Source organism: Serratia sp. CoH_134_PS_4 (assembly GCF_058190535.1).
In genome coordinates this window covers 274,758-331,919 of sequence record NZ_JBXWKI010000002.1, presented here as the reverse complement: position 1 = coordinate 331,919, position 57,162 = coordinate 274,758, and the positions used below count along the sequence as shown (strand labels likewise).

At 55.3% G+C, this 57,162-nt stretch carries 48 protein-coding genes, 5 tRNA genes and 1 other RNA gene (1 of these 54 cut by a window edge); 31 read left to right on the top strand and 23 right to left on the bottom strand.

What is annotated here, in order from left to right; translation table 11 throughout:
- A protein-coding gene (gene amiA / locus AC2FCQ_RS06850; RefSeq protein WP_209638638.1) for an N-acetylmuramoyl-L-alanine amidase AmiA crosses the window boundary here: on the bottom strand, nucleotides 1-651 show its 5' portion. Its footprint begins 237 nt before the window's first position; only the first 651 of its 888 coding nucleotides appear in the window; it begins with the start codon at nucleotides 649-651; the stop codon falls past the left edge of the window.
- A gap of 318 nt (nucleotides 652-969) precedes the next feature.
- Between amiA and AC2FCQ_RS06845 the strand changes: the two genes are divergently transcribed.
- Nucleotides 970-1,395, top strand: a complete 426-nt coding sequence (locus tag AC2FCQ_RS06845) for a GNAT family acetyltransferase (RefSeq protein ID WP_209638640.1) — start codon at nucleotides 970-972, stop codon at nucleotides 1,393-1,395.
- 43 nt (nucleotides 1,396-1,438) lie between these two features.
- On the opposite strand, the gene AC2FCQ_RS06840 is transcribed toward AC2FCQ_RS06845, so the two are convergent.
- The gene (locus tag AC2FCQ_RS06840; RefSeq protein ID WP_209638642.1) at nucleotides 1,439-1,831 is read right to left on the bottom strand and encodes a YgiW/YdeI family stress tolerance OB fold protein; all 393 of its coding nucleotides are present in this window, start codon (nucleotides 1,829-1,831) and stop codon (nucleotides 1,439-1,441) included.
- 172 nt (nucleotides 1,832-2,003) lie between these two features.
- Here AC2FCQ_RS06840 and AC2FCQ_RS06835 point away from each other — a divergent pair, with 172 nt between their 5' ends.
- The 8 genes from AC2FCQ_RS06835 to cysM all read left to right on the top strand — a co-directional run bounded on the left by AC2FCQ_RS06835 (nucleotide 2,004) and on the right by cysM (nucleotide 9,435).
- Nucleotides 2,004-2,468, top strand: a complete 465-nt coding sequence (locus AC2FCQ_RS06835) for a DUF2919 domain-containing protein (RefSeq protein WP_209638644.1) — start codon at nucleotides 2,004-2,006, stop codon at nucleotides 2,466-2,468.
- Nucleotides 2,469-2,615: 147 nt separating this feature from the next.
- Complete coding sequence (locus AC2FCQ_RS06830; RefSeq protein WP_209638645.1) at nucleotides 2,616-3,200, top strand: RpoE-regulated lipoprotein; 585 nt, start codon at nucleotides 2,616-2,618, stop codon at nucleotides 3,198-3,200.
- Between the two features lie 237 nt (nucleotides 3,201-3,437).
- On the top strand, nucleotides 3,438-4,337 hold the full coding sequence (locus AC2FCQ_RS06825) for a Dyp-type peroxidase (protein ID WP_209638647.1): 900 nt from the start codon (nucleotides 3,438-3,440) through the stop codon (nucleotides 4,335-4,337).
- 205 nt (nucleotides 4,338-4,542) lie between these two features.
- On the top strand, nucleotides 4,543-5,565 hold the full coding sequence (locus AC2FCQ_RS06820; protein ID WP_490309047.1) for a sulfate ABC transporter substrate-binding protein: 1,023 nt from the start codon (nucleotides 4,543-4,545) through the stop codon (nucleotides 5,563-5,565).
- Nucleotides 5,565-6,398: a sulfate/thiosulfate ABC transporter permease CysT gene (gene cysT / locus AC2FCQ_RS06815; protein ID WP_209638651.1), complete on the top strand. Its 834-nt coding sequence runs from the start codon at nucleotides 5,565-5,567 to the stop codon at nucleotides 6,396-6,398. The genes AC2FCQ_RS06820 and cysT overlap by 1 nt, the downstream gene beginning before the upstream one ends.
- Nucleotides 6,398-7,273, top strand: a complete 876-nt coding sequence (cysW, locus tag AC2FCQ_RS06810) for a sulfate/thiosulfate ABC transporter permease CysW (protein WP_209638653.1) — start codon at nucleotides 6,398-6,400, stop codon at nucleotides 7,271-7,273. The genes cysT and cysW overlap by 1 nt, the downstream gene beginning before the upstream one ends.
- The gene (gene cysA, locus AC2FCQ_RS06805; protein ID WP_209638655.1) at nucleotides 7,263-8,351 is read left to right on the top strand and encodes a sulfate/thiosulfate ABC transporter ATP-binding protein CysA; all 1,089 of its coding nucleotides are present in this window, start codon (nucleotides 7,263-7,265) and stop codon (nucleotides 8,349-8,351) included. Before cysW ends, cysA begins: the two co-directional genes overlap by 11 nt.
- A 202-nt stretch (nucleotides 8,352-8,553) precedes the next feature.
- A complete protein-coding gene (gene cysM, locus AC2FCQ_RS06800; protein ID WP_404759171.1) occupies nucleotides 8,554-9,435 on the top strand; it encodes a cysteine synthase CysM in 882 nt (293 codons plus the stop codon).
- 3 nt (nucleotides 9,436-9,438) lie between these two features.
- Here the strand turns inward: cysM and AC2FCQ_RS06795 are convergent, their stop codons facing one another.
- Together AC2FCQ_RS06795 and AC2FCQ_RS06790 are read right to left on the bottom strand one after the other, a co-directional pair.
- Entirely contained in the window at nucleotides 9,439-11,388 is a 1,950-nt protein-coding gene (locus AC2FCQ_RS06795; RefSeq protein WP_490309048.1) for a MacB family efflux pump subunit, read from the bottom strand.
- 2 nt (nucleotides 11,389-11,390) lie between these two features.
- A complete protein-coding gene (locus AC2FCQ_RS06790) occupies nucleotides 11,391-12,575 on the bottom strand; it encodes an efflux RND transporter periplasmic adaptor subunit (RefSeq protein ID WP_490309049.1) in 1,185 nt (394 codons plus the stop codon).
- 175 nt (nucleotides 12,576-12,750) lie between these two features.
- Here AC2FCQ_RS06790 and AC2FCQ_RS06785 point away from each other — a divergent pair, with 175 nt between their 5' ends.
- Both AC2FCQ_RS06785 and AC2FCQ_RS06780 read left to right on the top strand, forming a co-directional pair.
- The gene (locus AC2FCQ_RS06785) at nucleotides 12,751-13,431 is read left to right on the top strand and encodes a response regulator transcription factor (protein ID WP_209638663.1); all 681 of its coding nucleotides are present in this window, start codon (nucleotides 12,751-12,753) and stop codon (nucleotides 13,429-13,431) included.
- 5 nt (nucleotides 13,432-13,436) lie between these two features.
- The gene (locus AC2FCQ_RS06780; protein ID WP_490309050.1) at nucleotides 13,437-14,762 is read left to right on the top strand and encodes an ATP-binding protein; all 1,326 of its coding nucleotides are present in this window, start codon (nucleotides 13,437-13,439) and stop codon (nucleotides 14,760-14,762) included.
- Between the two features lie 182 nt (nucleotides 14,763-14,944).
- Here AC2FCQ_RS06780 and crr read toward each other — a convergent pair whose 3' ends face one another.
- The 5 genes from crr to cysZ form a co-directional block, all read right to left on the bottom strand.
- On the bottom strand, nucleotides 14,945-15,454 hold the full coding sequence (crr, locus tag AC2FCQ_RS06775) for a PTS glucose transporter subunit IIA (protein ID WP_037424016.1): 510 nt from the start codon (nucleotides 15,452-15,454) through the stop codon (nucleotides 14,945-14,947).
- Between the two features lie 49 nt (nucleotides 15,455-15,503).
- The gene (gene ptsI / locus AC2FCQ_RS06770; protein WP_209638667.1) at nucleotides 15,504-17,231 is read right to left on the bottom strand and encodes a phosphoenolpyruvate-protein phosphotransferase PtsI; all 1,728 of its coding nucleotides are present in this window, start codon (nucleotides 17,229-17,231) and stop codon (nucleotides 15,504-15,506) included.
- Nucleotides 17,232-17,277: 46 nt separating this feature from the next.
- The gene (ptsH, locus tag AC2FCQ_RS06765) at nucleotides 17,278-17,535 is read right to left on the bottom strand and encodes a phosphocarrier protein Hpr (RefSeq protein WP_004936458.1); all 258 of its coding nucleotides are present in this window, start codon (nucleotides 17,533-17,535) and stop codon (nucleotides 17,278-17,280) included.
- A 394-nt stretch (nucleotides 17,536-17,929) separates the two neighbouring features.
- Nucleotides 17,930-18,898, bottom strand: a complete 969-nt coding sequence (gene cysK, locus AC2FCQ_RS06760; RefSeq protein WP_037424010.1) for a cysteine synthase A — start codon at nucleotides 18,896-18,898, stop codon at nucleotides 17,930-17,932.
- A gap of 183 nt (nucleotides 18,899-19,081) precedes the next feature.
- The gene (gene cysZ, locus AC2FCQ_RS06755) at nucleotides 19,082-19,843 is read right to left on the bottom strand and encodes a sulfate transporter CysZ (RefSeq protein ID WP_209638669.1); all 762 of its coding nucleotides are present in this window, start codon (nucleotides 19,841-19,843) and stop codon (nucleotides 19,082-19,084) included.
- Between the two features lie 221 nt (nucleotides 19,844-20,064).
- Here cysZ and zipA point away from each other — a divergent pair, with 221 nt between their 5' ends.
- The 3 genes from zipA to AC2FCQ_RS06740 all read left to right on the top strand — a co-directional run bounded on the left by zipA (nucleotide 20,065) and on the right by AC2FCQ_RS06740 (nucleotide 23,500).
- Nucleotides 20,065-21,063, top strand: a complete 999-nt coding sequence (gene zipA, locus AC2FCQ_RS06750; RefSeq protein ID WP_209638671.1) for a cell division protein ZipA — start codon at nucleotides 20,065-20,067, stop codon at nucleotides 21,061-21,063.
- Nucleotides 21,064-21,263: 200 nt separating this feature from the next.
- Nucleotides 21,264-23,285 (top strand): NAD-dependent DNA ligase LigA, encoded by a 2,022-nt coding sequence (ligA, locus tag AC2FCQ_RS06745; protein ID WP_490309051.1) that lies wholly within the window; start codon nucleotides 21,264-21,266, stop codon nucleotides 23,283-23,285.
- Entirely contained in the window at nucleotides 23,285-23,500 is a 216-nt protein-coding gene (locus AC2FCQ_RS06740) for a DUF3820 family protein (protein WP_209638675.1), read from the top strand. Before ligA ends, AC2FCQ_RS06740 begins: the two co-directional genes overlap by 1 nt.
- 35 nt (nucleotides 23,501-23,535) lie before the next feature.
- Here AC2FCQ_RS06740 and AC2FCQ_RS06735 read toward each other — a convergent pair whose 3' ends face one another.
- Nucleotides 23,536-24,528 (bottom strand): bile acid:sodium symporter family protein, encoded by a 993-nt coding sequence (locus tag AC2FCQ_RS06735; RefSeq protein ID WP_209638676.1) that lies wholly within the window; start codon nucleotides 24,526-24,528, stop codon nucleotides 23,536-23,538.
- Nucleotides 24,529-24,624: 96 nt separating this feature from the next.
- Between AC2FCQ_RS06735 and AC2FCQ_RS06730 the strand changes: the two genes are divergently transcribed.
- On the top strand, nucleotides 24,625-25,545 hold the full coding sequence (locus tag AC2FCQ_RS06730) for a LysR family transcriptional regulator (RefSeq protein WP_490309052.1): 921 nt from the start codon (nucleotides 24,625-24,627) through the stop codon (nucleotides 25,543-25,545).
- Between the two features lies 1 nt (nucleotide 25,546).
- Here the strand turns inward: AC2FCQ_RS06730 and AC2FCQ_RS06725 are convergent, their stop codons facing one another.
- Nucleotides 25,547-26,023: a FlxA-like family protein gene (locus AC2FCQ_RS06725; RefSeq protein WP_490309053.1), complete on the bottom strand. Its 477-nt coding sequence runs from the start codon at nucleotides 26,021-26,023 to the stop codon at nucleotides 25,547-25,549.
- 59 nt (nucleotides 26,024-26,082) lie between these two features.
- Nucleotides 26,083-26,631: a nucleotidyltransferase family protein gene (locus AC2FCQ_RS06720; protein WP_490309054.1), complete on the bottom strand. Its 549-nt coding sequence runs from the start codon at nucleotides 26,629-26,631 to the stop codon at nucleotides 26,083-26,085.
- 211 nt (nucleotides 26,632-26,842) lie between these two features.
- Here AC2FCQ_RS06720 and AC2FCQ_RS06715 point away from each other — a divergent pair, with 211 nt between their 5' ends.
- Both AC2FCQ_RS06715 and eutC read left to right on the top strand, forming a co-directional pair.
- Nucleotides 26,843-28,228 carry an ethanolamine ammonia-lyase subunit EutB gene (locus AC2FCQ_RS06715; protein WP_490309055.1) on the top strand — a complete coding sequence of 462 codons (1,386 nt, stop codon included), beginning with the start codon at nucleotides 26,843-26,845 and terminating at the stop codon, nucleotides 28,226-28,228.
- Nucleotides 28,225-29,016, top strand: a complete 792-nt coding sequence (eutC, locus tag AC2FCQ_RS06710) for an ethanolamine ammonia-lyase subunit EutC (RefSeq protein WP_490309056.1) — start codon at nucleotides 28,225-28,227, stop codon at nucleotides 29,014-29,016. Before AC2FCQ_RS06715 ends, eutC begins: the two co-directional genes overlap by 4 nt.
- On the opposite strand, the gene AC2FCQ_RS06705 is transcribed toward eutC, so the two are convergent.
- Complete coding sequence (locus AC2FCQ_RS06705; RefSeq protein ID WP_490309057.1) at nucleotides 28,995-29,897, bottom strand: LysR family transcriptional regulator; 903 nt, start codon at nucleotides 29,895-29,897, stop codon at nucleotides 28,995-28,997. The two genes, eutC and AC2FCQ_RS06705, sit on opposite strands and share 22 nt — an antisense overlap.
- Before the next feature lie 437 nt (nucleotides 29,898-30,334).
- Between AC2FCQ_RS06705 and budA the strand changes: the two genes are divergently transcribed.
- From budA to AC2FCQ_RS06690, 3 genes are all read left to right on the top strand, one after another.
- Nucleotides 30,335-31,114 (top strand): acetolactate decarboxylase, encoded by a 780-nt coding sequence (budA, locus tag AC2FCQ_RS06700; protein ID WP_265555506.1) that lies wholly within the window; start codon nucleotides 30,335-30,337, stop codon nucleotides 31,112-31,114.
- A gap of 39 nt (nucleotides 31,115-31,153) precedes the next feature.
- The gene (alsS, locus tag AC2FCQ_RS06695) at nucleotides 31,154-32,839 is read left to right on the top strand and encodes an acetolactate synthase AlsS (RefSeq protein WP_265555507.1); all 1,686 of its coding nucleotides are present in this window, start codon (nucleotides 31,154-31,156) and stop codon (nucleotides 32,837-32,839) included.
- 139 nt (nucleotides 32,840-32,978) lie between these two features.
- On the top strand, nucleotides 32,979-34,565 hold the full coding sequence (locus AC2FCQ_RS06690; RefSeq protein WP_209638695.1) for an ABC transporter substrate-binding protein: 1,587 nt from the start codon (nucleotides 32,979-32,981) through the stop codon (nucleotides 34,563-34,565).
- A 172-nt stretch (nucleotides 34,566-34,737) separates the two neighbouring features.
- On the opposite strand, the gene AC2FCQ_RS06685 is transcribed toward AC2FCQ_RS06690, so the two are convergent.
- A complete protein-coding gene (locus AC2FCQ_RS06685; protein ID WP_490309058.1) occupies nucleotides 34,738-37,017 on the bottom strand; it encodes a TonB-dependent siderophore receptor in 2,280 nt (759 codons plus the stop codon).
- A gap of 321 nt (nucleotides 37,018-37,338) precedes the next feature.
- On the opposite strand from AC2FCQ_RS06685, the gene fes reads away from it, so the two are divergent.
- The 3 genes from fes to AC2FCQ_RS06670 are packed head-to-tail and all read left to right on the top strand — an operon-like array spanning nucleotide 37,339 to nucleotide 42,867.
- The gene (fes, locus tag AC2FCQ_RS06680) at nucleotides 37,339-38,709 is read left to right on the top strand and encodes an enterochelin esterase (RefSeq protein WP_209638699.1); all 1,371 of its coding nucleotides are present in this window, start codon (nucleotides 37,339-37,341) and stop codon (nucleotides 38,707-38,709) included.
- Nucleotides 38,684-38,890: an MbtH family protein gene (locus AC2FCQ_RS06675; RefSeq protein ID WP_209638701.1), complete on the top strand. Its 207-nt coding sequence runs from the start codon at nucleotides 38,684-38,686 to the stop codon at nucleotides 38,888-38,890. The genes fes and AC2FCQ_RS06675 overlap by 26 nt, the downstream gene beginning before the upstream one ends.
- Before the next feature lie 32 nt (nucleotides 38,891-38,922).
- Nucleotides 38,923-42,867 carry an enterobactin synthase subunit F gene (locus AC2FCQ_RS06670; protein ID WP_490309060.1) on the top strand — a complete coding sequence of 1,315 codons (3,945 nt, stop codon included), beginning with the start codon at nucleotides 38,923-38,925 and terminating at the stop codon, nucleotides 42,865-42,867.
- 77 nt (nucleotides 42,868-42,944) lie between these two features.
- Here the strand turns inward: AC2FCQ_RS06670 and AC2FCQ_RS06665 are convergent, their stop codons facing one another.
- The 3 genes from AC2FCQ_RS06665 to fepD are packed head-to-tail and all read right to left on the bottom strand — an operon-like array spanning nucleotide 42,945 to nucleotide 45,840.
- Nucleotides 42,945-43,745: an ATP-binding cassette domain-containing protein gene (locus AC2FCQ_RS06665; RefSeq protein WP_209638706.1), complete on the bottom strand. Its 801-nt coding sequence runs from the start codon at nucleotides 43,743-43,745 to the stop codon at nucleotides 42,945-42,947.
- Nucleotides 43,742-44,767, bottom strand: a complete 1,026-nt coding sequence (gene fepG / locus AC2FCQ_RS06660) for an iron-enterobactin ABC transporter permease (protein ID WP_265555517.1) — start codon at nucleotides 44,765-44,767, stop codon at nucleotides 43,742-43,744. Before fepG ends, AC2FCQ_RS06665 begins: the two co-directional genes overlap by 4 nt.
- A complete protein-coding gene (fepD, locus tag AC2FCQ_RS06655) occupies nucleotides 44,767-45,840 on the bottom strand; it encodes a Fe(3+)-siderophore ABC transporter permease (protein WP_209638710.1) in 1,074 nt (357 codons plus the stop codon). The genes fepG and fepD overlap by 1 nt, the downstream gene beginning before the upstream one ends.
- A 259-nt stretch (nucleotides 45,841-46,099) precedes the next feature.
- On the opposite strand from fepD, the gene entS reads away from it, so the two are divergent.
- Nucleotides 46,100-47,368, top strand: a complete 1,269-nt coding sequence (entS, locus tag AC2FCQ_RS06650; RefSeq protein WP_209638712.1) for an enterobactin transporter EntS — start codon at nucleotides 46,100-46,102, stop codon at nucleotides 47,366-47,368.
- On the opposite strand, the gene fepB is transcribed toward entS, so the two are convergent.
- The gene (fepB, locus tag AC2FCQ_RS06645) at nucleotides 47,355-48,314 is read right to left on the bottom strand and encodes a Fe2+-enterobactin ABC transporter substrate-binding protein (protein ID WP_209638714.1); all 960 of its coding nucleotides are present in this window, start codon (nucleotides 48,312-48,314) and stop codon (nucleotides 47,355-47,357) included. The genes entS and fepB overlap by 14 nt on opposite strands.
- A 198-nt stretch (nucleotides 48,315-48,512) precedes the next feature.
- On the opposite strand from fepB, the gene AC2FCQ_RS06640 reads away from it, so the two are divergent.
- The 4 genes from AC2FCQ_RS06640 to dhbA are packed head-to-tail and all read left to right on the top strand — an operon-like array spanning nucleotide 48,513 to nucleotide 52,974.
- Nucleotides 48,513-49,721, top strand: coding sequence for an isochorismate synthase (locus tag AC2FCQ_RS06640; protein WP_490309062.1), 1,209 nt, complete (start codon nucleotides 48,513-48,515; stop codon nucleotides 49,719-49,721).
- An 8-nt stretch (nucleotides 49,722-49,729) separates the two neighbouring features.
- The gene (locus AC2FCQ_RS06635; RefSeq protein ID WP_490309063.1) at nucleotides 49,730-51,358 is read left to right on the top strand and encodes a (2,3-dihydroxybenzoyl)adenylate synthase; all 1,629 of its coding nucleotides are present in this window, start codon (nucleotides 49,730-49,732) and stop codon (nucleotides 51,356-51,358) included.
- A gap of 3 nt (nucleotides 51,359-51,361) precedes the next feature.
- Nucleotides 51,362-52,216, top strand: a complete 855-nt coding sequence (locus tag AC2FCQ_RS06630; protein ID WP_209638720.1) for an isochorismatase — start codon at nucleotides 51,362-51,364, stop codon at nucleotides 52,214-52,216.
- Nucleotides 52,216-52,974, top strand: a complete 759-nt coding sequence (dhbA, locus tag AC2FCQ_RS06625) for a 2,3-dihydro-2,3-dihydroxybenzoate dehydrogenase (RefSeq protein ID WP_209638722.1) — start codon at nucleotides 52,216-52,218, stop codon at nucleotides 52,972-52,974. The genes AC2FCQ_RS06630 and dhbA overlap by 1 nt, the downstream gene beginning before the upstream one ends.
- Before the next feature lie 632 nt (nucleotides 52,975-53,606).
- Here the strand turns inward: dhbA and AC2FCQ_RS06620 are convergent.
- From AC2FCQ_RS06620 to AC2FCQ_RS06605, 4 genes are all read right to left on the bottom strand, one after another.
- Nucleotides 53,607-53,732: non-coding RNA, RtT sRNA (locus tag AC2FCQ_RS06620), on the bottom strand.
- A gap of 73 nt (nucleotides 53,733-53,805) precedes the next feature.
- Nucleotides 53,806-53,881: transfer RNA gene (locus AC2FCQ_RS06615), tRNA-Lys, on the bottom strand.
- Between the two features lie 7 nt (nucleotides 53,882-53,888).
- A tRNA-Val gene (locus AC2FCQ_RS06610) sits at nucleotides 53,889-53,964 on the bottom strand.
- A 40-nt stretch (nucleotides 53,965-54,004) separates the two neighbouring features.
- Nucleotides 54,005-54,080, bottom strand: a tRNA-Val gene (locus AC2FCQ_RS06605).
- Between the two features lie 292 nt (nucleotides 54,081-54,372).
- Between AC2FCQ_RS06605 and gltX the strand changes: the two genes are divergently transcribed.
- Nucleotides 54,373-55,788, top strand: a complete 1,416-nt coding sequence (gene gltX, locus AC2FCQ_RS06600; RefSeq protein ID WP_209638724.1) for a glutamate--tRNA ligase — start codon at nucleotides 54,373-54,375, stop codon at nucleotides 55,786-55,788.
- 68 nt (nucleotides 55,789-55,856) lie between these two features.
- Here gltX and AC2FCQ_RS06595 read toward each other — a convergent pair whose 3' ends face one another.
- Entirely contained in the window at nucleotides 55,857-56,642 is a 786-nt protein-coding gene (locus tag AC2FCQ_RS06595) for a formate/nitrite transporter family protein (RefSeq protein ID WP_404759183.1), read from the bottom strand.
- A gap of 307 nt (nucleotides 56,643-56,949) precedes the next feature.
- On the opposite strand from AC2FCQ_RS06595, the gene AC2FCQ_RS06590 reads away from it, so the two are divergent.
- A tRNA-Ala gene (locus AC2FCQ_RS06590) sits at nucleotides 56,950-57,025 on the top strand.
- A gap of 60 nt (nucleotides 57,026-57,085) precedes the next feature.
- Nucleotides 57,086-57,161 (top strand) — tRNA-Ala (locus AC2FCQ_RS06585).
- Nucleotide 57,162 lies beyond the last annotated feature (1 nt).

Genomic DNA, 57,162 nt, shown 5'->3' with positions numbered 1-57,162 from the left:
GAGTACGTGGCGACCCAAGGTCAGGCTGTTATTGATGGTATCTGTCTGCACCAGATCGAACAGCACCTGTTGCAGGTAGTTGTCCTGGTTTTTGTATTTCCCGCCAGCCACATCATCGGCGGCATTTTCGCGATTGGACAGGTAACGTGCCATGGCGCTGCTGGCACCGCGATTGGACAGGGCAAACACCGACGCGCCAGAGGCTTCCGGGCTGGTAAAGCCGTCGGCATGAATGGAGATAAACAGATCGGCCTGATGCTGGTGGGCAATCTCAACGCGTTGGAACAAGGGGATAAACTCATCTTCTTCCCGTGTCAGGCGCACTTCGACATGCTCTTGTTCGTGCAGAATACGGCGGACATGGTTGGCTATCTCCAGCACCACGTGCTTTTCCTGCGAGCCTTCGCTGCCAACCGCGCCGGAGTCGATACCGCCGTGACCGGGATCGATCATCACCAGCCTTTTACTGCCTGACGGTTTAGGCGCGGGTTTGCTGTGCGGCTTGCGCAGCATCCCGCCGGATTCGGCATTGGCCGTTTGGCTTTTGCTGCCGAGCAGCACCAGAGCCAGGCCGGAGAGCAATAATTGGCGTCGCGTGGGGGAAGTGGAAAGCGGCTTAAAATTGAGGAATTGATTAACCTGCTTTTTCATAACGCGACGCTCCATCGACAAATTCTATTTTGCGACGTTATATCGTATTGATAATCATTAATCGACCTTATAACTATGTCCATTTATTACGCGTGTAACGGGGTATTTCCCGGTCATTGATAGGGGAAATCCCAGTGACACGCGTCATCGTTGAAGCTATATGCCCATTCACCCCGGTCATAATAGTTGTCAATGCTCCCGGAGGCTAACGGGCCTGCCGCCGGGATACCACGCCAATTATTTAGGATATAGATATTGCGTAAGTAAATAATCACGCGATAATCAGATAAACATCTTAATTAACAGCGGCGAACATCGATGGAAATTCGCGTATTTCGACAAGACGACTTTGAAGAAGTCATTACTCTGTGGGAGCGCTGCGATTTGCTGCGACCGTGGAATGATCCTGAGATGGATATTGAACGTAAATTGAACCACGATCCGGCGCTTTTTCTGGTCGCCGAAGTGGGCGGGGAAGTCGTGGGGTCGGTGATGGGGGGTTACGACGGTCATCGTGGCTCGGCGTATTATCTGGGGGTTCATCCGGATTATCGCGGACGCGGCATTGCCAATGCGTTGATTAGCCGTCTGGAGAAGAAACTGATCGCGCGCGGTTGCCCTAAGATTCAATTGATGGTCCGTGAAGATAACGACACGGTCATTGAGATGTATGAAAAACTCGGTTACGAGATCCAGAACGTGACCAGCCTGGGTAAACGGCTGATTGAAGATCAAGAATATTGAGTCGTACTCTGGGCGGTGGCGTTTCACCGCCCGTTGCTATGCGTTATGGCAATTTTTTGATGTTTTTCACATCGACTTCCACGCTGCTCCAGTCTTTATCGACTTTCCCTTCCAACTGCACTTTGTCTTTCGGGGTGATGGTCTGACCGTTCCAGCGTTTTTTGTCGATCTCTACCGTCAGGGTGCCGCTGGCGTCGCGGAAGGTATAGGTATCGTCGCCGACGCGCTGCTCAATGTTGCCCTGCAGCATGACCCAGGTGTCATCGCTCATTGATTTCACCTTGTCTACGGTGGTCAGCGCGGCACTTGGGCCAGAGAACCCCCCTTGCTGGGTAGTTTGTGTTTGCGGCGCGGCAGGATCGAGGAACCCACCTTGTTGTGCCAAAACCGGTGCGCTGCACAGCGCGATTAATGCGGCCAGGGTATATTTTTTCATCTTAAGCTTCCTTATCTCAATCGAGAATCAAAGCCCTGCCAATCAGGACTGCTGGTTTGATGGGATTAAGTAAAGCATGGAAATCTTAAGAGGTTCTTAAGCGTGCGCATTGAAAACCATAAATGTGACTCCCATCTGAAGAAATACTCATGAGATTGATAAGGAATCGACGTTGAAGTCCTCCCCACACCGTTTTTCCCCCGACGATTACGATCATCACGGTGCGCTGCGTTTGCCACTGTGGTTTTGGGGGGTACTGGTTTTACAAGCCCGAACCTGGATCCTGTTTGTGATGGCCGGTGCTTCACGCCAGCAGGGGGAAGGGTTGTTGCAGCTGTTCTACCCTGATACCCAAAGGTTCTGGTATGGGATCATGCTTGGGTTGCCGGCCGCGTTGGCATTTTTGATTGCCCCACGTCGTCATCAATGGCCGCAATTGTGGCGTATCTGGCGGTGGGTCCTTTGCGTTTCGCTCCTGGCGGCGCTGGGGGGTTCTCTGTTCAGCCTGTGGCAGCAAGCGGACAATCAACCACCGTTGGATATCCTGTTGGTATTGCTCGATGGGCTGGCGCTGGCTTACCTGTTGCTGAACGCACGCCTGAAAGCCTGTTTCACCGCGCAGGACGAGCTAGGTTAATTGCCGCGTTGTGCGGCACTTTTCTTATTTTCCGCACTCCAAGCTCGCAACTGATGGCGAAGCGTGGGCAGTTGTGAGAGGCTGACACGCAGAAAAACGCCGAGCGCGGCAGGCTATGCCTATGCCTTTGATGTTAAGGAGCTAAAGATGAATATCCGCCCACTGTTGCTAGGGCTCCCGCTGGTACTGACCGGCTGTTCGACGATGTCCAACTTCTCTTGGTCGAGCCTGTCCCCCTTTAACTGGTTTGGCAGCAGCATTCAGGTCAGCGCGAAAGGCGTTGGCGATCTCAATGCCGGCACGCCAATGTCAGAAAGCGCGATCAACGACGGGCTGAACGGCAATTATCGTCTGCGTGGCGGCATGGCCACCAGTCAGGGTCAGATTGTTTCTTACTATCAGGCGATGGACGGCAACGATGTGAAACTGGTGATCACCGGTGAGCCCAAGGGCCACGTGCAGCGTGTTGACGTGATGGACAGCAAAGTGGCGACCGAATGGGGCAGCAAACTCGGCACGCCGTTCAGTGACATGTACAAGAAGGCATTCGGTGCCTGTAAACCGGCCGGTGGCGAAGACGCAGGTAAAGTGGAGTGTGTGGCTGAACAGAGTAAGTCTGTTACCTACATCTTCAGCGGGAAATGGGCTGGCCCGCAGGACATTATTCCACCGGATGACACGTTAAAAAGCTGGACGGTCAGCAAGATCATCTGGCACGCCAAACCTCAGTAATCCTTTCTTTTTGGGCGCCCAAACCGCGGCGCCCATGATTTATCGGGTTTTAATCCCTGCTGCACTCCCTATTACCGTCGCCTCAGCGCGGATTTTTTCGGTAACGGGTATCCCTATTTTCTTTGCGCTGATGCAAGGCAATCCCGTTTTCATGGGGTATGATACTGCGCATTCGTAACAGGAAATCCGTGTACAAACAGTAGCCTGTTACTCGATTTTGATTTGAGGATAACGACAATGACACAGGTTCAGAGCGGCATTTTGCTGGAGCACTGCCGTTTCGCCATTTTTATGGAAGCCACCGTACAGGGCGAATTTGCCGATTTGCGCCAGGGCTGTAAGCAATTTTGCCAAACGTTGACCGAGCTGCAACAGCAGTTCCCGGACGCCCACTTGGGTGCGGTGATCGCCTTTGGGTATGACGTTTGGCACGATCTGTCCAGCGGTCAGGGTGCCAAAGAGCTGAAGCCCTTTACCCCCTTGGGTAAAGGTTTAGCGCCGGCGACCCAGCGCGACATGTTGATCCATATCCAATCTTTGCGTCATGACGTTAACTTCACGCTGGCGCAGGCCGCGCTTGCGGCGTTCGGCAATGCGATCAAAATCGAAGAGGAGACCCACGGTTTCCGCTGGGTAGAAGAGCGTGACCTGAGCGGCTTTATCGACGGTACCGAAAACCCGCAGGGCGACAAACGTCCTGAAGTGGCGGTGATTGCCGAGGGTGAAGAGGACGAAGGCGGCAGCTACGTGCTGGTTCAACGTTACGAACACAACCTGCGTCAGTGGCAGCGCTTTACTACTGAACAGCAAGAGCAGATTATCGGCCGCACCAAACATGACAGTGAAGAGTTGCCGCCAGAGCAGCGCCCGGACACCTCTCACGTTAGCCGCGTTGATCTGAAAGAAGAGGGCAAGGGCCTGAAAATTCTGCGCCAGAGCCTGCCTTATGGCACTGCCAGCGGTAAACACGGATTGTATTTCATCGCCTATTGCGCCCGTCTGCATAACATTGAAAAGCAACTGCTGAGCATGTTCGGCGATCTCGACGGTAAACGCGACGCCATGCTGCGTTTCAGCCGTGCCGTGACCGGCAGCTACTATTTTGCTCCATCGCTGACGCGCTTGCTGTCGCTGTAATAAGGCTGTCGGAGCCGGCTACCCTCGGCTCCGGCATCATCACCCCTCCTCGCCAAAACCGCCCCGGCCCTGCCTTATAGCGTTTGATGCTTGAAAATCACTAAACGGTATATAAAAGCGTTACAGCTCCGCACCTAGTTATAAATACACTGGTCAACATCAGGGCGAAAGCCCGACAGATTGACTCAGTTAGCTAAGGTGCAGAATGAAACAAACGCGGGTTAAAAATATTGTGCTGAAAGGTTGGTTGGCAGCGGCGCTGTTAGCCAGTGGCACCGTCTCGGCAACTGAATTGCTGAACAGCTCTTATGACGTTTCCCGTGAATTGTTTGCCGCACTGAATCCGGGCTTTGAGCAGCAATGGAACCAGCAGCATCCGGGCGACAAGCTCACTATCAAACAGTCCCATGCAGGTTCTTCTAAACAGGCGCTGGCGATCCTGCAAGGGTTGCGTGCTGACGTGGTGACTTACAACCAGGTGACTGACGTACAGATCCTGCACGACCGTGGGCAGCTGATACCGGCCGACTGGCAGAGCCGTTTACCGAACAACAGCTCCCCATTCTATTCCACCATGGCTTTCCTGGTACGCAAGGACAATCCAAAAGGCATTCATAGCTGGAATGATTTGGTGCGTGACGATGTGAAGCTGGTATTCCCGAATCCAAAAACCTCCGGCAATGGCCGTTATACCTATCTGGCTGCCTGGGGGGCTGCGAATCAGGCCGATGGCAATGACCAGGCGAAAACGCGCGCCTTTATGACCCGTTTCCTGAAAAACGTCTTGGTGTTTGACACCGGTGGCCGCGGTGCGACAACCACCTTCGTGGAGCGGGGGTTGGGTGACGTGCTGATAAGTTTTGAGTCGGAAGTGAACAATATTCGCAAGCAATATGGTGAAGACAAATACCAAGTGATCGTACCGCCGGTCGATATTCTGGCGGAGTTCCCGGTGGCTTGGGTAGACAAAAACGTGGAAAAAAACGGGACTGAGCAGGCAGCTAAAGACTACCTGAATTATCTCTACAGCTCGGCAGCGCAGCAGGTGATCACCAGCTACTACTATCGCGTTTACGACAAACAGGCGATGGCAGCAGCGAAGGGCCAATTCCCGGATACCAAGCTGTTCCGGGTCGAAGATCAGTTTGGCGGCTGGCCACAGGTAATGAAAACGCATTTCTCGACCGGTGGCGAGTTGGATCAGTTATTAGCAGCAGGGCATAAGTAATGTTGTCGTTGTCCAGCAAACGGGTTCTGCCTGGGTTTGGTTTAAGCCTCGGGAGCAGCCTGTTTTACACCTGCCTGATTCTGCTGTTGCCGCTCAGTGCGCTGGTGATGCAATTGGCGCAAATGAGCCTGGCGCAGTATTGGGACGTGATCTCCAATCCGCAGGTGGTTGCAGCCTATAAAGTTACGCTGCTCGCTGCGGGGGTTGCCAGCCTGTTTAACGCGGTGTTTGGCATGCTGATGGCCTGGATCCTCACGCGCTACCGCTTCCCAGGGCGCACGCTGTTGGACGGCCTGATCGATTTGCCGTTTGCATTGCCGACCGCCGTGGCTGGCCTGACATTGGCGGGGCTGTTTTCTACCACGGGCTGGTATGGCCAATGGTTGGCGCATTTTGACATCAAAGTGACCTTTACCTGGTTGGGTATTGCGGTGGCGATGGCATTTACCAGCCTGCCCTTTGTGGTGCGTACCGTTCAGCCGGTGTTGGAAGAGCTGGGGCCGGAATACGAAGAGGCGGCAGAAACGTTGGGTGCCACTCGCTGGCAGAGCTTTCGTCGCGTCGTGATACCCGAATTGGCACCGGCGCTGTTAGCCGGCACGGCTATCTCATTTACCCGTAGCCTGGGTGAGTTTGGTGCGGTGATTTTTATCGCCGGTAACATCGCCTGGAAGACGGAAGTGACCTCACTGATGATTTTTGTCCGTTTGCAGGAGTTCGATTACCCGGCAGCCAGTGCGATTGCCTCGGTGATCCTGGCGGCATCGCTGCTGTTGCTGTTCAGCATTAACGTTCTGCAGAGCCGCTTTGGCCGACGCATCGGGGGGCACTGATGGCGGATATCTCTGAGTTCAACGGCGTCGAACGGCCGCGCGTCAACTGGGGCAAGTGGACACTGATCGGTATCGGTGTGCTGTTCTCGGTACTGCTACTGGTGGTACCGATTATTTCGATTTTCGCCGAGGCCTTTTCTAAAGGCGCTGGGGTGATGTGGAGCAACCTGGTCGATCGCGACATGCTGCACGCCATTTGGCTGACGGTGCTGATTGCTTTGATTACCGTACCCTTCAACCTGGTTTTCGGTACGTTATTGGCATGGTTGGTGACGCGTTTTACCTTCCCAGGGCGTCAACTGTTACTGACGTTGATCGACATTCCCTTTGCCGTTTCACCGGTGGTGGCGGGGCTGATTTACCTGTTGTTTTACGGCAGCAATGGCCTGCTGGGCGGTTGGCTGGATGCGCATAACATCCAGCTTATGTTCTCTTGGCCGGGCATGGTGCTGGTGACCATTTTCGTTACCTGTCCGTTTGTGGTGCGTGAGCTGGTGCCGATGATGCTGAGCCAGGGCAGCCAGGAAGACGAGGCCGCCATTTTGCTGGGCGCTTCTGGCTGGCAGATGTTCCGCCGGGTGACGCTGCCAAACATTCGCTGGGCGCTGTTGTACGGCGTGGTACTGACCAACGCGCGTGCCATCGGCGAATTCGGTGCGGTATCAGTGGTGTCCGGTTCTATTCGCGGTGAAACCTTCAGCCTGCCGCTGCAGGTTGAGTTATTGCAGCAGGATTACAACACGGTTGGCTCCTTTACCGCCGCCGGTTTATTGACCCTGATGGCGATAGTGACCCTATTTTTGAAGAGTGGCCTGCAATGGCGTCTGGAACGTCAGAATGCACGTCTCGAGCGGGAGGAAAATCATGAGCATTGAGATTAACGGTATCAATAAGTTTTTCGGTCGTACCAAGGTATTGAACGATATCTCGCTCGACATTGCTTCTGGCGAGATGGTGGCATTGTTGGGGCCGTCCGGTTCCGGTAAAACCACGCTGCTGCGTATTATCGCGGGGTTGGAAAACCAGAGTAGCGGTAAGTTGGGCTTCCACGGTACCGACGTCAGCCATGTGCATGCGCGCGACCGCCGGGTTGGCTTCGTGTTCCAGCACTATGCGTTGTTCCGTCATATGACCGTATTTGACAACATCGCCTTTGGTTTGAGCGTGTTACCACGTCGTGAACGCCCAAATGCGGCGGCGATCAAACAAAAAGTGACCCAGTTGCTTGAGATGGTGCAATTGGCTCATTTGGCTAACCGCTACCCGTCACAGCTTTCCGGCGGTCAGAAGCAGCGCGTGGCGTTGGCGCGCGCCCTGGCGGTAGAACCGCAGATTTTGCTGCTGGATGAACCCTTTGGTGCACTGGATGCGCAAGTGCGTAAAGAGCTGCGTCGCTGGTTGCGCCAGTTGCACGAAGAGCTGAAGTTCACCAGCGTGTTCGTCACCCACGATCAGGAAGAGGCGATGGAAGTGGCTGACCGTATCGTGGTGATGAGCCAGGGCAATATTGAGCAGGTCGGTTCACCGGAAGAGATTATCCGTGAGCCTGCCAGCCGTTTCGTACTGGAATTTATGGGCGAAGTGAACCGCCTGAGCGGCGAGATCCGTGGTTCGCAGCTGTTTGTTGGTGCACACCAGTGGCCGCTTTCGTTCCAGCCAATGCATCAAGGCAGCGTAGACTTGTTCTTGCGGCCTTGGGAAATGGAAGTGGGCACCGAGAGCAGTGAGCGTTGCCCGTTGCCGGTACAGGTGCTGGAAGTCAGCCCGCGTGGCCACTTCTGGCAATTGACCGTACAGCCAATCGGCTGGCATCAGGAGCCTATCAGCGTGATTTTGCCAGAAGGCAACCCAACCCCGGTGCGCGGCGGTCGTTATTACGTTGGCAGCCTGAATGCACGCCTGTATGCCGGTGACCAACTGCTACAACCTGTTGCGTTAGCTAAAAGCGCCTGATATACCCTTTATCTTTCAAGTTGCAGGTGTGTTGGCTGCCTTTACTTGCCCCAGTCGCTTACTGATATAAGCGCCTGGGGACTCGTGCAGTTGCCGCCCTTCCTGCACCCTGAAATATTTTGGGCATAGGTTTTAACTGACGTTAAAGGCAACCCCGGGGTTGCCTTTTTACATTACGTACTTCAACACACAGGCAAAGATCGTGACAACGCTTGAACAATGTATCGGTAATACCCCGCTGGTAAAATTACAACGTCTGGCTACAGGACTAAACAGCGAGGTTTGGGTCAAACTGGAAGGCAATAACCCGGCGGGCTCGGTGAAGGATCGTGCCGCGTTGGCGATGATTCAACAGGCGGAGCTGCGCGGTGAGATACAGCCCGGTGACCGTCTGATCGAGGCCACCAGTGGTAACACCGGTATAGCGCTGGCGATGATCGCGGCGTTGAAAGGCTATGCGATGACGCTGTTGATGCCGGAAAACATGAGCCTGGAGCGTCAGGCGGCCATGCGTGCTTATGGCGCAGAATTGATTCTGGTGAGCAAAGACGTCGGGATGGAAGGCGCGCGCGATCTGGCATTGGAAATGCACAATCAGGGGCAGGGCAAAGTATTGGACCAGTTCAATAATTTGGATAACCCGTATGCCCACTTCACCACCACTGGCCCGGAAATCTGGCAGCAGAGCGAGCAGCGTATCACCCATTTCGTATCAAGCATGGGCACCACGGGCACGATAACCGGTGTGGGCGGCTATCTGAAGAGCCAGAATGCCCAGGTGCAGATCATCGGTCTGCAACCGGCAGAGGGCAGCCATATTCCCGGTATCCGCCGCTGGGCGCCAGCCTACCTGCCGGGCATATTCCGCCCGGATCTGGTGGACCAGGTGTTGGACATTGAGCAAACGGACGCTGAGCAGACCATGCGTCAGTTGGCGCAGCGTGAAGGTATTTTCTGCGGCGTCAGTTCCGGTGGTGCCGTTGCCGGCGCATTGCGGATTGCCGCAGACAACCCCGGCAGTGTGATTGTGGCGATCATCTGTGATCGCGGTGATCGCTATCTTTCTACCGGCGTTTTTGGCTGAGTGCTATTCCCTTTCCAACGCATGTATCGGATCCATCCCGGCGGCCCGTTTCGCCGGGAAGAAACCAAAAATCACCCCGATTAACGTCGAGCAGATAAAGGCGGCGACGATAGATGCGCTGGAATAGACCATCGTGAAGTTATCGCTGAATTGGCTGAATACCACGCCGATCGCCAGTGACAATAACACCCCCAAGGTACCCCCCAGCAGGCACACCAGCACGGCCTCAATCAGAAACTGTTGCATGATGTCGCTGGCACGTGCGCCAACCGCCATGCGTACGCCAATTTCACGGGTGCGCTCGGTGACCGACACCAACATGATATTCATCACCCCAATGCCGCCAACCACAAGCGAAATCAGCGCGATCATCGACACCAGTAGCGTCAGGGTGGCGGTGGTCTGCTCAATGGTTTGGCGAATGCTGTCGGTGTTCATCACGAAGAAATCCTTGCCGCCGTGGCGCTGGCTCAGCAGACGCGTGACGCCATCTTCAGCGCTGGCAAGATCGATATCATCGTTTACGCGTACGGTAATGCTTTTCAGGTAACTCTGGCCCAGCATGCGTTTCATCGCGGTAGTGTAGGGGATCCAGACATTCAGGTTTTCATCACTGCCGAAGCCACTCTGCTTTTTGGCCGCGACGCCGATAATGCGGCACGGCAGCGAACCGAGCAGGATCACTTCGCCCAGCGGGTTGGCTCCGTGAGGAAACAGCGTGTCGCGGGTATTTTCGTCAATCACCACTTCCTGCATCAGCTGGTCAATGCTACGGCGGTTAAATGCCATGCCGCTGTCGATGTTATAGCCACGGACCAGAAAATACTGTTCCCCGACGCCATTGACGGTGCCGCTGACCGATTGGTTGCCATAGCGGAACGTGGTGCTCGTGGAAAGGGTCGGTGTCACGCTGTGCACGTATCCTTGCTGGGCCAGCGCGTCAGCGTCGATCGCACGCAGCGTTTGCACTGCGGCTGAGCGCATATCGCCGAAATCCTTGCCCGGATAGACTTCCAGTGTGCTGGTGCCCATGGCGTTGATATTGGCCAACACCTGCTGTTGAGAGCCTTTGCCCAGAGCCACTACTGACACGACCGAGGCGATGCCAATGATAATCCCAAGCATGGTGAGTAGGGTGCGCAGGCGCTGAGAAGCCATCGCCAACAGCGCCATTTTGAATGCTTCGCGCAGGCGATCGCGTTGTGAATGCCAACGGCCGCTGGTGTTATCCAATGCTTTTGGCAGGCGCACGACGCGTTGGACGGTTTTCTGTCGATCGGCAACGATCTCGCCATCGCTGAGTTCAATAATGCGCTGAGCATGTTCGGCGATCTGCATGTCGTGAGTGACGATCACCACCGTGTGACCGCGTGCGTGCAGGTCTTTCAGGATGCTCATCACTTCCTGCCCACTGTGACTGTCCAGCGCACCGGTCGGTTCATCCGCCAGAATCACTTCGCCGCCGTTCATCAATGCGCGGGCGATGCTCACCCGCTGTTGTTGGCCCCCGGAGAGTTGACTCGGTCGGTAATTCAACCGTTGCGCTAACCCAAGCCGCTGCAAGAGATCGGCTGCCCGCTGTTGTCGCAAATGGCGTGGATGGCCAGCATACACTGCGGGCACCTCTACGTTGCCTTGCGCACTCAGATCGCCCAGCAGATGGTAGCGTTGGAAGATAAAACCGAAGTGTTCGCGTCGCAGTTCAGCCAGGCTATCGCGATCTCGCTGTCCGGTACTGCGGCCAGCTACCTGATAATCGCCTTCGCTCGGGCGATCAAGACAACCGAGAATGTTCATCAGCGTCGACTTACCGGAACCGGAAGCGCCGACGATCGCCACCATTTCCCCCTGATCAATGTCGAGGTTGATATTGTTCAATACCGTTACGTTTTGTTCACCGGCTTGAAAACGGCGGCTGATGCCGCGCAGTTGCAACAGAGGTTGTTGGCTCATTGTTACATTCCCATTGGTGGTGGGCCCATACGGCGCGTGCTGCTTTTGGCCGCCGTATTCACCTGGCTGACAATCACGCTCTCACCGGCCAATATGCCGCTGATAATCTGTGCATCAACGTTGTTGTTAATCCCCACTTTTACCGGGCGTCGATCAACGTTTCCCTGTTTATCGACTACCTGCACCCAGTCGCCTTGTAAGGCTGTCGCAGGGATGACCACTGCGTTTTCAGCCTTGTCCAACACGATATACACCTGTGCGGTCATTGAGATACGCAGTGCGCCGTCAGGGTTGGCCACGTCGAACAGACCGTTATAGTAAATCGCGCTACTTGAGCTGGAGGCGCTGCTGGTACTGGACGACGTGGTCTCATCGTTGATGGAGTCTGGGGCCGGTTCTATCGCCCGCAGTGTGGTGCGGTAGCGCTTACCGGGTTCACCAAGGATAGTGAAATAGACCGGCATGCCGGTTTTTACCTTGACCACGTCAGCTTCAGAAATCTGCGCCTCAATGGTCATAGTCGCCAATTGAGCGACTTTGACGATGGTTGGAGCGCTTTGTACCGCATTCACCGTTTGCCCAGCTTCCACCGGCAGCGCGACGATGGTGCCATCTATCGGCGAGGTGATTTTGGTGTAACCGAGGTTGACCTGGGCTGTGTTGACGGCAATCTGCGCCTGAACGATCTGGGCATCCAGGGCATTGACATCGGCACGAGTGGCAATCAGTGTGGCCTGAGCATTGTCCAAATCTGCCTGTACACCGACGCCATGCGCCACGATGGCTTGCTGGCGTTGATAAGCGCGCTGATTGTTATGCAGTGCCGCCATTTTTGATGCGCGTTGCGCCTGAACGTTTTTCAATGCTGCTTCTGCGTCCCTCAGGGCGTTCTGCTGGGTTAAGTCGTCAATCTCAGCGACCCGTTGGCCTTTATGCACTTTATCGCCCAGCGCCACGTACAGGGCCTTAATTTGACCAGACACCTGGGCGCCGACGCTGACCTGTTTCTGCGCCTCAATGGTGCCGTCAGCCAATACCGTTTGTTCCAGATCGCGCGTTTGCGCCACGGCGGTGATATAACGGGGCGTCGCGGTATCGCCTTGAGATCTGAAGTAGAGAAATAGGGCGATAGCGGCCACAATAACAGTGGGCAGCAGATAACATTTTGAGCGTTGAAACGATGGCATGACGATGGGATTCCCTGGCATGAAAGCGCGGTAAAAATCTGTTGGCACTAATTTAACGCGCCGCCGACGGGCCTGCGGTTAAGTGGCGTTCAGGAATATGTAAGGATTGAGTAAAACCGGCTGCGAAGCAGACAAATAGGCGTGAAAATGGCGAAAATCCGCGAAGGAGCAAGGCATGAAAATTTTATTGGTCGATGATGACCTCGAACTCGGCACCATGCTGAGCGAATACCTGACCGGCGAAGGTTTTAACGCCACGCTGGTACTGACTGGCAAAGCCGGTGTGGAAGGCGCGCTGTCGGGCGAGTACACCGCGATGATCCTCGACATCATGTTGCCGGACATGAGCGGCATTGACGTGCTGCGCGACGTGCGTAAAAAGAGCCGTATGCCAATCATTATGCTGACAGCCAAAGGCGATAACATCGATCGGGTTATCGGCCTGGAAATGGGCGCTGATGACTACATGCCTAAGCCGTGCTATCCCCGAGAGTTGGTGGCGCGTTTGCGTGCGGTGCTGCGCCGTTTTGACGAACGCCCGGATGAGGTGGACGACGGGATTGCCATTAATTTTGGTGAGCTGAGCCTCAATCCGTCTACTCGCAGCAGCGAATGGCGCGGTAAACCTTTCGATCTGACCGCTTCCGAATTCAACCTGCTGGAGTTGCTGCTGCGTGCACCTGAGCGCGTAGTGTCTAAAGATGAGCTGTCAGAAAAAGGCTTGGGGCGCCCGCGCGAAGCTTATGACCGCAGCGTTGATGTCCATATCAGCAATATCCGGCAGAAGCTGGGTGCATTGACGGACAACGCATTAAGTATTGAAACGGTGCGCAGCATCGGCTACCGAATCCGATAATGCCCATGCGCGGAAGACTATTCTGGAAAATCCTGCTCGGCTTCTGGCTGACCTTTATCATCATGACCCAGGCATTGTGGGTGGCTTTTTCACTGTATGGCGATCGCTACGAGCCGCCGGAAAATGCAATGGCGCGGCGAGTGATTGCGCTGCATTTAACCTCTGCCGCCACGCAACTGCGTAGCGGCGGTATGCCGGCACTCGAGGCAATGCTGAAGGACTGGCCGGAAGATGACCGGCGCTTGCTGTCCGTGACTGCATTGGCGCAGCCGCCCGCCCCCGCACCAGAGGAGCCGGCATTTGAAGGCCGCCGGATGCCGAAAGCCGTTACGGAATGGGTCGCAGACGACGGGGACGGTAAAGGGTATCTGCTGAGCTACGACATGCGTGGGCTGCGGGAGGAGTACCGCCCGAACAAACGTTCGCATTTCTTCAACATCCCCGCCCCGATGCTGTGGGTCGGTGGGTTGGCCGGGTTGTTATTCAGTGCCGTGCTGGCCTGGAACCTGACCCGCCCAATGCGCAAATTGCGCGACGGTTTTGATCGCGTGGCGCAGGGGGATTTATCGGTGCGTTTATTCCCTGCGATGCGCCGCAGGCATGATGAGCTTTCTGAGGTTGCGCGTGATTTTGACAGCATGGCTGAACGGTTAGAACTGCTGGTTAGCGCCCGGGAACAGCTGTTGCATGACGTCTCCCACGAGTTGCGTTCACCGCTGGCTCGCCTGCAGTTGGCCATTGGTCTGGCGCGGCAGAATGAAGGCAATGTAGAAAACTCGCTGCAGCGTATTGAGCATGAAGCGGGGCGGTTGGATAAAATGATTGGCGAGCTGTTGGCACTGTCACGCGCCGAAAGCAACAATCTGCCGGATGAAGAGTATTTCGACTTGTATGGGCTGGTGGATGCGGTGGTCAGTGACGCACGCTACGAAGCGCAGATCCCCGGGGTGGATATTGTGCTGCAGGCCAGTTCGGACGTGGAATATACCGTTAAAGGGAATGCCGAGCTGATGCGGCGTGCGGTGGATAATATTGTGCGCAATGCGCTGCGTTTCTCCAGCCACGGTCAGCAAGTGACGGTGGTGCTGACGCGTATTGATCAACTGTTCCAGATAGAGGTCAGCGATCAGGGCCCGGGTGTGGAAGAATCGAAACTTTCCAGCATTTTTGATCCGTTCGTCAGGGTTAAATCGGCGATGTCAGGCAAGGGCTACGGGCTGGGGCTGGCGATCACCCGCAAGGTGGTGCTGGCACACGGTGGCCAGGTTGAAGCGCGTAATGGTGAGTCCGGTGGTTTGGTCATCACTTTGCGTATCCCGCGCTGGCAGTAATAAACTCTCTTACTTGCCATTTTGAACTGGGCTTTGCGCTGTCCAAACTGTTTGCGCCGATGGCGACTATTACCAGGGTATTCCCAAAGGATTTCGAATTGCAGCCAACAACGCTGCAGTTTGAAAGAGGAAGGGGATAAAAAAAACGGCGCACTGGGCGCCGTTTTTATGTCCATCCGCAATTACTTCTTGATGCGGATGATCGGGGTCTCACCAACGGTTACGTTACCGGACAGTTTGATCAGCTCTTTGATCTCGTCCATGTTGGAGATAACAACCGGCGTCAGGATAGACTTGGCTTTCTCTTCCAGCAGTGCCAGGTTGAACTCGATAACGACGTCGCCTTTCTTGACGCGTTGACCTTCTTCAGCGATGCGTTTGAAGCCTTCGCCTTTCAGTTCAACAGTGTCGATACCGAAGTGGACAAACAGCTCGATGCCGCTGTCGGATTCGATAGAGAAAGCATGGTTGGTTTCGAAAATTTTGCCGATAGTGCCGTCAACAGGGGCAACCATTTTGTTGCCTGTTGGTTTGATAGCAATACCGTCACCAACGATTTTTTCAGCAAATACAACGTCAGGTACATCTTCGATATTAACGATTTCGCCAGAAAGTGGAGCTACGATCTCGATAGTGCCCGTGTCTTTCTTGTCATCAGAAACCAGAGATTTCAATTTATCGAACAAACCCATGATCTTCTCCTAAGCATTAAATTGGGCGGCGTTCCAGTGTCGTGGAAGTTTAGCAGAGCGTCTTTTCTTCGATGAATTTATTCACGCAATTCATCAGGTCTTGCGCCGTTGGCTGTGCCAAGGCTTGCGCTGCCAACGCCTTCACATCTTCGAAATTAGTATTACGAATAATTTTCTTGATGCGCGGGATTGAAATCGCACTCATGCTGAACTCATCCAGCCCCATGCCCAATAACAACAGTGTAGCACGCTCATCGCCAGCCAGTTCACCGCACATACCGGTCCACTTGCCTTCTGCATGAGATGCATCAATAACCTGTTTGATCAGGCTAAGTACTGATGGGGACATCGGGTTATAGAGATGAGAAATCAGCTCGTTGCCGCGATCTACTGCCAGAGTATACTGGGTTAGATCGTTTGTCCCAATACTAAAGAAGTCGACTTCTTTCGCCAGGTGGTGAGCAATCACCGCCGCAGCCGGTGTTTCGACCATCACGCCGACTTCAATTGTTTCGTCAAACGCCTTGCCTTCTTCACGCAGTTGGGCTTTCAGCGTCTCGATTTCACCTTTCAGATCGCGGACTTCTTCCACGGAAATGATCATCGGGAACATGATGCGCAGTTTGCCGAACGCGGAGGCACGCAGAATAGCGCGCAGCTGAGCGTGCAGGATTTCTCTGCGGTCCATGGCGATGCGGATGGCACGCCAGCCGAGGAACGGGTTCTCTTCTTTCGGCAGGTTCATGTACGGCAGGTCTTTGTCGCCGCCGATGTCCATGGTACGGACAATCACAGCCTGTGAACCCATGGCTTCCGCAACGGCTTTATAAGCCTGGAATTGCTCGTCTTCGGTTGGCAGTGAGTCGCGATCCATAAACAGGAATTCGGTACGATACAGGCCGACGCCTTCAGCGCCGTTGCGCTCTGCACCTGCGACGTCGCGCACGGTGCCGATGTTGGCGCAGACTTCAACCTGATGACCGTCCAGCGTAATGGCCGGCAGATCTTTCAGCTTGGCCAGATCGTTTTTCTCGGTGACGTACTGGTTCTGTTCTGCTTTCAGCTGATCGATAACGTCAGCGGTTGGGTTAACGTAAATTTTATTGTTAACCGCGTCCAGAATCAGGTAATCGTCGTTCTTCACCTGCTTGGTCACGTCGCTGGTGCCTACGATTGCCGGCAATTCCAGAGAACGCGCCATGATGGAAGTGTGAGACGTACGGCCGCCGAGATCGGTGATGAAACCCAGCACTTTGTCCAGGTTCAACTGTGCGGTCTCAGACGGAGTCAAATCGGTAGCGACCAGGATAACTTCGTCCTGAATAGCGCTTAAATCGACGATAGCCAGGCCCAGAATGTTCTGCAGCAGGCGTTTACCGATGTCACGTACGTCGGCCGCACGTTCTTTCAGGTATTCATCGTCGAGTTCTTCCAGTGCTTTCGCCTGGCCTTCGATGATGGTGTAGGCAGCTGCGTCCGCAGAAGCCAACTCATCTTTGATTAGGGCTATGATTTCCTGCTCAAGCTCTTCGTCTTCCAACAGCATGATGTGGCCTTCGAAGATCGCTTCTTTTTCTTCGCCGAAGGTTTCGCCAGCTTTGGTCTTGATCGCTTCCAACTGCTCGGACGCTTTGGCGCGGCCAGCAAGAAAACGTGAGACTTCCTGCTCTACATCATCTGCAGAGATTTTCTTCCGGTTGATGACAATCTCATCTTCTTTCAGTAGGAGAGCCTTACCAAAAGCGATACCCGGTGATACTAAAATGCCTGAAATCATAACCCTACCTTACTCTTGACTGGTGTTAACTAAGAAGACGGGCCGATTACTCAAGCTCTGCCATCAGTTTTACCAAGTGCTCAACGGCTTTCTGCTCGTCTTCACCTTCAGCGGAGATGGTCACTACGGTCCCTTGAGTCAGCCCCAGAGTTTGCAGTTTGAACAGGCTTTTGGCGCTGGCGCTTTTACCGTTAGAGGTCACGGTGATGTCAGACGTGAAGCCTTTAGCTTCTTTTACGAACTGAGCGGCAGGGCGAGTGTGCAGACCATTAGGAGCGGTAATAGTAACTTCTTGCTGGAACATTGATGTTTCCCCAACTTATTGGTGTGTTGTGGAGCTAAAGTTTAGCCCAAGGGTGTGACTTTAGCTTGTCTGGTTAGCGCCTGACTATGGTACAGGGGCGAGCATTGATGCAACAGAAAACGACGAGTTAGGCACTTCAGATCAAAAAATTCAGCTTCTGTCGTCGTTTCAATCAGCTCCCCATTATGCCGTGTTTAACGCATCACCGACAAACGAGTAAATCGATTCAGCTTAAACAAGGAATGATGAGTGATTAATTTTGCGCACCGAAATAATGCACCGTTAAATACTAAAGCTGGCATGTAAAATCAATCTTTGACTGCTATAAACTTTGATCCAGTCCACAAAAAAGCACCCCGAAAGGTGCTTTTTTAGCGATTTGTGCACAGTGGCACTACTGTTGCAATTCTTGCTCAGTGAACAAATCAGCGAACAGAGCGGTGCTTAAATAGCGCTCGCCGGAGGACGGCAAGATCACCACGATGGTTTTGTCGGCGAATTCAGGTTCTTCGGCCAATTTCACGGCTGCCACCACTGCGGCACCGGAGGAAATGCCCGCCAGAATGCCTTCTTCGTCCATCAAACGGCGCGCCATGCTGATGGCTTCGTCGTTGGTGACTTGTTCGACGCGGTCAACCAACTTGAGATCCAGGTTGCCCGGGATAAAACCTGCACCGATGCCCTGAATCTTATGGGGACCTGGTTTGATCTCTTCACCGGCGAGCGCTTGGGTGATGACCGGTGAGTCGGTAGGCTCCACCGCGACAGTGGTGATTGCCTTGCCTTTGGTATTCTTGATATAGCGGCTGACACCCGTCAGCGTACCGCCGGTACCCACGCCGGAAATGAAAACATCCACTTCGCCATCGGTATCGTCCCAGATTTCTGGGCCGGTAGTTTGTTCATGAATTGCTGGGTTAGCCGGATTGCTGAACTGCTGCAGGATGATGTAGCGGTTCGGATCGGTGGCGACAATTTCTTCCGCCTTGGCGATCGCGCCCTTCATGCCTTTTGCGCCTTCGGTCAACACCAGGTTGGCGCCCAGCGCCTTCAGCAGCTTACGGCGTTCGATGCTCATGGTTTCCGGCATGGTCAGCGTCAGCTTGTAGCCACGCGCCGCGGCGACGAACGCCAGAGCGATACCGGTGTTGCCGCTGGTCGGCTCCACAAGTTCTTTGCCGGCGACCAGGATGCCGCGTTTTTCCGCGTCCCAAATCATATTGGCACCGATGCGGCATTTAACGCTGAAGCTAGGGTTGCGAGATTCAACCTTGGCCAGAATGCGTCCGTTGCCGATACGGTTCAGACGAACCAGCGGCGTATGGCCGATTGTTAATGAGTTATCTTCATATATCTTGCTCATAGCCCGTCCTTTAACTCTATGAAAATGTGGGGAACATCGAAAGCATACGCTAACAGTACCGGCAGGGAAGTAAAGAATTGGTATATCTATATGTTATTAGGAAATAAGTTTTAAGCACAAGGATAAGGGCGCATATTGCGCGCCCTGTCGAAGAATTAATCGTAATGCGGGGCCGAAAATGGCTTAGGAACGTACGAATTGCGTACGATAACGGTCGACCCACATGGCGGTGGCGCCGCAAACCGCGACCGGCAGGATAACCAGATTGAGGATGGGGATCATGGTGAACAGGCTCACCATCGCGCCAAACTGCAGGTTATCGGTTTTATGCTGACGCAGTGCGCTGCGCATATCGGCAAAGCTCACCTTGTGGTTATCGAAAGGGTAGTCGCAATACTGAATTGCCAGCATCCAGGCGCTGAACAGGAACCACAGCACAGGCGCCACGGTTTGGCCAATGCCAGGAATGAAATAAAGAATCAGCAACAATAAGGCGCGTGGCAGATAGTAAGCCAGCTTGCGCCATTCACGCGCCATAATGCGCGGCAGATCTTTCACAATGCCGAAGATACCGGTGTCCGGTAACGGCTTGCCGGTCAGGCTGCCTTCCAACTGTTCGGCTAGCAGGCCACAGAAGGGGGCAGCGATCAGGTTGGTGATGGTGCTGAACAGATAGCTGAACACCAACAGCACGGAAATGACCGCAAGTGGCCACAGCAAATAGCTCAGCCACTGCAGCCAACTGGGAACATGGCTCATCATGCTCGGGATCCAGTCGCCCAGTTGGCTGAACAACCACCAGAAAGCGGACCCCATCAGCAGTACATTGACCAGCAACGGTAATACGACATAGCGTTTAATCCCCGGGCGCGAAATCAGGCGCCAGCCTTCGGCAAAATAATGAAGGCCGTTGGTGGAGTGAGAAGGTGACTGCGAATAGGACATATCTTAAGTTATCTCTTTGTCTGAACAGGCATCGCTATCATATCGGGATGATTTTCTACTGGCTAGGGTGACATTGGCTGAAAAAACAGCAAAAAAAGGCAGTGTAATCATCTTTATTGGCATAAAGTTCAGCACGGACTTGCACTTGTGTGCTCGGGCAAATAGAGTTAAAGAGTGAATGTTTGCCGCGGTGGCAATGTATTGGAACAACAGAGATAGCAATGATGCAGGATTTGCGTCTGATATTAATCGTTGTTGGCGCGATCGCCATAATAGCGTTGTTATTGCACGGTCTTTGGACCAGCCGTAAGGAACGCTCATCGCTTTTCCGCGATCGCCCAGCCAAACGTTCTAAAAAAGAACGTGAACAATCCCCGATCGACGATCTCGATGAAGGCGTGGGAGAGGTGCGTGTACGCTCCGCTCACCCGCAGGATGAGCCGTCCTTTGGTCATTTTGATGCCGCTCGCGAAGAACCCGTGGTTGCGCCCAAGCCTGCTCCAGCGGCTGAGCCAGCACCGCGTGCCGTTCAACCGGCTGCTCATCAGTCTCCGCCACCGCTGTCTCAGCGGCCGGATTATGATGACATCCTGTTGGACAACTACGCGCAGGACGAAGACGATGAGCCGCAGCAGCCTGCGACACGCCGTGAACCGCGCGTTGACGATCTGCCGCCAGTGGCGCATGCAGCAGAACCGGTGTTCCACACCGAGCCTGCTCAGCAGCCGCAGCCGGAAGAGAAGCCAGCGGTGGTGCACGAGCCTCAGCCTGCTCCTGCCGCCATCAAACCGGCAAAACTGAAAGAAACCGTACTGGTGTTGCACGTTACTGCACATCAGGGTGGCGTGATCGGCGGCGAAGTCTTGCTGCAGAGCGTGCTGCAAGCGGGCTTCCAGTTTGGCGAAATGGGCATTTTCCATCGCCATATCAGCCCTGCGGGCAGCGGCCCTGTGCTGTTCAGCCTGGCGAATATGGTTAAACCGGGGTCCTTTGATCCTGAGATGATGTCTGATTTCTCCACGCCAGGCGTGTCGATGTTCATGATGGTGCCGTCTTATGGCGACGCTAATCAGAACTTCAAGCTGATGCTGCAGTCGGCTCAGCGAATCGCCGACGATGTGGGTGGTGTGGTGCTGGACGATGAGCGCCGCATGATGACCCCGCAGAAGCTGGAAACCTACAAAGCGCGCATTCGTGAAGTGTTGGATAACACCGACTGATCGGCTGCTACGCGCACTCAATACCCGTAATCCTAAAGCCCCCGCTAGTCGGGGGTTTTGTTACCCTAAATACGTCGAACTGCATCAAGGCGGCAACGGAGCGAAGCCCAGGGAACTTAGCTAACTAAGTCACGGGTCAGTAAAGGCAGCCCACAAAGATGCAGCTTGAAATATGACGGGGATATCTTTGATGGTGAGCCATGGAATCGATAATCCAACAAATCAATCAACTACGAACCTCCCTGCGCCATCACGAATATCAATATCATGTGCTGGACGCGCCGGAAGTGCCGGATGCGGAATATGATCGCCTGATGCGCGAATTGCGTGAGCTGGAAAGCGCGCACCCGGAGTTGATTACCGCGGATTCGCCCACTCAGCGCGTGGGTGCAGCTCCGCTGGCGGCATTCGATCAGGTCCGTCACGAAGTGCCGATGCTGTCATTGGATAACGTCTTTGACGAAGAAAGCTTCCTGGCGTTTTACAAGCGAGTGCAAGATCGCCTGAAGAGCAGTGACCCACTGACCTTCTGCTGCGAGCTGAAACTGGATGGTCTGGCGGTCAGCTTGTTGTACGAAGAGGGGGAATTGGTTCGTGCGGCCACGCGCGGCGACGGCACCACCGGTGAAAACATTACCTCCAACGTGCGCACCATCCGCGCTATTCCGCTGCGGTTGACCGGCGAGAATATCCCGCGTCGGCTGGAAGTGCGTGGCGAAGTCTTTATGCCGCAAGCGGGTTTTGAGCAGATGAACGAAGAAGCGCGTCGTAAAGACGGCAAGATCTTCGCTAACCCGCGTAACGCAGCCGCCGGATCGATCCGTCAGCTTGATCCACGGATTACCGCCAAGCGCCCGCTGACCTTCTTTTGCTATGGTGTTGGCCTGTTGGAAGGGGGCGAGTTACCGCGTAGCCACTGGCAGCGCCTGATGCAGTTCAAAGACTGGGGTTTACCCGTCAGCGATCGCGCTCAACGTTGCACTGGCAGCGATGAGGTACTGGCGTTTTATCGCCAGGTGGAGCAAGACCGCACGCAACTCGGCTTTGATATCGACGGCGTGGTGGTGAAGATCGACGATATCGATCTGCAAGAAACGCTCGGCTTTGTGGCGCGTGCGCCGCGCTGGGCGACGGCATTTAAATTCCCGGCGCAAGAGCAAATCACCGTGGTGCGTGAGGTGGAGTTCCAGGTGGGACGCACCGGGGCAATTACGCCGGTAGCGCGTCTGGAGCCGGTACTGGTTGCGGGCGTGATTGTCAGCAATGCCACCTTGCACAATGCTGATGAAATTGAACGGCTGGGCCTGCGTATCGGCGACACCGTGATTGTCCGTCGCGCGGGCGACGTGATCCCACAGGTGGTGGGGGTGATGGCCGATCGCCGCCCAGCGGACGCGCGTGAAATTTTGTTCCCACAGCATTGTCCTGTCTGCGGTTCTGACGTCGAACGAGTGGAAGGCGAAGCGGTAGCGCGCTGCACCGGTGGGCTGATCTGCGCCGCACAGCGCAAAGAGTCGCTGAAGCATTTCGTCTCCCGTCGTGCGCTGGACGTCGAAGGCATGGGCGACAAAATCATCGAACAGCTGGTGGAAAAAGAGTACGTCAAGAACCCGGCCGATCTGTTCCGTCTGTCCGCAGGAATTCTGACCGGCCTGGATCGCATGGGGCCAAAGTCGGCGCAGAATCTGGTCAATGCGCTGGAGAAGTCCAAGCAGACTACCTTTGCTCGTTTCCTGTATGCGCTGGGTATTCGTGAAGTTGGCGAGGCGACGGCCGCGAATCTGGCTGCGCACTTCGGTACGCTTGAGAAGCTGTTTGCCGCCGATATTGAGGCGTTGAAAGAGGTGCCGGATGTCGGTGACGTGGTGGCGAAGCACACGCGCCATTTCCTTGACGAAGCGCTTAACCAGCAGGTGATCCAGGAACTGGTCAGCGACGAAATTGGCATTAACTGGCCAGCCCCGGTGGTGATCGTCGCTGAAGAGATCGACAGCCCATTTGCCGGTAAAACAGTGGTGCTTACGGGTTCGCTTAGCCAGCTTTCACGCGATGAAGCCAAAGATCGCCTGACGGCGCTGGGCGCGAAAGTCAGCGGCAGCGTATCGAAGAAAACCGATCTGGTGATTGCCGGTGAAGCCGCCGGTTCCAAACTGGTGAAGGCACAGGAACTGGGTATTGAGGTCATCGACGAAGCGGAAATGATCCGCCTGCTGGGTGCCTGATGGAAAAAGAGAACCTGATCGAAATTGCCAATACCGTGATGCCGTTCGGCAAGTATCAGGGAAGGGTGTTGATTGACTTGCCTGAAGAATATCTGCTGTGGTTCGCCCGCAAAGGGGAGTTCCCCAACGGCAAACTGGGCATGCTGATGGAAATGACGTTGGCGATTAAAATCGAAGGGCTCGACAACCTGGTCAAGCCGCTGAAGAAAAGCTGAGTTGCCGGGCGCGGTGTCTTGCCGCGCCCATTTCATTATCCCCGTGCCGTTTCTGCGTTTGGCACCGCCTGTTTTTCCTGCTGTTTCTTCTGATAGCGCCGTGCCAGTACTGCGCAGGTCATCAACTGCACCTGATGGAACACCATCAGCGGTAGCACCATAATCCCAACGGTCGCGGCCGGGAACAGGATATTGGCCATCGGGATGCCGTTTGCCAGGCTTTTCTTCGAACCGCAAAACACAATGGTGATCTCATCGGCTTTGCTAAAGCCCAGCCAGCGCGCCATGTAGGTGTTGACCACTAACACAATCGTCAACAATACCAGACTGCCCACTACAATAAACACCAGCGACCCAATGCCGACCTGATGCCAGATACCGTGTGTAACTGCCTCGCTAAAAGCGGCATAGACGACCAGCAGAATCGACGTCTGGTCGGTTTTGCCGATCAACTTGCGGTTACGTTCAATCCATTTGCCAATGAGCGGCCGTGACAGGTGGCCAGCGACAAAGGGCACCAGCAGTTGCAGCACAATGGAGCCGACCTGTTGAAGGCTGCCGGTTTCACCGTGGACATTCATCAATAGCCCGACCAGCAGGGGAGAAACGAATATTCCCAGCAGGCTCGAAGCCGAAGCGCTGCACACCGCAGCAGCAACGTTGCCACCTGCCAGCGACGTAAATGCAATGGCCGATTGCACGGTGGCAGGCAGGATGCACAGGTAAATAAAACCGGAATACAATTCAGGGCTGACGTTGACCGGTGACCACCATTTGAACAGCACACCGAGCACCGGGAAAATAATAAAGGTGCTGAACATCACCCACAGATGCAGCCGCCAGTTATTGCTACCGGCCAAAATGGCTTCGCGCGACAGTTTGGCACCGTGCATAAAGAACAGCAGAGCGATGGCGGCGATGGTCAGGGCGTTCAGCCAACCGACAAACTCGCCGCGTGCCGGCAGAAATGAAGCCAACAGCACGGTGGCGATCAGCGTCAGAGTAAAGCGATCGGGCAGAAATCTCATGGTGGCGCACTCGGGAAAGAAATCGATGCACGCATTGTCGCGCGGCGAGATATAATAATTAAATTGATTTATTTAATTCATTTATGAATAAAAAACATGAATTACTCGATTAAGCAGCTCAAAGTGTTTGTGGCCATTGCGCGGCATCGCAGTTTCAGCCGGGCGGGTGAGGCGATTGGCTTGACGCAGTCGGCGGTCAGCCATAGCGTGAAAGAGTTAGAGGCGGAGATAGGCGTGCGCTTGCTCGATCGCACGACGCGTGAAGTGCTGCTGACCGATGCCGGACAGCGTCTGGCAAACCGCGTAGAGCGCTTACTCGATGAGTTACAATCGTCATTGCTTGATGCACGCAGCTTTGGTGTGCAGCGCAGCGGTACGGTACGCGTCGCATCGAGCCAGACTATTTCCGCACATCTGATGCCGCAATGTATCGCTGCGGGTGAAAAGAAATATCCGGATATTCGCATTATGCTGCGTGACCAGGCACAACAGCAGGTGCTTCACAGCATTCGAAACGCTGAAGTGGATTTCGGTATTGTGGTTGATCCGGTGCAGGCGATTGACCTTGATTGCGAGCCGATTCTGTACGAACCCTTTCTGTTACTGTGCCGTAATGATCACCCGTTTGCCAGCCAACCTGAAGTCCATTGGTCGGCGCTGACCGGTAGCCGCCTGGTATTGCAGGATTATGCTTCCGGTAGCCGGCCACTGATTGACAGCGCACTGCGCCAGCAAGAGGTGGACGCCACGGTGGTGCAAGAGATTGGCCACCCAGCGACGCTGTTCCCGATGGTGGCGGCGGGCATAGGTATCAGCATTTTCCCGGCGCTGGCGTTACCGTTGCCGGAAGGCGGCCAGCTAAAAGTGCGTCGATTGGTGCCGGAAATCAACCGCGCATTGATGTTGGTGCGGCGCAAAAACCGCTCGCTGACACCCGCCGCGGAAGTCATCTGGCAGGTGGTCGGGCAGCAGGCGGCGTTATTGCAACAGCAGCGCGGCCAACAGGCAGATTACTGAGTCAGATATACACGTCCACCGCGTTGTGCGCGGTTGGGCGGTTAATACCATCGCCTTTAGCGGGGGAAACACCGCCAGCAGCCTTGGCCATTTGCGCAGCTTGCTGCTTTTCCATCTCTTCTCTTTGAATTCGTGCGATCTCGGCTTGCAGCATTTTAATCAACGCCTGGATCTGCTGTTTTTGTTTTTCGATCTCTTTGGGATCGGCGTCTGAGTCTTTCAGATCCACCAGCTTCTGTTGCAGATCCTGAATCTGTTTATTCAACACCTTGATGCGTGCCGAGGCGTTGCTGTCGGTGATTTTTACCCGGTCGTTAATCCCACCTTCCTTGGCTTCCTTCATTTTGCCGCCTTCCGGTTGCTGGTTGACCGGTTTGGCCATCAGCAACTGACCTTCGTTACCCGGGGCGCTAAAAACCTTGCTGACACCGGGTATGGTGTTTTTCACTGGGACAATCATGGTGATATTGGTCGACATATTGCTCTCCCTGCGTCTTGATGTGGCTGTTCAGGGTATCGGCCGTGCGCGGTAAAACTTTACCCACGAATTTGTCGCAGACGCGGCCAGTGTTGCAACCAGCCCTTGCTTGCCACACGCTGTTCATAGGTGTCGAGGTTGCCGTTTTTGGTATTGAAGGTGATGGTGTCATCAAACAACCCATCGAGGCCGAATGGCGCGACCAATGTAATGCTGTCGTCGGCATTCAGGCGTGCGCCAACCGCCGTTTCTCTCTCGGTCCAAAAGCTGATGGCCTCTTCGCTGTTGAGATAAGGGGCTCGGCCGCTGCGTAAGTGCATACGCGCCTGGTTCTTGACCGACCACGGCTGTGGCATCCACTCCTGCAGCCGTAGTTCCAGCATTTGGTCACGCTCTGCCTCTGGCCGCTGCGGATCAAAATGAATCACATCGATGTCGTTGAGCGGTGTCGGTGTGGCGTACCCATGTAACTGGTCCCACACCAGATTACGCACAAAGCCAGCGCCCAGGCACCAGTCATTCAGACCGAGTCGCCGCGCGGTACGCAATGCGGCCATTCTTCCACTATCTTGCTGTAACCACTGGATAATTTTCTGTTGCCGGTTCATTACCTCTCCTTTGTTGCGGCTACTTTAACCCGAAGCGCCTGCGGGCGGAATGCCGTGCATGATTTTAGTGCATCGGTTCTGGGGGAGGAGTGGTATCGAGAGAGGCTAATCGGATGATTTCCGGTACAAAATAATTTCGACTGTGGACTGACTACACTTGGTACAGGGTTTGCAACTTTAGCTGTGTCATCAGGGCAGAACAGGGGGTGCAATGTATCAGACAACGCTTAGCCGGCGCAGCTACCGCTTTAGTGATTTACGTCAGTTGATGGCCAAGGCATCGCCGGCTCGTTCCGGCGACTGTCTGGCGGAGGTGGCGGCGGACAGCGCAGAGGAGCGTATGGCGGCGCGCATAGCCTTGGCGGATGTGCCGCTGAAGGCTTTTCTCCAGCAGGTGCTGGTGCCGTATGAGCACGATGAGGTCACGCGGCTGATCATCGACAGCCACGATGCCCAGGCCTTTACATCAATTTCTCATCTGACCGTGGGGGATTTCCGTGACTGGCTGCTGAGTGAACAGGCAGATAGCGCGATGTTGGCGCGGGTGGCTCCAGGCATCACGCCGGAAATGGCGGCAGCAGTGAGCAAACTGATGCGCAATCAGGATCTGATTTTGGTGGCGAAGAAGTGCCGGGTCGTCACGCGCTTCCGCAACACCATCGGTCTTCCTGGCCACCTCAGCGTGCGGTTACAGCCGAATCACCCAACCGACAGTTTGCAGGGTATTGCAGCCAGTATGCTTGATGGCCTGCTGTATGGCAGTGGTGATGCGGTGGTCGGCATTAACCCCGCCAGCGACAGCTTGCCGTTATTGGAAAAGTTGAACTACATGTTGGACGACGTCATTCAACGTTTCGCTATTCCTACCCAATCTTGCGTGCTGACGCATGTAACCAATACGCTACGTTTGATGGAGCGCGGTGCTCCGGTGGATTTGGTGTTCCAGTCTATCGCTGGCACTGAAGCGGCCAATAGCGGCTTTGGCATTAATCTGGCGTTGCTGGCGGAGGCTCAGCAGGCGGCACTGAGCCTCAATCGCGGTACCCTAGGCAATAACGTCATGTACTTCGAAACCGGACAAGGCAGCTGTTTATCCTCCGATGCCCACCATGGCGTCGATCAGCAAACCTGCGAGGCGCGCGCCTACGCGGTAGCACGGCATTTCTCCCCGTTGTTGATCAATACCGTGGTGGGTTTTATCGGCCCGGAGTATTTGTTTGACGGTAAACAGATTATCCGCGCCGGGCTGGAAGATCACTTTTGTGGCAAGTTGCTTGGCCTGCCGCTGGGTTGTGATGTGTGTTACACCAATCACGCCGAGGCGGATCAGGACGACATGGACACGTTGCTGACGCTGTTGGCTACGGCCGGGTTGACCTTCTTGATAGGTGTACCGGGCGCGGATGACATTATGCTCAATTATCAAAGCACCTCATTCCACGACGCGTTGTACATCCGTGAACTGCTGGGGTTGAAGCACGCGCCGGAATTCGCCGACTGGCTAACGAAAATGCATATCACCGACGAACAGGGACGATTGCGCGACACCGCCGCTAATCACCCGCTGTTGCTGGGGTTACAAGGAGAACGGGGATGAGCAAACCTGTCCACGTCAACAGTTGGGACGCGCTGCGCGCCTTTACCGATGCACGTATTGCACTGGGGCGCACGGGGTCCAGCTTACCGACCCAGGAGTTACTTAAATTTGGCTTGGCGCATGCGCAGGCGCGCGATGCGGTACATCAACCCTTCGACAGCGATACGCTGGCGGAGGCGATACAACAACAAGGCTGGCAAACGTTGACGGTGCACAGCCAGGCCGCCGATCGCACCGCGTATCTCAGCCGGCCAGATTTGGGGTGCAGGTTGGCGTCGGACAGCCGCAATCTGTTGCTGGGCTTAATGGACAAGGCTGCGGATGTCTTGCTGGTGGTTGCCGACGGTTTGTCCTCCAAAGCGGTACATCGTCAGGCGCTACCCGTGTTACAGGCATTGCGGCCTTATCTCGAACAGTTATCACTTTCGGTGGCGCCCGTGGTTTTGGCGCACCAGTCCCGGGTCGCGCTTGGGGATGATATTGGTGAGTGTTTACGGGCCAAGGCGGTCGTGATGTTGATCGGCGAACGACCGGGGTTATCATCACCGGACAGTCTGGGGATCTACCTCACCTGGGGACCGAACACCCAGCGGCGTGAATCGGAACGTAATTGCATTTCCAACATACGCCCTGAGGGGCTGGATTACCCGCAGGCGGCGTTCAAACTGGCATGGCTGCTGGAACAGGCGTTTCAGCGCCGATTGACCGGAATAGAACTGAAAGACGAAAGCGATAACCCGGCGCTGTATGGCCGAATATCCCCCCTTCATTCCCAGCTGGGTGGCTGACCGATGCTTTGCTTCAGTAAGGTAATGAACAGGTTCAATCGGACTGACATTTTTGCTACGGGCCGCAGCAGGTAAATCCCTTGCTGCTCCTGACGCGGATCTTCCAGTACCTGCACCAATCGACCGGCCTGAATCTCCGGTCCGACGACCCAATTGGGTAAGAAAGCGATCCCCATGCCCATCAGCGCCGCCTGATGTTGAGCGGTGAAGTCGTCGCAACGCAGTACCATACTGCATCGGCTCATGAGCGGAACACTGAGAATTTGTGCCCAGCAGGCGGGCTGCTGTTTGTGGTAGCGGGCAATCAGCCGATGCTCAGGTAACGCGTTAAGGTCGGCCGGTTGGCCGTAGCGAACGAGGTAGTCGGGACTGGCGCACATCACCCAGCGTTGGGTCGCTATCCGGCTGGCGTACAGCCCACTGTCTTTTTGTTCGCCGATGCGAATGGCGGCATCCAAAAGCTCTTGTGTCGGGTCGGTTTGACGCTCGGTTAAATCCAGATCAACAAATAACTGCGGGTAGCGTTCAGCCAGAGTCGGTAACAGCGGCAAAATGTATGTCTTTCCAAAGGTCGGCAAACAACTGATACGTAAGGTGCCCTGCGGCATATCACTTAACGATGCCAGTTCGGCACGAATATCGGTGATCTCTGCCAGCAGCGTGGCCGCTCTGGCCTGGAGCATTTCTCCGGCGTCCGTCAGCATCAGACCGCGTGTTGAACGGATAAACACCGTGGCGCCTAGCGCGCTTTCCAGCGCATCAACATGGCGAACCAGTGAAGAGGGCACCATTCCCAACTTGCGGGCAGCGGCGGAGAAGCTGCCTTGCAGGGCGACCTCAAGAAAGATGGGGAGATGTTCGACATACCGTGCGTCATTCATCTTTGCATTATATGCAAAAGCGTTTCTTATGAATACCAGGTTCTCCGTTTACCCTATTGCAGCTACTCTTTTTGAGGGCTTACGGCAGGCCAGAATTGGCTGTGATCCCACCGCTCAGAGAGAAAATGCATAAAACGTGCGGTTCTAAGAACGTTAGATAACAGAGTTTTCTCAGGCTCCAGCGTGTGCCTGTGACATTGATGACTGCTTCAACACCAGATAAACCGTTCAATTTGACACTCTATTTACCAACAATGATTAGTGAATCTAAACCGTTGTTGATGTTGAGTGTCGCCGGCCAGCCGTGCCGGTTTTTTTGTCGCCATGAGCTGAATCGTTCCAACCGAGCGGGCTACAGGCGACATCTTTGCTCACCCTCATGTGAGCATTTTTGAACGCGCGGGGTATTTCACCCCGTGCTGGTGGAGGAGTAGGTTATGAACGAAAACCACGGCTGTTCCTGTGCGCAGCATTTGGCGCAGGGGTTTGCCAGGCAGTCGCTGAGCGTTGGGGAGGGCGAGATTTATCAAATCTCGCTGATGAGCGCGTTAATCAGCGGCGTTTACGAAGGGGAGACCACCATTGCCGAATTGCTCAGGCACGGTAACTTCGGCCTGGGGACTTTCAATCACCTTGACGGTGAGCTGATCGCCTTCGACAAGGAAATTCACCAGTTACGCGCCGACGGTAGCGCGCGGCCGGCCAGCTTGCAGCAGAAAACCCCGTTTGCCGTTGTCACCTTTTTCCAACCGAGCGTCACCCAACACTTTGACAGTCCGATCACCAAGGCACAGCTGCACCAGTGTATCGACGAGCAAGTTGCGTCACCAAACCTGTTCTGTGCAGTGCGTGTTGACGGTGAGTTCAGCCATGTGGAAACCCGCACGGTGCCTCGTCAGGAACGCCCCTATCGCCCAATGTTAGAAGCGATCGAGGAGCAGCCTACATTTGCCTTCCATCAGCGGCAGGGCACGTTAGTTGGCTTCCGTTCGCCTGATTATATGCAGGGCGTTGGGGTTGCTGGCTATCACGAACATTTTATCACCGACGATCGTAACGGTGGTGGTCACGTACTGGATTACCAGCTTGACCACGGCCGGCTGCAATTTGGCGTGATCACCCGTCTCAATCTTCAGTTGCCGCATGATGCGGATTTTCTGCGTGCCGACCTCTGTCCAGAGGATTTGGATCGCGCGATTCGTTCTGCCGAGGGTTAATTCCGCGACAGTCTTGGGTTTATTTTCAGGAGGTATTCCATGAGCAAGGCAAATACAGACCATAACTGGTCATGCGGCGCAGATTTAGTGGTGAAAAATTTGGAGGCGCAGGGCGTCAAACACGTATTCGGTATCCCAGGGGCCAAGATCGACCGCGTATTCGATTCGCTGGAAGACGCGCCATCGATAGAAACCGTCGTCGTGCGTCATGAAGCCAATGCGGCATTTATGGCGGCAGCGGTCGGGCGCCTAACCGGCAAGGCCGGGGTCGCGCTGGTGACCTCAGGGCCGGGCAGTTCCAACCTGATTACCGGGCTGGCAACCGCAACCTCGGAAGGGGACGCGGTGGTGGCGTTCGGTGGCGCGGTGAAACGTGCTGATAACCTGAAACAGACCCACCAGAGTATGGACACTGTCAGCATGTTCCGGCCGGTGACCAAGTATTGCGCCGAAGTCCACGCCGGTTCGGCAATTTCTGAAGTGATCGCCAATGCGTTTCGTCACGCCGAATTTGGTCGCCCGGGGGCTTCGTTCGTCAGCCTGCCAATGGACATCGTCAATGAACCTGTCAGTGCGCCTGTGCTGGCAGGGTGCCGATTGCCGCGCATGGGCGCTGCGGCTACCGAGGATATCCACGCCGCAGTAAAACTGATCCAGCAAGCGAAATGCCCGGTGCTATTGTTGGGGCTACAGGCCAGCCGCCCGGAAAATAGCGAGGCGGTGCGCCATTTGTTGCACCGGACTCATATGCCGGTCGTGGGGACTTATCAGGCGGCGGGGGTGATCGACGTTAACCACTTTGCGCGTTTTGCCGGCCGCGTCGGGTTATTCAACAACCAACCTGCCGATCAGCTATTGCAGAAGGCAGATTTGGTGGTCAGCGTCGGTTATGGCCCGATCGAATACGATCCCTGCATGTGGAACAGCCAGGGCAGATTAAAACTGGTGCATATTGACGTGTTACCGGCAGACATTGATACCTGTTACCGCCCGGACGTTGAGCTGGTGGGCAATATCAGTGCCACCCTCAACACGATGACTGAAGCCTTTAATACGGTCGTGAGTGTGCCTGCGGAGGTGGAGTTGATCCTCAGTGATCTTGGCCGCCAGCGCACCGAATTGGCGGAACGCGCTGCGCGCCGCGGTGGCATGCCGATCCACCCACTGCGTATTGTGAAAGAGCTGCAGGACATTGTCAGTGACGACGTGACGCTGTGCGTCGACATGGGCAGTTTCCACATTTGGATTGCGCGCTATCTATACAGCTTCCGTGCACGTCAGCTGTTGATTTCTAACGGCCAGCAGACCATGGGGGTGGCGTTGCCGTGGGCGATCGGTGCGGCGTTGGTACGCCCGGGAGACAAAGTGGTGTCGATTTCCGGTGACGGTGGCTTTATGCAATCGAGCATGGAACTGGAAACGGCCGTACGGCTGAAAAGTAATATCGTGCACGTGATATGGGTCGATAACGCCTACAACATGGTGGAAATGCAGGAGGTAAATAAATACCAGCGTAAATCCGGCGTGGAATTTGGCCCAATCGATTTTAAAGCCTATGCGGAAGCCTGTGGTGCGGTCGGTTTTGCCGTGCAGTCGGTGGAGGATTTACGCCCGATGCTGCGTAAAGCAATGGACATTCAGGGGCCCGTCGTTGTGGCTATTCCGGTCGATTACGCTGACAACTATAAACTGATGGCGCAGATGAACTTTGACCAGATGATTTAATTTCAGCAGGCGTGTTAACCACGGGGGGCGCAGCATCCAGCACTCCCCGTTTTTTGTGTTCATAATTTGTCCTTTACATCCCTAACTGCATGATTTATTGGTATCCATCGAGTCTATTTTCTATACCGGGGATGGCAGGATGAAAACAAAAGCAATGCTGGGATTGTTAGCGATGGCAGTGATGAGCGGTGCGCACGCCAATACGCTGGTTTATTGTTCCGAAAGCTCGCCGGAAGGATTTAACCCGCAGCTCTTTACCTCTGGCCCAACGGTAGACGCCAGTTCGGCAACGATTTACAACCGGCTGGTGGACTTCAAAACGGGCACCGTTGAGCTACAGCCCAGCCTGGCGGAAAGCTGGCAGGTGAGTGAAGACGGCAAAAATTACACTTTTCATCTGCGAAAAGGGGTGAAATTCCAGAGCAATAAATATTTTACCCCCACCCGTGATTTCAACGCCGATGACGTTATCTTCTCTTTCATGCGGCAAAAAGACGCCAATAATCCGTATCACAAGGTCTCTAACGGCGCTTACACCAACTTTGAGTCAATGGAGTTTGGCACGCTGATCAACCAGATTGTCAAAGTGGATGACAACACCGTGCGCTTTGAGCTTTCGCGCGCCGAAGCGCCATTCGTGGCCGATCTCGGCATGTACTTCGCCACCATCCTTTCCGCCGAATATGCTGATGCCATGTTGAAAGCCGGTACCCCGCAGCGGGTGGACAACGACCCGATCGGCACCGGTCCTTTCCAGTTGGTGCAGTACCAGAAGGATGCGAAAATCCTCTACAAGGCGTTTGATCACTATTGGGAGGGCAAACCGAAGATCGACCGGTTGGTGTTCTCTATCACCCCAGACGCGGCAGTGCGCTATGCCAAGCTGCAAAAGAATGAGTGCCAGGTGATGCCGTTCCCTAACCCGGCGGATCTGGCGCGCATGCGTCAGGATCCCAACATCCAGCTCATGGAAAAATCCGGTCTGAATATCGGTTTTCTGGCGTTCAATACCCAAAAAAAACCGTTGGATAACGTCAAGGTGCGGCAGGCGCTGGCGCTGGCAGTGAACAAACCGGCGATCCTGGAAGCCGTGTTCCACGGTGCCGGTCAGCCGGCGAAGAACCTGCTGCCGCCAACCCAATGGGGCAGCAACGATAACATTGAGGATTACCCGTATTCGCCGGAGAAAGCCAAACAGTTACTGCAGGAGGCGGGGTTAGGGCAGGGTTTCGCTATCGATCTGTGGGCGATGCCGGTGCAGCGCCCGTATAACCCGAACGCCAAACGCATGGCGGAGATGATCCAGTCTGACTGGGCGAAGATCGGCGTGAAGGCAAAGATTGTCACCTTTGAGTGGGGTGAATATCTGCAACGGATAAAAAATGGTGAGCATCAGACGGCGCTGATGGGGTGGACCACCGCCAACGGCGATCCGGATAACTTCTTCGGGCCGCTGTTTACCTGCGTTTCGGCCAACGGCGGGTCAAACTCGGCCAAGTGGTGCTATCCGCCGTTTGATAAACTGATTCTGCAGGCGCGTGAGGAGAACGACCATACCAAACGGGTGGCGATGTACGAGCAGGCACAGGTGATGATGCATGAACAAATGCCGGCAATGATGATTGCCCATTCGACCATTTTTGAACCGGTACGCAAAGAAGTGAAAGGCTACGAGATCGACCCGTTTGGTAAGCACATCTTCAAACAGGTCTCACTGGAGAAATAATAAAACAGGGGCTGCATTGGCAGCCCCGGAGATCCTTGGCAAACGTAATGGTAGGGGCGCTGCATGCTGCGCCCGGTTGCATAAACAATGGGGGTAAATCGGGTCGAACATGTTCGACCCCTACCGGTTTAGCCTTTTCGCGGGGTGTTAGCAGTCTTGATTAATCAAGCGTTTAGAAATGGGTGTTTACGCTCATATAGTAAGTGCGGCCAGGTTCGTTGTAGGTTGCAGCCCCTGCACCGGCAATGTTAATGGTGCCGGTTATTGGGTCGCCGACGTTCTGCGAGTTACCTTCACGGAATTGGCGTTTATCGAACAGGTTGTCGATACCGGCAGTCAGGCTGACGTTTTTGGTCACATCATAAGTTGCACTGGCGCCAACCACAGCGTATGGGCTGACTTCTTTGGTTTCGGTACCGCTAACCGGTTTACCCTGGTAGTTGTATTTCTTCGGCTTCTGACGGCCGTACCAGGTCAGGGTCGATTGCATCGACAGTTCCTGGGTTGCCTGCCAGCTCAGCGTCGAGTTGATGGTGAACTTAGGAATAATCGACAGGTAATCACCGGTGCTCTTATTCTTGTTTTCAATCATATAGGTGGCGTTGTTGGTCCAGGATACGGTCTCGCTGACCGGGACGTTCAACGTACCTTCCAACCCTTGCACAACCGCTTTTGGTACGTTTTCCCATTGGTAAATGGCGGTACCGGTGCTGCTGATGCCGATTCGGCTATTACCCGCTTCGATTTTGTTGTGGTAATCGTTACGGAAGTAAGTCACACCGGCCAGCCAGCCGTCATTATGGAACTCCAGGCCAATCTCTTTGTTGACGCTGGTTTCCGCCTTCAGATCGTCGTTACCGAGCAGGTAACAACCATTTTTGACATCGCTGGAGGAACAACCTTGGCCTTTGCTGTAAAGCAAATAGTTTTGGTTGGTCTGGTACAGGTTAGGCGCTTTATAGGCGCGGGCGATGCCCATCTTCAGCGTGAAGAAGTCGCCCAGTTCCTGTGACAGATTCAGGGACGGGCTCCAGTTGTTGCCGGACTCAGAGTGCAGATCGTAACGCAGGCCCGGTGTCAGCATGGTGGTATCCGTCAGCTCCATGTTGTCTTCGGCAAACAGCGAGAAGATATGCGCGGAGGCGTAAGGGCTGCGGGTTCCTGTTTCTTGACCAAGAATGGTTCCGCCCATCAGCGTTTGGCTGGTGGAAGATCCATCCTTCATTCTCTGTTGGTTCCACTCGGTTCCCACCGTGGCGGTTTGCGTCACGCCCAGTTCAAATGGCACGCTGACTTCACTGTGCGCCAGGAAGTCGTCCAGTTTGGTCGTACCGAAACCGTTATTTTTAGGATCGAAGATGCCTTCGGTACCGCCGGCTAGACCTTCGCTCAGACGCGTATTACGCGTTCGTTCGAACTGAATATAGTTGTTGGTGCTGACACCGTTATCCCAGGCACCGCGGTGGTTGAGGCCGAAGGTTTCGCGGTAAATGCGGTTGGTCTCTTTACCGTAGTTGCTCTGTACCAACGCATTGGAGTTGGTGTTTTGAGTATCACCGGCATACAGGTTGCCCTGACGGCCGTAAGCATACTCAAACTCCAGTGACTGCAAGTGCGCAAAGTCCCAATGCAGCATGGCATCGATATTTTTGTCTTCTACGCCTTCGCGTCCGGCGGGGGTGCTGTTAGCGTAGGCCGGCGCACGGTAAGATTTATGCGATTCGTTAATATCCCACGCATCGGCCTGAGTTTTGCTGTAACCACCGAACAAGCGGAAGCTGAGTTCATCGGTCAGCGGGCCGGAGAGGCTGAAGTCGGTACGCTTGGTAGCGCCTTCTTGCTTATGCTGCGGTACGTTGAAGAACGCATTCAAAGAGCCGTGCAGCTCTTTGGTGTCCTTCTTGGTGATGATGTTAACCACGCCACCGGCAGCGCCGTTGCCGTAGCGTGCCGCAGCCGGGCCGCGCAACACTTCGATGCGTTCAATCATCTCTGGAGGTACCCAACCGGTGTCGCCGCGGGTATCACGTTCGCCACGCCAGCCCTGGCGCACGGAGTTGCGGCTGGTTGCCGGTTTGCCGTCGATCAGGATCAGGGTGTTTTCCGGACCCATACCACGGATATCAAGCTGGCGGTTGTTGCCGCGCTGACCGCTGGTAGAGTTACCGGTCAGGTTAACGCCAGGCATGGTACGGATCAGTTCGCTGATATCGCGTGCGGGTGGGCGTTTCTTAATTTCTTCGGCCGTGATGGTGGACACCCCCGGCGCCTGCAAATTCTGCTTGGCGGCGGTGACGACGATGGTGTCCTCGTGGGTTTCTTTTTTGTTTTTGGCGACGTTGTCGGTTTCGGCGGTGGTATCAGTTTGCTGTGCGGCGTGCGCAAAGGCGGACGCGCCTAACCCTAACCCGATGAGTGTGGCTAAGGAGTAACGAGATAATTTGCGGTTCATGTGAGAGTTCCTACCTTGCTGCCTTTCCCGGGGCACCGACGCAGTAGGCCACCGGCTGAGAGAAGGGCGGTTGTAGTTTTTGTGTTTTCGAAAATAAAAATCCAACTGGCCGAGACGCAACGGCAACAGCATCGGATTCAGCGCTAAAATCCGGTATCCATCCCTGTTGAAGAATACCTGCCCTGTTTGCGAGCCTACACACACTATTGCAAACGCAAATAATTATCAATAGTATTCGGTTTACCGTTTTCTTGGGCAGCGCCTCGCGCCGCGAATTTACCGGCTTTCCTGAAGCTGCCAGCTAAATAGTGAATAGGCGTTTTGAAAACAAAATCCGAGTCAGAAAGCAGCAGATTATTATCGAGCAAGCACGCCGGGCGCCATGGATGGTGGCTGAATATCGCCAAACGCGGCACGCCGCTGGTGGAGCTGCAAGGGGATGGGCGAGGGAAGGTCACATTTTTATGGCGTGATCCTCAGGGATGTGAGCTCACTTCAGCCTATCAACGCGTCTGGATCCACATCAATTGCCTGACCGACCACCATCAATCATCGCCGCCGCAGAGCCTGCAACGATTAGAAGGCACCGACGTCTGGTACTGGCAAACGGAACTTAGCGCCGACTGGCGTGGCAGCTACTGTTTTATCCCCTGTATGGACGACCGCCCTTTGGAACACAGTGATGACGATGCGCATGCAAATATGCATTCGATTCGTCACTGGTGGCATCAGGTGTTTGCCGGCGCGACGCAAGACCTGCTTAATCCTCACCGTTCTTGGGCCGGTGTCAGCGGCAATGTACTGTCGGGTTTGCATATGCCGGAAGCGCCGCCGCAACCCGCCTGGCAGGATTTTGATCGCTATGCGGTCGCCAGCGGACGTTGTACGCCAGCACCGCCGGCGAGATTGCAGCGCCACCCTTGGCACAGCAAGCGGTTGGGCAACACCCGTAATGTCTGGGTGTATACCACTGGCGACAGCAATCCGGGGCAGCGCCCGTTGGCGGTCTTATTGGATGGCCAGTTTTGGTCGAGCAATATGCCCGTCTGGGATCCGCTGATGCAGTTAACCCGAGAAGGCACACTGCCGGAAGCGGTTTATTTACTGATCGACATTATCGATCTCAAGCACCGTACTCAGGAGCTGGCCTGCAATGAAGATTTCTGGCTGGCGGTGCAAGAGGAACTGTTGCCGCAGGTTGCCGAATGGGCACCGCACAGCCGCGATCCGGCCCGCACCCTGGTGTGTGGCCAAAGTTTCGGTGGTTTATCTTCACTGTACGCCGGGTTGCACTGGCCACAGTGCTTCGGCGGGGTGATCAGCCAGTCAGGCTCTTTCTGGTGGCCACGACGTGATATGTACCAGCGCGAAGCGATACCGGCCGATGCGGGTTGGTTGCTGCGTCAAGTCGAGCAGGGCGTTGGTAAAGGTAAATTGAACGTGTTTATGGAAGCCGGCGTGCACGAAAAAGTCGCGCACCGGGTGAATGACCGAATGGCAGATTTGTTGCGTGATGCCGGTCACCGGGTGCAATACCGGACGGTGGCGGGTGGGCATGACTACCTCTGTTGGCGTGGCGGTTTGATCGATGGACTACAGGCGTTGTGGGCAGATCAGTACCCTGCGTCTGCGGCCAAGTTAACTTTTTCTGCCCAAGGAGTCCGCGATGGAAACTCTGAACCCGTTCGATGACGAACAACAAATCTGCCTGATTGTGCGCAATGACGAGCAGCAATGCAGCCTGTGGCCTGATTTTAGCGCAGTACCGGCGGGGTGGACGCCGGTATTCGGCCCGGCAGCACGGTCACAATGCGTGAACTGGCTGGAACAGCATTGGCAGGATATACGGCCCGCATCACTGCGTAAGGCGTGATGGCGTCAATACCGAAAACAGGAGTCAGTACCTTGTCAGACAGCACTTTGTTATCGGCCGAACAGCAGCTCGCCACTGAGCTGCCGTTGGTCGCCGCGCAACCTGGAATTTGGGTTGCCGATCAAATTTCACCGCATGCCAATGCGTATGCGGTTTCCCACTACATCGAACTCAATGGCGCGTTGGATCAGGATCGTTTGATGCAGGCGATTGCACAGGGCTTGTCCGAAGTGGATACCCTGCAGTACCGCTTTGACGAGCGTGATGGGGTTCCTGTGCAATGGCATGATCCGTCACTCGCGATCCTGCCGGTAGAATATCTTGATCTCAGCGATTCTCCTGATGCCGCGGCGGCGGCACGCGCTGTCATGCAACTGGATATGTCCGGTGATTTACGTATCGGCAGCGGCAATGCGCTGTATCGGCATATCTTGATTCGTCTGTCGGAACGACGTTGGTTCTGGTATCAGCGTTATCACCATATTCTGGTTGATGGCTTCAGTTTCACTGCTATTGCCCGCAGAATTGCCCATATTTATACCCGGATGTTACGTAATGAACAGCCGGATCCGACGCCGTTTAGCGCATTTAGTGAGGTGGTCGAGGAGTATCAGCGCTATGCGCAGTCGGCTACGAGCCAACGCGACGCCGCGTTTTGGCTCAATAAGGCACAACAGTTGCCGGCACCGGCAACCCTTTGCCCGCAACCCTTGGCTGGACAGACGCCGACCACCCGTATTCATCGGTTGTCGCAACTGTGCGACCAGCAGGACTTTAGCCAACTGGTGAACGCCGGTCAGCAGCAATTTAGCGTGGCAGATATGGCGCTGGCACTGGTGGCGTTATGGGTGTCTCGTCTGAGTGGCCACGCCAGTTTCAGCGCCGGTTTCATCTTTATGCGCCGTACCGGTTCGGCGGCGTTGTGTGCCAACGGCCCGGTGATTAACGTATTGCCGATCGAAATGCACCTCGAGCCGCAGGCGACCTTGAGCGACGTTGCCGGCAATATTGGCCGCGAGCTGAAAATCGTCCGTCGCCATCAGCGCTATGAGGCGGAACAGGTACAACGGGATCTGGGGCGGATTGGCGATGCTCAGCCGCTGTACGGCACGGTTTTCAACTTTAAAATGTTCGACTTCCAGTTGGACTTTGGCGGTATTGACGGTATTACCCATGAATTGGCATCAGGGCCCGTTCGGGATCTGGAGGTAGCGCTGTACCTGGATGAGTCCGGTACGCTGAAGGTTGATTTGCTGGCCAATGCCGAGCGCTATCAGCGTGATGAGTTGGCTGCGCATTTACAGCGTTTGCCGTTATTGTTGCGTCAGTTTGCCGCACAGCCCCAGATGCCGATTAGCGAAGCCGATTTGCTTACCGAGCAAGATCATGAGCTGCTGGCCAGGGTTAACGACACTGCGCATCCGGTGGCACCGCAAACGCTGACAGACCTGTTGGCAGACCAGGCGCTGAAAACCCCGGATGCCCCGGCACTGGCTGATGCGCAATACCAGTTCAGCTATCGGGAAACGCGTGAACAGGTTATGGCGTTGGCGCGCCAATTGACCGCTCAGGGCGTACAGCCTGGGGATATCGTCGCCGTCGCGTTGCCGCGTTCCGTGTTCCTGTCGTTGGCATTAATGGCCATTGTTGAGGCTGGCGCGGCTTATTTACCGCTGGACACCGGTTATCCTGACGAACGCCTCAGCATGATGCTGGAGGACGCCTCCCCACGCCTGATCATCACCGAACCTGGCCAGCAAGCGCGTTTTGCTGGCAAGGGCGATATTTTCCTGTATGACGCACCGCTGGCGGCTGACAGTGCAGCGGATGCTGTGCTCCACGGGCCTACGCCACATCATCCGGCCTACATTATCTTTACCTCGGGTTCGACCGGGCGGCCAAAAGGTGTGCTGGTGGGGCACCAGGCGATCGTCAACCGTTTGTTGTGGATGCAGCATCAGTATCCGATGGCTGCGGGCGACGTGGTGTTGCAGAAAACCCCTTGCAGCTTTGATGTTTCGGTGTGGGAGTTTTTCTGGCCGCTGATGGTGGGGGCGCAATTGGTGATGGCACCGCCGGAGGCGCATCGCGATCCGGAACAGCTGCTGCAATTGATTGACCGGTATCGGGTGACCACCATGCACTTTGTGCCTTCGATGCTGGCGGCCTTTGTGGGGGCGCTGGATAGCCGACAAGCGGTGGCCTGCTGCGCACCATTACGACAGGTGTTCTGCAGCGGCGAAGCACTGCCTGCCGAGCTGTGTCGCTTATGGCAAAGCCGCACCGGTGTCCCATTGCACAACCTGTATGGTCCGACCGAAGCCGCTGTGGATGTCAGTTGGCACCCGGCTTGGGGCGAGGCGTTGGCCGCTGTCACGGGGGCTAACGTGCCGATCGGTTTGCCGGTGTGGAATACCGGGTTGCGCATCCTTGACGCCCGTCTGCGTCCGGTGCCGCCGGGTGTTGCTGGCGACTTGTATCTTACCGGTGTACAGCTGGCACAGGGGTATTTGGGGCGACCGGAGCTGACCGCCAGCCGCTTTGTGGCCGATCCTGAGGGTAAGGGTGGCCGAATGTACCGTACGGGCGACGTTGCCCGCTGGTTGCCAGGCGGCGAGGTCGAATACCTTGGCCGTAGTGACGATCAATTAAAAATTCGTGGTCAGCGCATCGAACTGAGTGAAATCGATCATGCGCTGCTGTCGTTGCCGGGCATCAAGCAGGCGGTTACGCATGCGCTGGTGCTGAATAATACGCCAACCGATCCTGCCGGCGGCGATGCCCGCCAACTGGTGGGGTATTTGGTGGCGCAGCCGGACGTACGTCTTGATCTGGACGCGCTGCGTGCTGCGCTGGCCGATCGTCTGCCGCCACATATGGTGCCGGTAGCGTTGGTTGAGATGGCGTCTCTGCCGCTGAGTGCCAACGGCAAGCTGGATCGTAAAGCTTTACCACAACCGCAAAGCGGCGTCAGAGCCGCAGGGCGTGAACCTGCAGCGGGGCTGGAAACGGCAATCGCCACCGTGTTCGCCCGGTTGCTGCAGCGTGAAACTGTCTTTGCCGACGACGATTTCTTCGCTCTCGGCGGGCACTCGCTGCTGGCGATGCGCCTGGCGGCGGAACTGCGTCGTGATCTGGGCAAGGCGGTGTCTGTCGGGCAGGTGATGGTCGCTTCTCGCGTGGAACAACTGGCGCAGTTGCTGGCGCAAGAGCGCACGCAGGAAGAAGCGGACCAGACGGGTTTTGACAGCATATTGCCACTGCGTACCACCGAGGGGCCGACGTTGTTCTGTCTGCATCCGGCCTCTGGATTCTCCTGGCAGTTCAGCGTACTGCCGCGCTATATCGATCAGCATTGGTCGCTGGTGGGGATTCAGTCACCGCGCCCCGACGGCCCGCTGGCGCTCAGTGAGCACATGGATCAGGTGTGCGACGCGCATCTGGAGAAAGTATTGCAGGTGCAGCCGCACGGTCCGTATCACTTTATCGGTTATTCGCTGGGTGGCACGTTGGCGCAGGGTATCGCAGCCAGGTTGCAGGCGCGGGGTGAAGACGTGGCCTTCCTTGGGTTGCTGGATACCTACCCGCCGGAAACGCAGAACTGGGACGTGATGCTGGATGACAACGTGCTAAAAGAAGTTCAGCGCGAACGTCAGCAATTCCTGGCAGTGTCCGAGGATGCGCTTGATCCGGCATTGGGTGAAACCCGTGTGGCGATGTTCGATAATATCGAAGCCAACTACGCCGACTCGGTTCGCCTGCTTTCTGCGACCAATACGGCGAACTTCAAAGGGCAGGCGACGCTGTTTGTTGCACGTCAGACCTTGCAGGAAGGGATGGATGTCCAGCAGACCTGGGCGAAATACGTGGATACCTTGCAGGTGCATGAACTCGATTGTGCGCACGTAGATATCGTTTCACCCACCTCATTCAAAGTATTGGGGCCGTTATTGAACCGCATACTTCGAGCGTTGTAATCCCCAGTGATGGTAGGGGATGAATACATTCGTCCCGATTAACGCGGGCCCAGCATGCTGGGCCCCTACAATCTCGATTACTTACCCAGTGGTACCACCAACGGCGTGTGTGAAACCGGATCATCAATGATCATGCAGCGCAGGCCGTACACCTTTTCGATCAGTTCCGGCGTCACAATATCCTTAGGCGCACCTTCGGCAACGACCTTGCCGTCTCGCATGGCGATCAGATGCGTGGCATAACGGCAGGCATGGTTAAGATCGTGCAGCACGACCACCAACGTATGACCGTTTTCACGGTTTAACTGGCGCATGAGCTCCAGCAAATCTATCTGATGGGTGATATCCAGCCAGGTGGTCGGTTCATCCAGCAGCAACAGCGGTGTTTGCTGCGCTAATACCATCGCAATCCACACGCGTTGGCGTTGCCCGCCAGAAAGCGTATCAACCGGCTGTTCGGACAGCTCAAAAACGCCGGTCGAACGCATGGCCTGTTCCACCGCCTGTTGATCTTCCTCACGCCAGCGACTGAACAGACGCTGGTGCGGATAGCGGCCTCGGGCCACCAAATCAAACACGGTAATGTCGCCCGGCGCTGTTGAGCTTTGCGGCAGCAACCCCAGTTGGCGTGCCACCTCTTTGGTCGCATATTCGCTAATCTGTTTGCCGTTTAGCCAGACCGCGCCTGCCTGTGGTTGGATCAGACGGCTGAGGGTGCGCAACAAGGTAGATTTGCCACAGGCATTTGGCCCGATAATGACCGTCAGTTCACCGTGCGGGATGGAGACGGAAAGGTCGCTTGCGACGATTTTTTTGTCATAACCGAGCGTCAGGTGTTCAGCGCGCAATGGCGCGGTCTGCAAGGGATCAGCATTCATTTTTTTCGTGACTCACGGATTAATAACCAAATCAGGTAAATGCCACCCAGGCTGACGGTGAGTACACCGACCGGCAACTGATAAGGCATAAACAGGCGTTGTGCGGCGACATCGGCGAGCAGCAGCAGCAGGGCGCCCGTCAGAGCAGTCAGCAGCAGTACGCTACGGTTGGCGCACAGGCGTCGCGCAATCTGCGGTGCCACCAGTGCGATAAAGGAGATGGGCCCCGCCACGGCGGTGGCGGCCGCCGTCAGGACGACCCCGACCAGCAGCAGCAATACGCGCGAACGTTCCACTGACACACCGAGCGCGCAGGCGGCGTCATCCCCCATTTCCAGCAGCCGCATACGGCGAGCCAGCGTCAATAACAGCAGGCAGCACAGTGCAATCACGACCAGTACGGGCAGGCTTTTCGCCCAGCTGACGCCGTTAAGTGAGCCCGCGTTCCACAGCCCGGCAGACATCGCTGATTCCAGCGAGGCGCTGATAAGAAGCCAGGTATTACCGGCGACCAACAGGGCACGCACCGCAATGCCAACGATAATCAAACGGAATGATTCGACACCATTTCGCCACGCCAGCAAATAAATCAACGCGGCGGTGAGTAAGCCACCGGCCAACGCTCCAGCGGTGATGCCGAAGACACTTCCATTAAACAATACGATGGCTACCAATACGCCGCTGTAGGCGCCGGTGTTAAAGCCAATTACGTCAGGGCTGCCGAGCGGGTTGCGCAATATCGATTGGAAAATGGCCCCGCTGAGGCCGAGCGCCGCCCCCAGCAACAGAGCCATCATCACGCGTGGCAAGCGCCATTGGGTGACGATCACCGCCAGGTTTGCCGGGCCTTCACCGCGCAAGGCGTCGATCACCTGCGAGGCACTCAGCGACAGTGCGCCAGAGCCCAAGGCGTAAATGGCGAGCCCCAGAGCGGCCAACATGAGCAACATCGCGGTCAGCGTCGGACGCGACAAGGCGCGAATTTTGTGGTTAGCCATCCGACGGGCTGCAGACATCGACATTAGCGCTGCCTCCTGAACATATGGCGCTGACGCACCAGCACGATCAGCAGCGGTGCACCAATCAGGGCGGTGACGATGGAGACACGTAATTCACCGGCAACCAGGAAACGACCGAGGAGGTCGGCGCTCAGCAGCAGGATAGGGGTCAATACCAGCGTCCAGGGCAGCATCCAGTGCAGCTCTGAACCGGCCAACCGACGGGCAATATGCGGCATCATCAGGCCGACAAAGGCAATCGGACCGACGGCAGCTGTAGCACCGCCGCACAGTAAGGTAATCGCCAGCAGGCCCAACAATTGGGTACGAACAATGCCGGTACCCAGTGCGGTAGCCAATTCATTGCCCATGCTCAGGCTATTGAGCGACTTACTCATCCACAGCGTAATCAGCGTACCCAATAAGATCGGCAGGGCGACGGTACGCACCACCTGCATATTTTGAATATCCAGAGAACCGGCCTGCCAAAAACGCAGCTGATCGAACACCAGCGGGTTTAACAGGGAAATCCCAGAGGTCAGGCCCTCAAGCACCGCCGCCATTGCGACCCCGGCTAGCGTCAGGCGCACCGGGTTCAAACTGCTGCCACCCAGAGCACCGATCAGTGCGACAAGCAGCGCGGCAAACATCGCACCGGCAAAGGCGAACCACAGATATTGGCTGATGTTGGCGGCACCAAAGAAGGTGATACCCAGCACTACGGCAAAGCCTGCACCGGCGTTAACGCCAAGAATACCGGGATCGGCCAGCGGATTGCGGGTGAGGGTTTGCATCAGTACCCCAGACAGACCCAATGCGATACCCGCCAACACGCCAACCAGCGTGCGTGGCAGCCTGGCATTGGTAATGATGGTGCAATCCGCCCCGCTGCATTGCCCATTCAGCGCCTGGATGACCGTATCAAAGGGAATAGACTTGGCGCCAAGCGACAGGCTGAGCAGCATGATGACCAACAGTGCGAAAAGAGCAATCAGCAGACCAAACAGCCTGCGGCGAAATGAACGGGGAGTGCCCCCAAGGTGACGCCCCCCAGAGGTGGGAACGGGCTGTGTGCAATGGCGTGTAATCCGTAACATAACAATCCATTATTTAATTGAATATAAATGATATTTATTATCATTATTGATTGTTTTCATCTATGGTACCATGAGTTCCTTCGCTATTGCAGCACATACCCTTCATTCTTGAAGCTGCATCTGTGTTGGCTGCGAGCGCTGGCCTGGTGGCTTACTTGAGTAAGCACCCTGGGGATGCTCGCGCTTGCCGCCTTGATGCAACACCAATTATTTTGGCTATAGACGCTGCCCCTTTTCTTTAGTTGTGGTGAGAAAGCTGATGAGTAAGCCCTCTATTTTGCTTGATTTTGGCCTGCTTAAGACCAATGGCGCTTTTCGCGCCGTATTCTGTGCGCGCTTTATTTCCATTCTCGCACTGGGATTGATGGCCATTGCGATCCCGGTTCAGATTCAAGCCTTGACCGGATCGACGTTGTTGGTCGGGTTGTCCGTAACGCTGGCAGGTAGCGGCATGTTTGCCGGGTTGCTGATGGGCGGTGTACTGGCCGATCGCTACGAACGTCGCCGTCTGATTTTGTTTGCGCGCTCCACTTGCGGCATTGGTTTTATCGGTCTGTGTCTGAACGCCGCGTTGCCAGCACCTTCATTGACGCTGATTTATCTGTTGGCGGTCTGGGACGGTTTCTTTGGTGCGGTCGGCGTTACGGCACTGTTGGCGGCAACGCCCGCGCTGGTAGGGCGTGAAAATATCGTGCAGGCCGGGGCTATCAGCATGTTGACCGTCCGCTTTGGCTCAATCCTTTCTCCGGCGATCGGGGGTTTGGTGATCGCCAATGCCGGTGTGACGTGGAACTACGGTTTGGCGGCGTTTGGTACCTTGCTGACGTTGATCCCTTTACTGCGTCTGCCTCAGCTGTTGCCGCCACCGCAGCCGCGTGAGCACCCGCTGCGTGCGCTCGCCGGCGGTTTCGGCTTCCTGTTCCGCAACCGGGTGATCGGTATGGTGGCGCTGATCGGCGCATTGCTGACCATGGCCAGTGCAGTGCGAGTACTGTATCCGGCCATGTCCGGCATGTGGCATGTCAGCGCAGCACAATTGGGCTTTATGTACTCTGCTGTCCCACTGGGTGCGGCGATAGGGGCTTTCACCAGTGGGCGAGTTGCCCAGGTTGCACGTCCGGGTTGGATGATGCTGATGACGGCGATTGGCGCCTTTATTGCCATTGGTCTGTTCGGTCTCATGCCGTGGTATGGCCTGGCGCTGTTTTTCCTGGTGGTTTTCGGTTACCTGAGTGCGTTGAACTCACTGTTGCAGTATGGGTTGATCCAGAACCTGACGCCAGATGCGTTCCTTGGGCGTATTAATGGCTTGTGGACGGCGCAAAACGTGGTAGGGGATGCACTGGGTGCGTTGCTGTTGGGGGCGATGGGGGCGTTTATGCTGCCGGCGATGACATCAACCAGCTTTGGTTTTGGTGTTGCGGTACTCGGCGTAGTGCTGGCTTTCGCGATGCGTGGTTTGCGTCAGGTTGGCAGTGGCGGGCAAGAAAATGATCTCCAGCCCGCCGCAGAATCTACTGAGAAATAAACTGTTTTTCCAACAGCGTCAGCAGATTGCTGGCGCTGTAATAATCCAGTCGGAAAGTATCATTCCCCAGAGCATAAACCCGCTTGTGTTGCACTGCCGGCAGATGAGCCAGGAAAGGATTCGCCATCAGCCGCTGCGCGTCACTGTCGTTGTTGGCAAATAGCATCAGCGTCTGGCCGTTCAGGCCTTCCGCCAGGTTCTCTCCACTAAGTTGAATAATGTCTTTGCGCATTCCCATGCTGCGGCTGTTGTTCAGCTTGGCGGGTGGGACGGCCAGCGTAAAACCAAGCTGCTTGAGCATTTGGCCCTGGGAAGATTCAGCGGTCCATAGATTGGCAGACTTACCGTCGGCGCTGAATACCAAGGCGGAGACGGGTTGTTCCGGCAGGGTCATACGCTGTTTCAGCGATTTCTCGCGGGCATCGAAATCACTGACGACTTTTTGTGCCTGGGCTTCGTGCCCAGTGGCCTGACCCAATTGAGTCGCCAACGCCTGCCAGCTTTTGTCGTCGTAATTGACGACCAACACCGGGGCAATGGCGGAGAGTTGATCGTACAAGCGCAGGGCGGAATCGGCACCGGTTGCTGAAATAATGATCAGGTCCGGGGCTTCACCGGCGATGGCCTCGGCGTTGGGTTCACCAATGTACAGGCGTTTAACGCCGCGTTGCGCCGCAATAGCGCTCCACTGGTGGAAGAAGCCCTGTGAATCAGCCAGACGGCTGCCGGGCGTAGTGGCACCACTGGCGACCACCGGCGCGTCGATCGCCAACAGGGTGCCGGTAACGGTAACGCTGGTGGAAACGATACGGGCAGGGGGCTGTGCGAGCGTCACCACGCCGTGTGACGTTTCAATTTTACGCGGCCAGCCAGCGTCTGCGGCATGGGCTGCACCGATAGCCATCATGCCAAATAGCGCCAGGCTGATGAGCAGATTCTTCTTCATAAAGCATTCCTCAGACGTTAAATAGTAATACTTATCATTTATATAATTAAAGCTGCTGGTTTTATATCATGATTATGATTGGAAGAACTGTTTACATTTATTGACATAGCATATTCACGAGGGTAATTTAACGCGATTCAATACAAATGATAATCATTATTATACAGGTTATTGTTAATGATACGAAAGGGAGAACCGATGAGTGTGACAGCAAAGGGTACCGGGCAGAAGAAGCCACAAAGCAAGGGCAGCGAACAGCCTGTCGCAGGTGTGTCGCCGACTTCCGGCTTTTTCTTTACCTCTCCTTTCCGTAGCCTGAGCACGCAAGGCTGCTTCGCCAAAATCACGCTGCCGGCCCTGGATGGCGACCAATTGAATGGCGAATTCCAACAGGCGGTGCAGCATGCGTTTGCCGAGGCCAAACTGGCGGGAGTTAAGAACCCGGTTTTGTGCGGTGCGATCCCTTTTGACACTCATCAACCCTCAGCGCTGTTTATTCCCCAGCGCACCCAATGGTTTGAACGCGATGCCTTTTTGGCCAGCGTGACATCCCCACAGGACGCTTTGCCGGAGATTACCCGGCAAAGAGAAGTGCCTGCCCAGCAACCCTTCATGCAAATGGTGGCGGATGCGGTAGAGGCGACCAAAGGCGACCAGTTGGATAAAGTGGTCCTGTCGCGTCTGCTGGAGATTGAAACGCGTGAGCCGGTGGACCGCCAGGCGTTGATGGCGCGTATCATCGCCCAGAACCCGCATGGTTTCCACTTCCACGTACCGCTGGAGCAGGGGGCATTGCTGGGCGCTAGCCCAGAACTTCTGCTACGTAAGTCCGGCGCTCAATTTTTCTCTAACCCATTGGCAGGATCCGCTCGACGCCATGCCGATCCACAGCGAGATCGCGAGATCAGTCAACAGCTGTTGGTATCAGAAAAAGATCGCTATGAGCACCAGTTTGTCACCGAAGGGATGCGGCAGGTGCTTACAGAACGCTGCAGCTATCTGAATATCCCAACCACGCCAGAATTATTGAGCACCACCACGCTGTGGCACCTGTCCACACCGATCGACGGTGAGGCAACCAGCCGTGCGGAGAATGCGCTCTCGCTGGCCTGCCTGCTGCACCCGACGCCTGCGCTGTGCGGTACGCCGACGGCATTGGCACACCAGGTGATTAAACAACTTGAACCCTTTGATCGCGGCCTGTTTGGCGGGATTGTCGGCTGGTGTGATGCTGAAGGTAACGGTGAGTGGGTGGTCACGATTCGTTGCGGCACGGTGCAGGGCAACCAGGTGCGACTGTTTGCCGGTGCCGGCATAGTGCAAGACTCTTCGCCGGAATCTGAATGGCATGAAACCGGCACCAAACTCAGTACCATTTCGCGGGCGTTTGGCCTGAACCAAGGATAGACATTCCCATGAGTATTGCTTTTACCCCCTGGCCTGATGATTTAGCCCGTCGTTATCGTGAACGCGGATATTGGACCGATAGGCCATTGACCGACATCGTCACTCATCAGGCTAAAAATGACGCCATCGCGTTGATCGACCCACAACGTAGCCTGAGCTATCGCCAGCTTAACCAGCTTTCCGATCGGCTGGCTGCCGCCCTTCAGCGCCGGGGCATGCAAAGCGGCGATACCGCGTTGGTACAGCTGGGTAACGTGGTCGAGTTCTATGTGACGTTTTTTGCGTTGCTGAAAATGGGTGTTGTGCCCGTAAACGCATTGTTCAGTCATCAACGCAACGAGCTAAATGCATATGCTGCGCAGATCAAACCGGCATTACTGATTGCCGACCGTCAGCATGCTCTGTTTGGTAACGACGAATTCCTGACGGCGTTCCGTGCCGAGCATCCTTCCTTGCGTGTGGTGGGGTTGCGTAGCCAGGAGGGGGGCGAACTGTCACTGTCAGCCTGGCTGGAAGAGGACAGCGGTGATTTTGTTGCTGCGCCAACCCCGGCAGACCAGGTGGCATTTTTCCAACTGTCTGGTGGCAGCACCGGGACGCCAAAGCTCATTCCACGCACCCACAATGATTACTATTACAGCATCCGCCGTAGCGTGGAGATCTGTCATTTCGACGTGGATACTCGCTACCTGTGCGCATTGCCGGTTGCGCATAACTACCCAATGAGCTCGCCGGGTGTCCTGGGGGTTTTCTATGGTGCCGGGTTGGTGGTGTTTGCCAGCGATCCCGATGCCGGACAATGCTTCCGACTGATCGAACAGCATCAGATTAATGTGACGGCGCTCGTACCGCCGGCGGTGACGCTGTGGCTGCAGGCTATTGAAGAGTGGGGCGGTTGCCAACAACTGACCAGCCTTAAGCTGCTGCAGGTGGGCGGTGCCAAGCTGGGGGAAACGCTGGCGGCGCGTATTCCTGCGGAAATCGGCTGTCAGTTACAGCAGGTGTTCGGTATGGCGGAAGGCCTGGTGAATTACACCCGGCTGGATGATGACGACCGGCATATTCTGACGACCCAGGGCTGCCCAATGTCACCGGATGACGAGTTATGGGTGGCCGATGATGATGGCAACCCGCTGCCGGTAGGGGAAACCGGGCGTCTCATGACCCGTGGGCCCTATACCTTCCGCGGTTATTACCAAAGCCCGGAGCATAACGCGGCGGCTTTTGATCTCGACGGGTTTTACTGTTCCGGCGATCTGATCAGCCTGACTGAAGACGGCTATGTGAAGGTTGAAGGGCGACAGAAAGATCAGATCAACCGCGGCGGGGAAAAGATCGCCGCCGAGGAAATCGAAAATCTGCTGTTGCGTCATCCGGAAGTGATCAATGCGGCGCTGGTATCGATGCCGGATGAGCTGATGGGCGAAAAAAGCTGCGCCTATATTATCGCCACCACGGCACTGAAACCGGTCGTGCTGCGTCGCCATTTACGCGCCGAGGGCGTGGCCGAATTCAAATTACCCGACCGTTTTATACAGGTTGATACGCTGCCGCTCACCCCGGTTGGCAAAGTGGATAAAAAACTGTTGCGCCAACGCCTGGAAGCGCAACAACTGACTCTGGTCCAGGGAGAATAAGTCATGGCCATTCCAAAACTTAATGATTACGCGTTGCCGACTCAGGCTGAGCTGCCAACCAACAAAGTGACCTGGGCGGTGGAACCGCAGCGCGCTGCACTGCTGATCCACGACATGCAGCAGTATTTTCTGAATTTCTGGGGCGAAGACAGCCCGTTGATCAAACAGGTGGTGGAGAACATTGCCAACCTGCGCCGTTACTGCAAGTCACAGGGGATCCCGGTGTTCTATACCGCCCAACCGAACCAGCAAAGCGATGAAGATCGCGCTTTGCTCAATGACATGTGGGGACCGGGTTTGAATAAACATCCGGAACAGCAGGCGGTGGTTGCCGCGTTGGCGCCGGAAGACGACGATACTGTATTGGTGAAGTGGCGCTACAGTGCTTTCCACCGCTCACCATTGCAGGACATTCTGCAGGAATCAGGCCGCGATCAGTTGATTATCTGCGGTGTGTACGCGCATATCGGTTGTATGACCACGGCGATTGATGCCTTCATGCGCAATATTCAGCCGTTTATGGTGGCTGACGGCCTGGCCGACTTCTCTCGTGAAGAGCATCTTATGGCGTTGCGCTATACCGCAGGCCGTTGTGGCCGTGTGGTAACGACCGCCGAACTGTTGCCAGGTATCGCCAGTAAGGCGGCACTGCGTCAGCAAATCATGCCTTTCCTCGACGAAGACAGCGAGGACATGGGTGACGACGAAAACCTGATCGACTACGGTTTGGATTCGGTGCGCATTATGGAGCTTGCCGCGCGCTGGCGTAAAATCCGTGGCGATATCGATTTTATCGCCCTGGCCAAGAACCCGAGCATTGATGGCTGGTGGGCGCTGTTGTCAGAGGGGAAAGCCTGATGGCGCAACCGGGCGATTTTGCAGGTAAACGCGTCTGGGTCACTGGTGCAGGGGCCGGGATTGGTTTGGAAACGGCGTTAGCCTTTATGCGGGCCGGTGCCGAGGTGATTGGTTTTGATAAGCACTTTGGCGAGCCGGAATATGCCTTCCGTACCGAAGTACTGGATATCGCCGACAGTGATGCAGTCGATCTTGTGTGCGGACGTTTGTTGGCTGAGCAGGGTGAATTAGACGTGCTGGTGAATGGGGCGGGTATACTGCGTATGGGGCTGACGGATGAAACCAGCGCTGCAGATTGGCTGGCTTGTCTGGCTGTCAATGCGGGTGGGGCATTCAATATGTTCCGCCATGCCTTGCCGGTGTTCCGCCGTCAACGGCGTGGTGCGATTGTCAGTGTGGCGTCCAACGCAGCCCATGTGCCGCGTGTCGGCATGGCGGCCTACTGTGCCTCCAAGGCGGCATTGCGTAGCCTGTGCCAGACCGTAGGGTTGGAAATGGCCCCTTATGGCGTTCGCAGCAACCTGGTTTCGCCGGGTTCAACCAATACGCCAATGCAGCGTGGTATGTGGCAGGACGAAACGGGTGAGCAGAAAACGATTAACGGTTTCCCGGAACAGTTCAAACTGGGCATTCCGTTGGGGAAAATAGCTCAGCCGCAGGAAATCGCCGATGCGATTTTGTTCCTGGCTTCCGATCGTGCCGGTCATATCACCATGCAGGATATTGTGATTGATGGCGGGGCGACGCTGGCGGCCTGATATACCCGTCATACTTCAAGCTGCAGGGGCGTTAACTGCAAGCGTTCACCCGAATCACTGACTTGAGTAAGCTCATCGTGATTATGAGCCTCTTTGAGGCTCACCCTAGCGGGCCAACGCAAGCGTTGTTCGAATCAGCTAAAGCCGATTTGTCTCGCTCTTGTCGCCTTCCTGCAACTCGAATTATTTAGGGTCTATATTTATGACCATAGGGCGCTGCTTGCAGCGCTTTTTTCATGGGCTTAGCAAGGAGGGAAAAGGTAATGGGGGGCCGAACGACAGATGCGAAAAAGCGCCTCAGACTGCTGATAAAGCCCGTTATTAGGGAGAGCGTGCCAAAGGGGTCGTAGCGGCTTGCCCGCCGACCCATTTGCCGGGAGCAAATGGGAACGACTTCCAGTCGGCCCGAAGGGTGGGACACACGGACGTGTCCCATAATGGCCCCTCGGTGCGCTAGGCCCGGGTATCTCGGACGTAAAGACAACGTTGTCACCAAACTCAAGCGTTGTTCAAAAGCGTAAACGCTTTTGTCTCATCCAGCACGACGCTGTGCACGTTGAGACAGAGGTGTTTGGGAAATTGAGTGGGGCACAGATGCGAAAAAAGCGCCAAAAGGCGCTTTTTTTCTGTATTGGTGGGTCGTGCGGGATAGATTCGGCCTTTGGCCTCACCCTGCGGGCAACGCTGCGCGTTGTCGTCTCGCTTCGCTCGGCTCGAACCTGAACGCAGGTTCTCCTCCAGCACGACGCTGTGCACGTTGAGACAGAGGTGTTTGGGAAATGAGTGAGGCACAGATGCGAAAAAAGCGCCAAAAGGCGCTTTTTTCTGTATTGGTGGGTCGTGCGGGATTCGAACCTGCGACCAATTGATTAAAAGTCAACTGCTCTACCAACTGAGCTAACGACCCGCAGAAGTGGTGGGTGATGACGGGCTCGAACCGCCGACCCCCTCCGTGTAAAGGAGATGCTCTACCAACTGAGCTAATCACCCTCATTCTTCTCATTTCTTACTGCTTTACTGCTCAACAAGATGGTGGGCGATGACGGGCTCGAACCGCCGACCCCCTCCGTGTAAAGGAGATGCTCTACCAACTGAGCTAATCGCCCCGTCTTGTTGGAGTCGCATTATAGGGATAGTTGAAAGTGAGTCAACGGTTTTTAAAATGATTTCAATCGTTCGCCGCAAATTTAAACAGGATGCGATATTTATAACCGGCAATGATGATTCTTTGCACATTGTTATGCGAAACGCGTTTCAGAGAGAGCGAAATCAGGCGTAGCAATATCGTGTCGGCGTTGAGGAATTAGCGCGTGGTGATACAATGTTGCCCACTTTTTTAAATTCCGAGCAATCGTCGGCAACCGCTGACACGCGTTGCGTAATAAGGCAGTGAACCCAATGAAAATCAAAACCCGTTTTGCACCGAGCCCAACCGGCTATCTTCACGTCGGTGGCGCCCGTACTGCGCTTTATTCCTGGTTATTCACTCGCCATGCGGGCGGTGAGTTCGTTCTGCGTATCGAAGATACCGACCTGGAACGTTCAACCCAGGATGCGATCGACGCAATTATGGATGGCATGAACTGGTTAAACCTGGATTGGAACGAAGGCCCGTACTTCCAGACCAAGCGTTTTGATCGCTATAACGCGGTAATTGACGACATGCTGGTGCAGGGTACCGCCTATAAATGCTATTGCTCGAAGGAACGTCTGGAAGCGCTGCGTGAAAAGCAAATGGAAAACGGCGAAAAACCGCGTTACGACGGTCACTGCCGGGACAGCCAGTGCAGCCATACAGATGACGAGCCACACGTGGTACGTTTCCGTAACCCGCAGGAAGGTTCGGTCATCTTTGATGACAAGATCCGTGGCCCGATCGAATTCAGCAACCAAGAACTGGATGATCTGATCATCCGTCGTACCGACGGTTCACCGACCTACAACTTCTGCGTAGTTGTAGACGACTGGGATATGGAAATCAGCCACGTGATCCGCGGTGAAGACCACATCAACAACACCCCGCGCCAGATCAACATTCTGAAAGCGCTGGGCGCACCGGTACCCGAATACGCGCACGTTTCGATGATCCTGGGCGACGACGGCAAAAAACTGTCTAAACGTCATGGGGCAGTAGGTGTGATGCAGTATCGTGACGACGGCTATCTGCCGCAGGCGCTGCTGAACTACCTGGTACGTTTGGGCTGGTCCCATGGCGACCAGGAAATCTTCTCTATTGATGAGATGAAAGAGTATTTCACTCTGGAAGCGATCAACAAATCTGCCAGTGCCTTCAATACAGAGAAGCTGCAGTGGCTGAACCACCATTACATTAACCATATGCCGGCTGAAGAAGTGGCGGTGTACCTGGCGTGGCACGTGGAACAACAGGGTATCGAAACCCGTAATGGCCCTGAGCTGAAAGACATCGTTAAGCTGTTGGGCGAGCGTTGTAAAACCCTGAAGGAAATGGCGGAGTCTTGCCGTTACTTCTACGAAGACTTCAGTGAGTTCGATGCTGACGCTGCCAAAAAACACCTGCGTCCGGTTGCACGCCAGCCGCTGGAGGCCGTACGTGCCAAATTGGCGGCTATCACTACCTGGACGCCAGAAAACGTGCATGACGCCATTCAGGGCACGGCTGATGAGCTGGGTGTCGGTATGGGCAAGGTCGGTATGCCGCTGCGCGTAGCGGTCACGGGTGCCGGCCAGTCACCGGGTATGGATGTTACCGTACATGCTATTGGTCAGGCACGTTCTCTGCAGCGTATTGATCTGGCGCTGGCTTACATCGCCGGACGTGAAGCCCAGGCCTGATCGTTTCTGAGCCTGTAAATAAAAAAGCCCCGTGGAGTTATCCCGGGGCTTTTTTTTATCTGCGCCGATCAGGCCTGTTCGCTGGCAGGAACGGCGGGGCGGTAAGCGAGGAAGTACATCAAACCGACGAAGCCTGCACCTCCCAATGCGTTACCGAGGAATACGGCGGTGAAGTTGGGCAGATATTGGCCCCAGCTCATGCCACCGGCAAAGATAGCGGCCGGGATTATAAACATGTTTGCCACCACGTGTTGAAAACCAATAGCCACAAAAGCCATCACCGGGAACCACATGCCAATCACTTTGCCCGGCACGTCTTTGCTGGCAAAGGCTAACCATACTGCCAAACACACCAGCCAATTGCAGCCGACGCCGGAAATGAATGCGTGCAGGAAATCGGCATCGACCTTGGCTTGTGCGATGGACAGGGTTTTGTGCAGGAATGCGCCCTCTGTCAGGCCAAGCAGGTGGCCAAAGAAATAGGCGACAGCCACGCTGCCGACGAAGTTGGCCAGCGTGACCCAGAACCAGTTGCGCAAAATGGCGAAAAACGAAATCTGGCGAGCAAACCAGGCTATCGGTAATGTCATCATATTACCGGTCAGTAACTCACCACCGGCAAGAAGGGTCAGGATCAGCCCGATCGGGAAGACAGCGGCGCCAAGCAATGCGCCGAAGGAGCCCCATTCGGCCGGTAAGGTGCCGATAACGTGGATGTCCAGCAGGAAGCCGGTCGCGATAAAGGCCCCGGCGAGAAAGCCCAGAATGAGCAGGTTGGCGAGTGACGCCTGGCTTTTGTTTACGCCTGCCTGAATGGCTAGCGCAGCGATTTCTTTTGGTGAATGCAACGACATAACTGACTCGGTTTATAGTTGTGGAATTTACGACGGGGGCAGTCTATGCCTGTGGGGCGGGTGACTCAAGCCTAAATCGCTAACATTCCGTTAATTAAAAATCAACACATTGGATAAGGTTTTTTGGTTTTTGTGATGCGGCGCTTGCTGCGGCTGATTTTTACCCATAAACGCGATTTTTTAGCGTGAAACGCGCTGATTTGGCGGCTTTTTCAGCGCTTGGCTGAGTAATTCAATTTAGCCGTTGACAGTGTTTCAGGGGTTTCATATTATGCGCCCCGTTCACAGGATTTTGTGATTGTGGATTGGGGCTATAGCTCAGCTGGGAGAGCGCTTGCATGGCATGCAAGAGGTCGACGGTTCGATCCCGTCTAGCTCCACCAACCTTTATCTCAGAAAGGTTGGTGAATACCGTAACGCCGGTTAAAGCGTACCACTTTTGTGGGGCTATAGCTCAGCTGGGAGAGCGCTTGCATGGCATGCAAGAGGTCGACGGTTCGATCCCGTCTAGCTCCACCAA

Coding starts and splice junctions, on each gene's coding strand:
- AC2FCQ_RS06725 (WP_490309053.1), bottom strand. CDS start 26,023: ATGTCGACCAATATCACCATGATTGTCCCAGTGAAAAACACCATACCC.
- cysZ (WP_209638669.1), bottom strand. CDS start 19,843: ATGTCCTATTCGCAGTCACCTTCTCACTCCACCAACGGCCTTCATTAT.
- AC2FCQ_RS06790 (WP_490309049.1), bottom strand. CDS start 12,575: ATGCCATCGTTTCAACGCTCAAAATGTTATCTGCTGCCCACTGTTATT.
- AC2FCQ_RS06705 (WP_490309057.1), bottom strand. CDS start 29,897: ATGAATGACGCACGGTATGTCGAACATCTCCCCATCTTTCTTGAGGTC.
- AC2FCQ_RS06630 (WP_209638720.1), top strand. CDS start 51,362: ATGGCCATTCCAAAACTTAATGATTACGCGTTGCCGACTCAGGCTGAG.
- cysT (WP_209638651.1), top strand. CDS start 5,565: ATGTTGTCGTTGTCCAGCAAACGGGTTCTGCCTGGGTTTGGTTTAAGC.
- AC2FCQ_RS06780 (WP_490309050.1), top strand. CDS start 13,437: ATGCGCGGAAGACTATTCTGGAAAATCCTGCTCGGCTTCTGGCTGACC.
- AC2FCQ_RS06720 (WP_490309054.1), bottom strand. CDS start 26,631: ATGAACCGGCAACAGAAAATTATCCAGTGGTTACAGCAAGATAGTGGA.
- ligA (WP_490309051.1), top strand. CDS start 21,264: ATGGAATCGATAATCCAACAAATCAATCAACTACGAACCTCCCTGCGC.
- AC2FCQ_RS06820 (WP_490309047.1), top strand. CDS start 4,543: ATGAAACAAACGCGGGTTAAAAATATTGTGCTGAAAGGTTGGTTGGCA.
- AC2FCQ_RS06715 (WP_490309055.1), top strand. CDS start 26,843: ATGTATCAGACAACGCTTAGCCGGCGCAGCTACCGCTTTAGTGATTTA.
- eutC (WP_490309056.1), top strand. CDS start 28,225: ATGAGCAAACCTGTCCACGTCAACAGTTGGGACGCGCTGCGCGCCTTT.
- zipA (WP_209638671.1), top strand. CDS start 20,065: ATGATGCAGGATTTGCGTCTGATATTAATCGTTGTTGGCGCGATCGCC.
- budA (WP_265555506.1), top strand. CDS start 30,335: ATGAACGAAAACCACGGCTGTTCCTGTGCGCAGCATTTGGCGCAGGGG.
- AC2FCQ_RS06640 (WP_490309062.1), top strand. CDS start 48,513: ATGAGTGTGACAGCAAAGGGTACCGGGCAGAAGAAGCCACAAAGCAAG.
- AC2FCQ_RS06735 (WP_209638676.1), bottom strand. CDS start 24,528: ATGAGATTTCTGCCCGATCGCTTTACTCTGACGCTGATCGCCACCGTG.
- AC2FCQ_RS06685 (WP_490309058.1), bottom strand. CDS start 37,017: ATGAACCGCAAATTATCTCGTTACTCCTTAGCCACACTCATCGGGTTA.
- fepD (WP_209638710.1), bottom strand. CDS start 45,840: ATGTTACGGATTACACGCCATTGCACACAGCCCGTTCCCACCTCTGGG.
- cysK (WP_037424010.1), bottom strand. CDS start 18,898: ATGAGCAAGATATATGAAGATAACTCATTAACAATCGGCCATACGCCG.
- fepG (WP_265555517.1), bottom strand. CDS start 44,767: ATGTCGATGTCTGCAGCCCGTCGGATGGCTAACCACAAAATTCGCGCC.
- AC2FCQ_RS06825 (WP_209638647.1), top strand. CDS start 3,438: ATGACACAGGTTCAGAGCGGCATTTTGCTGGAGCACTGCCGTTTCGCC.
- AC2FCQ_RS06730 (WP_490309052.1), top strand. CDS start 24,625: ATGAATTACTCGATTAAGCAGCTCAAAGTGTTTGTGGCCATTGCGCGG.
- AC2FCQ_RS06785 (WP_209638663.1), top strand. CDS start 12,751: ATGAAAATTTTATTGGTCGATGATGACCTCGAACTCGGCACCATGCTG.
- AC2FCQ_RS06635 (WP_490309063.1), top strand. CDS start 49,730: ATGAGTATTGCTTTTACCCCCTGGCCTGATGATTTAGCCCGTCGTTAT.
- AC2FCQ_RS06665 (WP_209638706.1), bottom strand. CDS start 43,745: ATGAATGCTGATCCCTTGCAGACCGCGCCATTGCGCGCTGAACACCTG.
- dhbA (WP_209638722.1), top strand. CDS start 52,216: ATGGCGCAACCGGGCGATTTTGCAGGTAAACGCGTCTGGGTCACTGGT.
- AC2FCQ_RS06845 (WP_209638640.1), top strand. CDS start 970: ATGGAAATTCGCGTATTTCGACAAGACGACTTTGAAGAAGTCATTACT.
- cysA (WP_209638655.1), top strand. CDS start 7,263: ATGAGCATTGAGATTAACGGTATCAATAAGTTTTTCGGTCGTACCAAG.
- AC2FCQ_RS06840 (WP_209638642.1), bottom strand. CDS start 1,831: ATGAAAAAATATACCCTGGCCGCATTAATCGCGCTGTGCAGCGCACCG.
- alsS (WP_265555507.1), top strand. CDS start 31,154: ATGAGCAAGGCAAATACAGACCATAACTGGTCATGCGGCGCAGATTTA.
- ptsH (WP_004936458.1), bottom strand. CDS start 17,535: ATGTTCCAGCAAGAAGTTACTATTACCGCTCCTAATGGTCTGCACACT.
- cysW (WP_209638653.1), top strand. CDS start 6,398: ATGGCGGATATCTCTGAGTTCAACGGCGTCGAACGGCCGCGCGTCAAC.
- AC2FCQ_RS06740 (WP_209638675.1), top strand. CDS start 23,285: ATGGAAAAAGAGAACCTGATCGAAATTGCCAATACCGTGATGCCGTTC.
- crr (WP_037424016.1), bottom strand. CDS start 15,454: ATGGGTTTGTTCGATAAATTGAAATCTCTGGTTTCTGATGACAAGAAA.
- entS (WP_209638712.1), top strand. CDS start 46,100: ATGAGTAAGCCCTCTATTTTGCTTGATTTTGGCCTGCTTAAGACCAAT.
- AC2FCQ_RS06795 (WP_490309048.1), bottom strand. CDS start 11,388: ATGAGCCAACAACCTCTGTTGCAACTGCGCGGCATCAGCCGCCGTTTT.
- AC2FCQ_RS06675 (WP_209638701.1), top strand. CDS start 38,684: ATGGAAACTCTGAACCCGTTCGATGACGAACAACAAATCTGCCTGATT.
- AC2FCQ_RS06690 (WP_209638695.1), top strand. CDS start 32,979: ATGAAAACAAAAGCAATGCTGGGATTGTTAGCGATGGCAGTGATGAGC.
- gltX (WP_209638724.1), top strand. CDS start 54,373: ATGAAAATCAAAACCCGTTTTGCACCGAGCCCAACCGGCTATCTTCAC.
- AC2FCQ_RS06595 (WP_404759183.1), bottom strand. CDS start 56,642: ATGTCGTTGCATTCACCAAAAGAAATCGCTGCGCTAGCCATTCAGGCA.
- fepB (WP_209638714.1), bottom strand. CDS start 48,314: ATGAAGAAGAATCTGCTCATCAGCCTGGCGCTATTTGGCATGATGGCT.
- AC2FCQ_RS06830 (WP_209638645.1), top strand. CDS start 2,616: ATGAATATCCGCCCACTGTTGCTAGGGCTCCCGCTGGTACTGACCGGC.
- ptsI (WP_209638667.1), bottom strand. CDS start 17,231: ATGATTTCAGGCATTTTAGTATCACCGGGTATCGCTTTTGGTAAGGCT.